The sequence below is a fragment of the Limimaricola cinnabarinus genome (genome assembly GCF_002723615.1).
GTDB classification, from domain to species: domain Bacteria; phylum Pseudomonadota; class Alphaproteobacteria; order Rhodobacterales; family Rhodobacteraceae; genus Limimaricola; species Limimaricola cinnabarinus_B.
In genome coordinates this window covers 1-55,876 of the sequence record NZ_KZ304958.1, presented here as the reverse complement: position 1 = coordinate 55,876, position 55,876 = coordinate 1, and the positions used below count along the sequence as shown (strand labels likewise).

Below are 55,876 nucleotides of genomic sequence, written 5' to 3'. Positions count from 1 at the left end.
GCAGACGATGGTCGGGCCGGTGGGCGTGTCGAGCGCATAGGAGGCGTGCAGCCCCGCCCAGGCCGAGACCATCGCCACGAGCGCCGCGAGAAGGCCCATGCGCTCGGGCGTCGAGGCAAAGGGCCGGACCGTGGCGGCGGGGATGATCAGCAGCGCGGTGATCAGCAGCACGCCGACCACCTTGATCGCCACCGCGACCACCACGGCGAGCGCCAGCGTCAGAACCAGCTGCTCGCGCTTGGGGTCGATCCCGGAGGCGCGGGCAAGATCGGGGTTGAGCGTCGCGGTCAGCAGCGCCGACCAGCGCCAGCCGATCAGCGCCAGCACCAGAAGGGCACCGCCCCAGACCACGGCGAGATCGGCGCGCGACACCGACAGGATGTCGCCGAAGAGATAGGCCATGAGGTCGATCCGCACGCCGTCGAGGAAGGTCACGCCGACGAGGCCGAAGGCCAGCGCCGAATGGGCCATGACACCGAGCAGCGTGTCCATCGCGTAGCCGCGCCCCGAGATCAGGGCGACGATCGTCGCCATCATCAGCGCCACCACCAGCGTCCCGATGAAGACCGGCAGCGACAGCGCCAGAGACAGCGCCACGCCGAGGATCGCCGCATGCGCGGTCGCGTCGCCGAAATAGGCCATGCGCCGCCAGACCACGAAGCAGCCCAGCGGCGCCGCCGCGAGGCCGGTGCCGATCCCGGCGAGCGTCGCGCGGGTCATGAAGTCGTCGAGGATCATTCTGCGGCATCCTGCGGTTGGTCGTGATGGTGGTGGTGATGCGGGTGGTCGTGCCCGTGATCATGGTGATGGCGGTAGAGCGCCAGCGCGCCGCGCGTCCCGGCCCCGAACAGCCGCCGGTAGTCCGGCGCGGCGGCGACCACCTCGGGCGTGCCCTCGCAGCAGACATGACCGTTGAGGCAGATCACCCGGTCCGAGGCGCTCATCACCACATGCAAATCGTGGCTGACCATCAGCACGCCGCAGCCGGTGTCGCGGCGCACCTCCGCGATCCGCTCGTAGAAGGCCGCGGAGCCCGGCTGGTCGAGCCCGGCCGTGGCCTCGTCGAGGATGAGAAGCTGCGGCGCTTCGAGGATGGCCCGGGCCAGCAGCGCGCGCTGGAACTGGCCGCCCGACAGCGCCGCCATCTGCCGCCCCCCGATTTCCGGCACGCCGGCCCGCTCCAGCGCCTCGCGGGCGCGGGCCGAGGAGATCCGGCGCGGCAGGCCGAGAAAGCGTTCGACCGTCATCGGCAAGGTGGGGTCGAGCACGAGCCGCTGCGGCACGTAACCGATCCTGAGCCCGCCGGCGCGCTCCACGCCGCCGGTGGTCGGGCGCACGCCGCCGAGCAGCGCGGCGATCAGCGTCGATTTGCCGGAGCCGTTCGGCCCGACGATGGTGACGATCTCGCCCGCCTCGACCCGAAGATCCACATTGTGCAGGACCGTCGTCTCGCCATGGCGGACGGTGAGGTTTCGTGCGGCGATCAGGGGATGCGACATGGGATCAGGCCGTGGGCGCGCAGGCGGGACAGAGGCCCTCGGCCTCGCGCACGGCCCGTTCGACGACGAAGCCCGCCCGCCTGGCGACACGGTCGATCTCGCCCTGCGCCGCGTTGGCCTCGGCCTCGACCACGCGCTCGCAGGCGCGGCAGATCAGGAAGACCGGCGCATGCGCATTGTCGAGATGCGAGCAGGCGATGAAGGCGTTGAGCCGCTCGATCCGGTGCGCGAACCCGTTCTTGGTCAGGAATTCGAGCGCCCGGTAGGCCACCGGCGGCTGCGATCCGAGCCCCTCGGCGCGCAGATGTTCGAGAATCTCGTAGGCGCCCATGGCCCGGTGCTCGGAGAGCAGGATTTCGAGCACGCGCTGGCGCGCCGCCGTGAGCTGGAGGTTTCGCTCCGCGCAGATCTGGACCGCCGAGGCGACGCCTGCGGCGATGCAGCTGCGGTGATCATGCGCTTCGAACGCCTGGCTGGTCATTGCACTCTCCCGCATGGGATGGGGTTGATATGTTATATCATACGATCTATGGGGTGTCGTGTGTTATATAATCACAGGAGCTTCCGATGTCCATCACCTCCGCAGGATCGCTGATCGGCAGCGTTATCGCCCTGACCGCCGCCACCGCCGTCACCGCGGAGGTGCCGCGTGTCGCCACCGACATCGCGCCGGTGCACAGCCTCGTGGCCCGCGTGATGGACGGGCTCGGCACCCCCGATCTCGTCGTGCGGGCGGGCGGCTCGCCGCATGACTATTCGCTGCGCCCCTCGGAGGCGCGCGCGCTCGAACGGGCGGATGCGGTGTTCTGGGTCGGGCCGGCGCTGGAGCCCTGGCTCGGGGGCTCCATCGACACGCTGGCCCCGGAGGCGCTGGTGGTCGAACTGCTCGACGCGCCGGGCACCGTCACGCTCGACTTCCGCGAGGGCGCGGTGTTCGACGACCACGACCATGGCGACGGGGCGCATGGGAGTACGCATGACGAGGCGCACGAGACCGACGCGGCGCATGACGACCATGATCATGATGACGATCACGAGGAACATGACCATGAGGGGACCGACCCCCATGCCTGGCTCGACCCCGAGAACGGCAAGGTCTGGCTCGACCTGATCGCCGATGAGCTCGCGGCGCTCGACCCCGAGAACGCCGACACCTATCGCGGCAACGCCGCCGCGGGCCGGGACGAGATCGACGCGGCCATGGCCGATGCGCGCGCGGCGCTGTCCTCGGCCGGCGAGATCGAGTTCGTCGTGTTCCATGACGCCTACCACTATTTCGAGAACCGCTTCGGGATCTCGGCGGCGGGCGCGATCTCGCTTAGCGACGCCTCCGATCCGAGCCCGGCCCGGATCGAGGAGGTGCGCGACAGGGTCCGCGATCTCGGCGTCGCCTGCGTCTTTTCCGAGCCGCAGTTCAACCAGAACCTCGTCGAGACCGTCACCGAAGGCACGTCGGCCCGCGCGGCGGTCATCGATCCGATCGGCCTCGACCTCGAGGAAGGGCCGGGCTTCTACCCCGCCCTGATCCGGTCCGTCGCCGAGGACATCGCCGGCTGCGCCTCCTGAGGCAGCGCCCGGCTTGCCTTTCGTGCCCGCGGCGTGGCAAGGCTTTGGGATGATGGTTCCCGTTGGCCCCCGAGGGCGACGCGGGATGAAAAGGGAATACGGTGAGGTGTAGCCAAAAGGCGCCGACTCCGTGACTGCCCCCGCAACTGTGAGCGGCGAGCGATTCCGAGAATGCCACTGGGTGTCCCCACCCGGGAAGGTTCGGAAAAGCGCTGACCCGCAAGTCAGGAGACCTGCCATCGTGGATGTCATTCAAACCGGGCGGGGTGTCCCGGACAGGAGGCCATGATGGCTTGTCGGCCCGTGCCGAACCGAAATTGCCGGTCCCTGCCCCTGCGCACCCCGCAACTGCGCGGAGGGCTGCATGGGCCGGACCCGAATTCGATCACTCACCTCTTTCATTAGAGACGCCGCTCTTGGCACCGGCCATGGGCCGGGCCGCATGACCACGGAGCCGCCGCAATGAGCGCCGCCTCGATCAGCGCCACCGATCTGGGCTGGGGGCCGCGCCGCGGCCCGGACATCCTGAACGGTGTGAGCTTCACGCTCTCCGCCGGCCGAAGGCTGGGCGTGGTCGGGGCCAATGGCGCGGGCAAGTCGACGCTGCTGCGGCTGCTCTACCGGTTTCACCGGCCCCGAAGCGGCACGGTCCGCATCGATGGCGAGGACATATGGGCCATGCCGCCCCGCGCCGCCGCGCGCCGCGTCGCCGCCGTGCTGCAGGAGCAGCCGACGGATTTCGCCCTGAGCCTGCGCGAGATCGCGGCGCTGGGGCGGGTGCCGCATCGGCGCGGGGGCGCGGCGCCGGGCGAGGAGGACGCGGCGATCGTCGAGGCGGTGCTGCGAAGGCTCGATCTTTCGGGATTGGCCGAACGCCGCTTCGGCGCGCTGTCTGGCGGCGAGAAGCAGCGCGCGATGCTGGCCCGCGCGCTGGTGCAGGAGCCGCAGGTGCTGATCCTCGACGAGCCGACCAACCATCTCGACATCCGCCACCGGCTCGAACTTCTGGAGATGCTGCGCGGGCTCGACGTCACCATCGTCACCAGCCTGCACGATCTCGATCTCGCCTTCGATCTTTGCGACGAGGTGCTGGTGCTCTCTCGCGGCGAGATGATCGCACTCGGCCCGCCCGAGACCGCGCTCGACGCGGCGACCGTCGCCCGCGCCTTTGCCGTCACCGCCCGCCGCGAGCGTCTCGAACCCTCGGGACGCAGCCGCCTCACCTATGCGCTCGCTTCCCGCGACAGGAGCTGACCCATGACCCGATCCCTCCTTTTCCTCGCCGCCCTCCTCGCCTCTCCCGCCAAGGCGCAGGCCTTTCCCGTGACGGTGCAGAGCTGCGACCGCGAGATCACCGTCGAGGCCCCGCCCCGGCGGGCGGTCTCGAACGACGTCAACCTGACCGAGATGATGCTGGCGCTCGGCCTGCAGGACCGCATGGCCGGCCATACCGGCATTTCCGACGCGCGGACGGTCCACGGGCCGTTGCAGGCCGCGCTCGCGGAGATCCCGGAGCTGTCGCCGCGATATCCGGGGCGCGAAGTGCTTTTGGGCGCGAATGCCGATTTCTATTTCGCCGGCTGGAATTACGGCATGTCCATCGGCGGCGAGGTCACGCCGGACAGGCTCGCCCCCTTCGGCATCACGGTCTACGAGCTGGCCGAGAGCTGCATCCACGTGATGGAGAAGCCCCGGGCCAGCCTCGATGATCTTTATACCGACATCCGCAATCTCGGTGCGATCTTCGGGGTCTCGGAGCGGGCCGAGGCGCTCATCGCGGGCTGGCGGGCCGAGCTTGCCGCGCTGTCGGACGCGATCGGGACCGGCACGCCGCCGCGCGTCTTCGTCTATGACAGCGGCGAGGACACGCCCTACACCGCCGGGCGCTACGCCATGCCGACCGCGCTGATCGAGGCGGCGGGCGGGGTCAACATCATGCAGGATTTCGGCAAGAGCTGGGCCATGATCGGCTGGGAAGAGGTGATCGCCCGCGACCCGGAGGTGATCGTGATCGTCGATTACGGCGAGGTCACCGCCGCCCAGAAGCGCGACTTTCTGACGTCCAACCCGGCCCTCGCCGGTCTCACCGCCATCCGCGAGGACAACTTCGTCATCCTCGATTATGTCGCCGCCACGCCGGGGCCGCGCAACATCGAGGCGGTGGGCCTTCTGGCGCGGGCCTTTGCCGGGGCGGTGGAATGACCGGCTCTTCGCTCTCGGTCGCCCGGACGCCCCCCCGCCGGCGGGCCGGGCTGTTTCCCGCCGCGCTCGGCCTGGCGGTGCTAATCCTCGGCCTGTCCTTCACCGCCGCCGTCAGCGTCGGCGCGGTGCCCATCGCGGCCGGGACGGTCTGGGGCGTGATCGCCGACCGGCTCCTGCCCGGCCTGGTCGAGACCGCCTGGCCCGCCGGTCACGAGGCCATCATCTGGGAGCTGCGGGTGCCGCGGACGATCCTCGCCGGGCTGGTGGGGGCAGGGCTTGCGCTGGTGGGGGCCGGGTTGCAGGCGGTGACGCGAAACGCGCTGGCCGATCCGCACCTGCTCGGGATCTCCTCTGGCGGGGCCTTCGGCGCGATCACCGCGCTCTTGCATACCGGGCTGATCCTCGGTCTCGCCACGGTGCCGCTCTTCGCCTTCGCGGGCGCGCTTTGCGCGATGGCGCTGGTGCTCGGCGTGGCGCGGCTGGCCGACGCGGCCTCGGCCGAGCGGCTGGTGCTGGCCGGTGTCGCGGTGTCCTTCGTCGTGATGGCCGGGGCCAACGTGATGATCTTTCTGGGCGATCCGCGCGCGTCGCATATGGTGATCTTCTGGATGCTGGGCAGCCTCGGCCTCGCGCAATGGTCGCAGCTTGTCTTCCCCGCCTTTGCCTTGGCGGTCTGCGGCGCATGGCTGTGGAGCAGGGCGCAGGATCTCGACGCGATGACCATCGGCGACGAATCCGCCGCGACCCTGGGCATCCCGGTGGCGCGGTTCCGGCTGGAGGTGTTCGTGGCAGGCGCGCTCCTGACCGGCACCATGGTGGCCTTTTCGGGCGTGATCGGTTTCGTCGGGCTGATGGTCCCGCATGTCGCCCGGATGATGGTGGGGGGCGGCCATGCCCGGGTGCTGCCGCTTTCGGCGCTGCTCGGCGCGGTGTTCCTGATCTGGTGCGACCTGCTGTCCCGCACCGTGATGGCGCCGCAGGACATGCCGATCGGCGTGGTGACCGGTCTCGTGGGCGGGCTGTTCTTCGTCTGGCTGCTGGGCCGGCGACAGGGCGGCGCGCCGCGCCGGGCATGATCGTCTTGGCAACGCAGCGCTTTTGTGGTGCGATCGCGGGCGGCACCCGTGCCGGTCGAACCTGCAAGGAGGATCCGATGGAGCGTGCATTCGAACACGACGGCGAAGCCTGCCGGATCGAGGCGAGGCTCGAAGACGATGTCTGGCATGTCCGGGCCATGCGCGGCGACAAGGTGGTCTGCACCGCCGGGCGCGTGCCGGGGGCCTATCGCCGCGATGCGGAGAGCCTCGGGGGGGCCGACCCCCTGACGGCGATGCTCGATGCCTATGAGCGCAGGATCAGGGCGGGCGAGCTCTAGGCCGCCCGCGCCTGTCTTCATTCCCTGGCCAGCTCGCCGCCGAGGGCCGTCTCGTGGCGGCGCACCCGCAGCATCGTGCTCGACACGGTGAGCAGGTGCTGCTCCATCTCGGCGGCGGCCTCGGCCGGGCGGCGCCCGGCGATATGCGCATAGAGCGCCGCGTGCTGGCGGCCCAGCGTCGATATCCGCTCGGCCGAAAGCGTCTCGCGGCGGCGGTCGGTCCATTGCGCGTGGCGGCGCACCGCGCGGATCGACTGGTGGATCGTCAGGAACAGCGGGTTGTGCGCCAGCTCGGCGATCTTGAAGTGAAAGATGTCGTCCGCCGTCTCGTAGCCGCGCGGATCGTCGGGCGTCAGCGTCGCCTGCATCAGCCGCTCCAGCACCACGAGTTCCTCGGGCGTGGCGCGCTGCGCGGCATGGGCGGCGAGCGCCGGCTCGATCTCGAGCCGGACCTCCATGAGATTGTGCGGCGTGACGCAGCGCACCAGCGTCTCTATGCCGCCGCCCGCGGGCGGCGGTGCGGCGAAGGTCCCCTGCCCCTGTCGCCGAAAGATCGTGCCTTCGGCCTCGAGCACGCCCAGAAGCCGCCTGAGCCGCGCCCGGCCAAGCCCGAGCCGCTCGGCCAGCTGCCGCTCGGGCATCACCTTGCCGTTCGACAGCAGGCTCTCGTCGCGCAGCCCCTCGCGCAGCCGATCGAGCAGCGTTTCGTCATCCCCGCTCATGCCACCCCCGTTGCCGATGCCAGATCCCATAGCATGCGCGCCGATGTCAGCGCCAGAAACACCCCGAAGGAGAGGCGCAGCGCGCGTTGCGGGATCGAATGGGCGAGCTTCACGCCGACGCCCGCGAAGCTGGTGGTCAGCGGGATGATCACCGCCACGGCCACGAGGTTGACATAGCCCAGCGAAAACGGTGGCAGCCCCTCGGCCCCGAGCCCGGTCAGCATGTAGATGATCGCGCCGGGCAGGCCGATCACGAAGCCGATCGCGGCGGAGGTGCCGACGGCGCGGCGGATGTCGTAGCCGAGGAAATTGAGGAGTGGCACGCAGACCGTGCCGCCGCCGATCCCCATCATCGACGAAACCGTGCCCGCAAAGACCCCGAACCCCGCCCAAGCGGGTTTCGAGAAGCCCTTCGGCGTCACCTCCCCCTTGCGCCCGCGCAGCACCATGTCGAGCGCCACCGCCGCCGCCACCGCCGCGAAGACCGCGATCAGGATGCGCCCGTCGATCAGCCCGCCGGTGAAGCTGCCCAGCACCACGCCGACGAGGATCGAGGGCGCCCAGAGCTTCAGCAGGCCCGCATCGATCGCGCCCTTCCTGTAATGCCCGCGGGCGGAAGACAGCGAGGTGAAGACGATGGTGGCGAGCGAGGTGCCGACCGCGAGCTGCATGGTCAGCCCCGGCTCCATGCCGGTGAGCGACAGCGCGAAATAAAGCGCGGGCACGATGACGATGCCACCGCCCACGCCCAGAAGCCCGGCGAGGATGCCGCCCGCGACACCCGCCCCGACGGCGACGCCCAGAAGCGTCAGGATCGTGCCGAGATCCATCTCAGGCCCCCGTTTCGGTCGCGCGCGAGCGCGAGACGCGGCCCTCGGCGCGGCGGCGCGCCTCGGCCGCCTCGATGGCCCGGTCGATCGGCGCGCGATCGGTGAGCCCCGAGAAGTTCTCGGCGGTCGGCATCGCGCCCGCGACATGCAGGTAACGCTCGTCGGCCACGTCGAGCAGGCGGCGCAGCTCGGCCAGCGGATCGGCGTCGTCATCCACCCGCAGCGACAGGAAGGGGTAGTCCTGCCCGCGATGCACGGTCAGCCCCGCGGCCTGGCGTCCGCGCCTGTCGCCGCCCGCTTCCTCGCCCGCCTCCATCGCCGCGAGCAGGCGCTCGGCCATGGTGCCTTCGGCCTTTTCATAGGCCGCGAAGGTCGCCTCGACGACGCCCGCATCCACCAGCATGTTGCCCGCGACGGAATGGGTCTTCCCGACCAGATGCCCGGCCCAGTCGATGCACTCCGCCCCGGTATGCGCGGCAAAGTCGCCTTGCGCGTCCATCATGTGACACTGGCGGATCGCCTGCGCCGCGTCGCGGGATTTCAGATCGGCCAGCACCGAGCTTGCGCCTTCGCCCGCCGCGAGGCGCTGGCGCCCCTCGACGCCCCAGAGCGGGTTGACGAAGGCCTGCGTGGCGACGGCGCAGCGCGCGCCGACATAGGGGACGGCGGCGCCAGCGGCGAAGAAGCGCGAGGCGACGGCGAGGCCGATCTCGCCGGTGTCCCGGTCATGCGCGATGATCGAATAGGTCATGCTCAGCGCCCCACCGCATAGGCCTGCATCAGCCGCGGCGTGGCGGCGGCGCGCAACAGCCCGTCGGGCTCGCGCAGCGCCGCTGTCAGCCGACCGACGCTCCACGGCTCGGCCACGGTCACCTTGTGGCCACGCGCGCGCAGCGCCTCGATGGTGTCCTCGCCCATAGCGGGCTCGATCATCATCTCGCCGGGCTTGCATTCGCGCGGGTAGAAGGAGCCCTGGAAATGCATCGAATGGAACAGGGCTGCGTCCATGCCCTCCTGCAGGTCCGTCCCGTGATGCACGAAGCGCAAAAACCACACCAGCTGCCACTGGTCCTGCTGGTCGCCGCCCGGCGTGCCGAAGACGAGGCCGCGACCGTCCTTTTCGGCCAGCGTCGGGGTCAGCGTGGTCCGCGGGCGGCGGCTCGGAGCGAGCGAGGTGGGCAGGCCTTCGTCGAGCCAGAACATCTGGGCGCGGGTGTTGAGCGGGAAGCCGAGGCCCGGAATGACGGGGGAGCTTTGCAGCCAGCCGCCCGAAGGGGTCGCGGCGACCATGTTGCCCCATTTGTCGATCACGTCGAGATGCACGGTGTCGCCGCGCTTTTCCGACAGGTGCGCCATGGTCGGCTCCTGCGGTGCGGCCGCGGGGTTGCGGTCGAACTCGCGGGCGGCGCGCTCGATCGCCGCCTCGGCCTGATGCTCATAGCCCTCGATCCGGCCCGGACGCTGCTCCGTCGAGGCGGTCTCGCCGATCAGCTTCGCGCGCTCGGCACCGTAGTCGTCCGAGAGCAGCAGGTTCAGAGGAACATCGGAATGGGCCGGATCGCCGTAATGGGCCTCGCGGTCGGCATAGGCGAGCTTCATCGCCTCGATCACGGTATGCACGAAGTCCGGCCCGTTCGGGTCCATCGCCGCGAGGTCGAAATTCTTCAGGATCGAGAGCGCCTGCAGCAGCACCGGCCCCTGCCCCCAAGGCCCGGTCTTGTGGACCGTCCAGCCATGGTAGTCGATCGAGACCGGCGCCTCGTAGCTCGCGCGCCAGCCCGCCATGTCGGCCTTGGTCAGCACGCCGCGGTTCCTGCGTTCGGAGACGTCATGCACCTCGGCTTCCTTGAGGTAGCCCTCCACCGCCTCGGCGACGAAGCCCTCGGCCCACATCGCGCGGGCCGCGTCGATCCGCGCCGCGCGGCTGCAGCCCTCGGCCTTCGAGAGCCGCTCATAGGTGTCGGCGAGGTCGGGGTTGCGGAACAGCTCATGCGCTTCGGGCGCGCGGCCCTGCGGTGCCCAGACCTTGGCGGAGGTCGGCCATTCGGTCTGGAAATATTCCACCAGCCCCTGCATCGTCGCCGCCACGCGCGGCAGCACCGGGTGGCCGTCGCGGGCATAGTCGATGGCCGGGCGCATCACGTCCGCGATCTCCATCGTGCCATGGTCGCGCAGCATCAGCATCCAGCCGTCGAAGGCGCCGGGGATGACGGTCGCCAGAAGCCCGGTGCCGGGGATGAGATCGAAGCCTTGCGCCTTGTAATGCTCGATCGTGGCACCCGCGGGCGCAGGGCCCTGCCCGCAGACCACCTCGACCTTGCCCGTGCTGGCCGTGCGGAAGATCACCGGCAGGTCGCCCGCCGGGCCGTTGAGATGCGGCTCGACCACCTGCAGCACGAGGCCGGTGGCCACGGCGGCATCGAAAGCGTTGCCGCCGCGCTCGAGGATGCCCATGCCGGTGGCGGAGGCGATCCAGTGGGTCGAGGTGACGGTGCCGAAGGTGCCGCGGATCTCGGGGCGGGTGGTGAAACCGGTCATTTGTAACTCTTTTCTTGAAATTCAGTGTTCGCGCGGGTCGAGCGCGTCGCGCAGCCCGTCGCCCAGAAGGTTGAAGCCCAGCACCACGAGAAAGATTGCGATGCCCGGCCACATCGCCATCCAGGGCGCTTGGGCGAGGAAGTTCTTGGCGGTGTTGAGCATCGAGCCCCACGAGGGCGCGGGCGGCTGCTGGCCCAGCCCGAGGAAGGACAGCGACGCCTCGGCGATGATCGCGGTGGCGATGGTCAGCGTCGCCTGCACCAGCACGGGCGGCAGGATGTTGGGAAAGACGTAGCGGCGCAGGATCTTCGGCGTCGACAGGCCGATCGCATGCGCGCCCTCGACGTAATCCTCGGCCTTGACCGAGATCACCTGCCCGCGCGTCAGCCGCACGAAGACCGGCGTGGCCGAAAGGCCGATGGCGATCATGGCGTTGGTCAGCGACGGCCCGAGAAAGGCCGCGAGCGCGATGGCGAGGATCAGGAACGGCACCGCGAGGAGCGCCTCGGTGCAGCGCGAGATGATGCCGTCGGTCCAGCCGCCGAAATAGCCCGCGAGGATGCCCAAGGGCACGCCGAAGGCCACGGCGATGCCGACCGAGACCACCCCCGCCATCAGCGAGGCGCGCGCGCCCCAGACGAGGCGCGAGAGCACGTCGCGGCCGATCTCGTCGGTGCCGAGCCAATGAGCGGCCGAGGGGGCCTTGCGCACGGCGCCCCAATCGGTGGCGGTCGGATCGGGGATCGGCAGCAGCGGCGCGAAGACGGCCATCAGCACGAAGAAGCCGACGAGAATGCCGCCCAGCATCGCGGATTTGTGGCTGCGGAACTTCTTCCACACCCGGTTCTCGGGGCGCGCCGCCAGAACTGGGTCATCGGCGACGACGGTCTGGGGATCGATGGTGGCGGGGGTCGCGGGCTGGGCGGTCGCGGGCTGGGCCATCATTGCTTCCTCAGGCGCGGGTTCAGGACGAAATAGGCGGCGTCGGCGAGGATGTTCATGACGATGAAGCCGAGCGCGGTGACCAGCACGATGCCCTGGACCACCGCGTAGTCGCGGTTGAACACCGCATCGACCACGAGCTTGCCGAAGCCGGGGATGGTGAAGATCTGCTCGGTCAGCACCGCCCCCGCGATCAGCTCACCGAAGAGAAGCGCGGTCAGCGTGACGATCGGGGTGAGCGCGTTGCGGAAGGCGTGGCGCAGGATCACGCGCCGCTCGGCGAGGCCCTTGGCCCGCGCGGTGCGCACATAGTCGGATTTGAGCACGCCCAGCATGGCCGAGCGAGTGTGGCGCATCAGCGTCGCGGCAAGCGCCGTGCCCAGCACGAAGGCGGGCATCAGCATGGTCTTGATCGACAGCCACAGGTCTTCGGAGGGCGGCACGTAGCCCGAGGCGGGCAGAAGCTGCCAGTTCACCGCCACCAGCAGGATCAGCATGATGCCGAGCCAGAAATTGGGGATCGACAGGCCCGAGAGCGCCACGACATTGGCGACGTAATCGGTCACCGTGCCCTTCTTGACCGCCGAGAGGATGCCCGCCGGGATGCCGATCACCATGGCGAAGATCAGCGCCATCACCGCGAGCTGGATCGTCACGGGAAGCTTCTGTCCGATGAGCTCGGTCACCGGCTGGTTGGTCCTGAGCGAGATGCCGAGATCGCCGGTCAGCGCGCCCTTGACCCAGGCGAGATACTGCACCGGGACGGGGTCGTTCAGGCGATATTTCTCGCGCAAGAACTCGATCACCTCCGGGTCGCGCTCCTCGCCCGCCATGGCGAGCACCGGATCGCCCGGCAAGAGCTTTTGCAGCCCGAAGACGAAGATCGAGATCAGGATGACGGTCGGCAGCGCGATTGCCACGCGGCGCAGCAGGAAATTCAGCATTGGATCGTCCCGTGGGAGGGTGGACCGCGCCGCCCCCGGAGAGGGGCGGCGCGGCGGGGTCGGATCACTCGGCCTTGCTCACGCCTTCGAGGCGCAGCATGCCGTCGGGATAGGCCTTGAAGCCCTCGATGTCGTCGTCGAGCCCCCAGATCCAGGTCTGGTGATAGAGATACAGGATCGGCCCGTCCGCATCGGCGATGTCCTGGATCTGGTCGTAGAGCGCCTTGCGCTCGGCCGTGTCGGTCACGGCGCGGGCCTCTTGCAGGAGCGCGTCGACCTCCGGCTTGGAATAGCCGGAATCGTTCAGCCCGCCTTCGCTGTGCAGGAAGATGTGGGTATTGCCATCCGGATCGACCCGGCCGGACCAGCCGATCTGGCTGGCTTCGAAGGCGCCCGCCGCCTGATCGTTCAGCAGCGTCGCGAACTCCTTGGCGCGCAGCGTGATATCGACACCGGCCTCGGCGGCCATGGACTGGATCACCTGCATGACCTGCTGCGGCTGAGTGCTGTTGGGCACCTGAACCTCGAGGGGAAGGCCGTCGGGATACCCCGCCTCGGCCAGCAGCGCCCGGGCCTGCTCGACATCGCGGCCCTGCAGCGGGTTGTCCGCATCGTACCACGGCGAGGCCGGGGGAAAGGGCTGGTTCGCCGGCTGATAGGCCCCCTCGAACACCACCTGATTGAGCGCCTCGCGGTCGATCAGAAGGCTGAGCGCCCGGCGCAGGCGCGGATCGTTGCCCCAGGGGTTGTCGCCGCGCTCGCCGTTTTCGAGGTTGAAGGTCAGGCCCTGATAGCCGAGCGACACCACCGGCTCGACCTCGATCCCTTCGGCGGATCTGGCCTGCGGCAGATCGGTGGCGGCGAGCCTGTCGATGATGTCGACATCCCCCGATTGCAGGTTCGCGAACCTGACCGTGTCATCGGGGATCGGCAGGTAGGTCACGGTATCGAAATTGATCTCGTCGGCGTTCCAGTACTCCGCGAACTTGGACAGCACGATGCGGTCCTGCGCCACGCGCTCCTCGAACTTGAAAGGGCCCGAGCAGACCGGGTTCAGGCCGAAATCATCGCCCGCCTCGGCGGCCGCCTTGGGCGACAGCATCATGCCGGCCCGGTCGGCGAACTGCGCCAGAAGGGTCGCGTCCGGCCCGCCAAGGTGAAGCCGGATCTCGTGCGGACCCAGGATCTCGGTCTCGGTGATCGAGGACAGCTCGGTCTTGCGCTGGCTCTGGCCCAGGGTCTGGGAACGCTCGATGTTGTCGGCCACGGCCTGCGCGTCGAAGACGGTCCCGTCATGAAACGTCACCCCCTCGCGCAGCTGCAGGGTAAGCTGGGTGTTGTCCTCGTTCCAGCTCCATTCGGTGGCAAGCTGCGGGACGATCTCCAGATCGGGGGTGATGTCGACCAGCTTGTCGCACAGCGCGGTGAAGACGATGCGTCCGACGAAGGAGCGGCCCGGATCGGGATCGAGAATGTCGGGATCGGATTGCAGCGCGACCCTTAGATCGGCGGCCTGCGCCGAAAGCGCGGTGGCGCTCAGGAGCGCCGCAAGCAGCGTGGTCTTGCGGAAAGTCATGCGTGTACCTCTGTCTGTCGGTCCAAGTTCAGGCTTCGGCGTTGGCCGCCGTTCTGGGGTGTGGTGTCGTGGCCTGCGTGGCTGCCTCGTAGAGAGCGAAGCGTCTTTGCGCGCCTTCGCTGAGCCCGGCGGCGGGGGTGAGGCCCGCCGCCGGGCGGTCTGCCGCGATCTCCTGCCAATAATGACAGGCGACGCGGGATTCCTGTGTTGCCGCGCCAAGCTCGGGGATGCGCGTCGCGCAATCCTCGCGGGCAAAGGGGCAACGGGTATGAAAGCGGCAGCCCGAAGGCGGGGCCGCGGGGCTCGGCGTTTCGCCCGAAAGCGCCAGCCGGGTCCTGGCCCGGCCATGCGCGGCCTCGGGGATCGCGGAGAGAAGCGCCATGGTGTAGGGGTGACGCGGATTGGCAAAGATCTCGTCGGTCGGCCCGCTCTCGACCACCTGGCCCAGATACATCACCGCGACCCGGTCGCTCATGTGGCGGATCACGGCGAGGTCATGGGCGATGATCACCAGCGTCATGTCGAGCTCGGACTTCAGATCATGCAGCAGGTTGACCACCTGCGCCTGCACCGAAACGTCGAGCGCCGAGACCGGCTCGTCGCCGATCACGAGGCGCGGGTTCGAGGCCAGCGCGCGGGCGATGCCGATCCGCTGGCGCTGCCCGCCCGAGAACTCGTGCGGATAGCGGTCGGCATGCTCGGGGCGCAGGCCGACGGTGCTCAACAGCCGGGCCACCTCCTGCCGGCGCTGCGCGCGGCTGAGCCCGGGCCGGTGCGTCTCGATCGGCTCGCCTACCAGCTTGCCGACGCTCATACGCGGGTTGAGCGAGGAAAACGGGTCCTGGAACACGAATTGCATGTCGCGGCGCAGCTCGCGCAGATCGCGCCCGCGGATGCCCGCGATGTCGCGCCCCTCGAACTCGATCGCCCCCTCGGTCGGCTCCAGAAGCCGCATCAGCAGCCGCGCGAGGGTCGACTTGCCGCAGCCGGATTCGCCGACGATGGCAAAGGTCTCGCCGCGCCGGACCTCGATCGACACGCCGTCGACCGCGCGCACCAGCTTGGTTTCGGCCATGAAGCCGCCGCCGAGATGAAAATGCTTCTTGAGACCGTCGGCCTTCAGGATCGTGTCGCTCATGCCCGGCGCTCCAATCTCTGGTCCAGCGGTGCGAAATGGCACGCCGCGCGGTGGCCCGGCGCGATCTCGGCGAGATCGGGGCGGCTGGCGCAGACCGGCGCCGCGAAGGGGCAGCGCGAGGAAAAGCGGCAGCCCTCGGGCATCTGGCCGATGCCCGGCACCGAGCCCGGCACCGTCGAGAGACGGCGGCGCGGGCCGGTGAGCGAGGGGACGGAGGCCATCAGCCCGATGGTGTAGGGGTGCTGCGGGTCGTTGAAGATCGCCTCGGCGGGGCCGTATTCGACCACCTGCCCCGCATACATCACCGCCACGTCGGTCGCGATCTCGGCCACCACGCCGAGATCATGGGTGATCATGATCGTGCCCATGCCGGTCTCGGCCTGCAGCTCGGCGATCAGCTCGAGGATCTGCGCCTGCACCGTCACGTCGAGCGCGGTGGTCGGCTCGTCGGCGATCAGAAGCTCGGGGTCATTGGCCAGCGCCATGGCGATCATCACCCTTTGGCGCATGCCGCCCGACAGCTGGTGCGGGTATTCGCCCATCCGCTGCTCTGGCGCGGGGATGCCGACCCGGCGCAGCATCTCGACCGCGCGCTCCCGGGCCTTGGCCTTGCCGCATTTGCGGTGCTGCTCCACGGCCTCGGCGATCTGGTCGCCGATGCGGAAGGCCGGGTTGAGCGAGGTCATCGGCTCCTGGAAGATCATCGCCATCCGGTCGCCGCGCATCGCGGCGATGCGGTCGTGATCCGAGGGGGCGAAACTTTCGCCGTCGAAGCGGATCTCGCCGGAGCCGAAGCGCACGGAGTCGCGCGGCAGAAGCCCCATCAGGGCCAGCGCGGTGACGCTCTTGCCGCAGCCCGACTCTCCGACGATGCAGAGCGTCTCGTTGCGCCCGACCCGGAACGAGATGTCCTCGACCACGTCCTGCGACTGCCCACGAAACCGGAATTTCAGTTTCTCCACCTGCAGGAGCGGTCTGTCCATATCTCGGCGGTCTCCCTCATCCACGATCCGACCCGGCACCATTGCCGAACCCATTCGCAAACCAATGCAGGATTGGTGGCAAATGATTTGCAGTCTGACAAGCCGGTAAATCAGGAAAACGGCCATGCCCCCTCGAACCGATTGCCAATCGGTTCGAGGGGGCATGTGTCATGGCAAGCAAGGGCAAGGGATGGGCGCATGGCCGCATCATCAGCTTGAGGTTGCAGGCGAGCACTCGGCGGCCCCACCCCGCCCCCCGCAGGCGGCAGCGCCCTGTGCAAGCGGCGCGGCACCGGACATCATGCGCCGCCGGGCCGGGGTCGGCATGCTGCAAGCGTCTGGATATCGTGGGAAATCCTGGAGGATCGTTCCGCCCGCGGGCCTTGGCAGGCTGCCATGCCGCGAGGCAGGCGAAGGGGCGGAAAGGCCGGTCTGCGCGGCCTTGCGCCCGGCGAACGGACCATTCGCCGGGCGCCGAAGCCAAAGGCCCGGGCTCACGCTCAGGATGCGCCGCGCGCGGCGCTTTCAGCTCAGCGGCGCGGCAGGAAACCCGCGTGGCGGTTCACGTCCTTGTAGAGAAGATAGCGGAACGGCCCCGGCCCGCCGGCATAGCAGGCCTGCGGGCAGAAGGCGCGCAGCCACATGAAATCGCCCGCCTCGACCTCGACCCAGTCGCGGTTGAGCTTGTAGACCGCCTTGCCCTCCAGCACGTAGAGCCCGTGCTCCATCACATGCGTCTCCTCGAAGGGGATGACGCCGCCGGGCTGGAAGGTGACGATGGTGACATGCATGTCGTGGCGCAGGTCGGCGGGATCGACGAAGCGGGTCGTGGCCCAGCGGCCCTCGGTGCCGGGCATCTCGGTCGGCGTGACCTCGGCATCGGAGCTGATGATCGGATCGGGCCGCTCCAGCCCCTCGACCGCCTCGTAGAGCTTGCGGATCCAGTGGAACCGCGCCGGGCCGGCGCCGCGGTTGCGCAGGCTCCAGCCCTGCCCGGCCGGAAGATAGGCAAAGCCCCCCTCGCCCAGCACATGCGTTTGGCCATTCAAGGACAGCTCGACCTCTCCGCCGACCACGAAGATCACCCCTTCGACACCGGCCTCGGTCTCGCCCCGCTCGCTGCCGCCGCCCGGCCCCACCTCCATCACGTATTGCGAGAAGGTCTCGGCAAAGCCGCTGAGCGGCCGGGCGATCACCCAAAGCCGGGTCTCGTCCCAGAACGGCAGAAAGCTCGTGGTGATGTCGCGCATCGTGCCCGCGGGCAGCACGGCATAGCTTTCGGTGAAGACGGCACGCCCGGTCATCAGCTCGGTCTGTGTCGGGTGCCCCCCGGCTTGGGCGAAATAGCTGCGCTCGGTCATGTCGATCTCCTGTGGGGTCGCGGGCCAGTCTGGCATGGCCCGGCAAGACCGGGCTAGCGCCGGCCGCCCGCAAGGTATTTCAGCCTGCGCTTGATAATCATGCAGGCTCTGCGCGAGACAGCTTCAAATTAATTCGTGCAGCCGGGCGGCCGCCTCGCCGCTATGCTGCCCGAGGCAGAAGAAGGAGATCCCCGCGTGACCCGCTATCCCCGCGACATGATCGGCTACGGCGCCGAGACCCCCGATCCGAAATGGCCGAACGGCGCCAAGATCGCCGTGCAGATCGTGCTCAACTACGAGGAGGGCGGCGAGAACAACATCCTGCATGGCGACGCGGGATCGGAAGCCTTCCTCTCGGAGATCGTCGGCGCCGCGCAATGGCCGGGCCAGCGGCACTGGAACATGGAGTCGATCTATGAATACGGCGCGCGCGCCGGGTTCTGGCGGCTCTACCGGATGCTCGAGGATCTCCCCGTCACCGTCTACGGCGTCGCCACGGCGCTGGCGCGCAGCCCCGAACAGGTCGCGGCGATGAAGGCGGCGAACTGGGAGATCGCGTCGCACGGCCTGAAATGGATCGAGTACAAGGACGCCGACGAGGCGACCGAGCGCGCCGACATGGAAGAGGCGATCCGGCTGCACACGCAGGTGGTCGGCGAGGCGCCGCGCGGCTGGTACACGGGCCGCTCCTCGGACAACACGGTGCGGCTCGTGGCCGAGAACGGCTCCTTCGCCTATGCCGCCGACACCTATGCCGACGACCTGCCCTACTGGTCGCGCTTCGGTGAGCATGACCAGCTGATCGTGCCCTACACGCTCGACGCCAATGACATGCGCTTCGCCACGCCGCAGGGCTTCAACTCGGGCGACCAGTATTTCTCCTACCTGAAGGACAGCTTCGACTGCCTCTACGAGGAAGGGCTCGAAGGCGCGCCGAAGATGATGTCGATCGGCCTGCATTGCCGCCTCGTCGGGCGGCCCGGCCGGGCGCAGGCGCTCCGGCGCTTTCTCGATTATGTCCGCCGCCACGAGGGGGTGTGGTTCGCCACGAGGCTCGAAATTGCCGAGCATTGGGCCGCGACCCATCCGCCGGTGGCGCGCGAGCGCCCCTCCGAGATGGACCGCGCGCGCTTCGTCGACCGCTTCGGCGGCATCTTCGAGCATTCGGCCTGGATCGCCGAGCGCGCGCATGACCTCGAGCTCGGTCCCGCGCATGACACGGCGGTCGGCCTGCAGAACGCGCTCGCCCGCGCCTTCCGCGCCGCCAGCGACGAGGAGCGGCTTGGCGTGCTGACCGCGCACCCCGATCTCGCGGGCAAGCTCGCGGCGGCCAAACGCCTGACCGCCGAGAGCACCGCCGAGCAGGCCAGCGCCGGGCTCGATGCGCTGACCGACGAAGAGCGCGCGCGCTTCACCGAGCTGAACGATGCCTATGTCGCGAAGTTCGGCTTCCCCTTCATCATCGCCGTGCGCGATCACGACAAGGCGGGCATTCTCGCCGCCTTCGAGGCGCGCGTGAACAGCGACCGCGACACCGAGTTCGCCGAGGCCTGCGCCCAGGTCGAGCGGATCGCGCTGCACCGGCTGAAGGCGATCCTGCCATGAGCCGCGAAATCCGCACAGAGCCGCTGACGCGCGAGGCCTTCGCCCCCTATGGCGACGTGATCGAGGCCGCGGGCGCGCCCGACAGGATCATCAATGAGGGGCTCTGCGGGCGGCACCACGACCTCGCCCGGCTCGATTTCGGGGAAGGCGGTCGCGCCGGGATCTCGGTCTTCGACGCCGAGCCGCGCGCCCTGCCTTACAGGCTCGACCTGCTGGAGCGGCACCCCGATGGCAGCCAGGCCTTCCTGCCGCTCAGCCTCGCCGCCTTTCTCGTCATCGTGGCACCCGACGAAGAAGGCCGCCCCGGCACGCCGCGCGCCTTCGTCACCACGCCGGGACAGGGGATCAACCTGCTGCGCAACACCTGGCACGGCGTGCTGACGCCGCTTGCGGCGCCGGGGCTCTTTGCCGTGGTCGACCGCATCGGCCCCGGCGCGAACCTGCAGGAGCACCGGCTCGAGGTGCCCTGGCAGATCACCGGCTGAAACCGGATGATGCGCGATGGCCGGCGCTGACCGGCCATCGCCCTCAGTCTCAGCTGCCGCGATAGGTCGAATAGCCGAAGGGCGAGACCAGGAGCGGCACGTGGTAATGATCCTGCCGCGACATGCCGAAGCGCAGCGGCACCGCGTCGAGAAAGCGCGGGCTCTCGGGTGCGACGCCGCAGCCATCGAGATAATCGCCCACCGCGAAGACCAGCTCGTAGGTGCCGGTCTCGAACTCCGCCTCGGGCAGGATCGGCGCATCGGTGCGGCCATCTTCGTTGGTGACCATCTCCTTGATCACCCGCCGCCTCTCCCCCTCGATCCGCGCGAGCGTGATCCGCACCCCCGCGGCGGGGCCGCCGCGCGCGGTGTCGAGAACATGGGTGGTCAGGTATCCGGGCATGAAGATGGCTCCTTTCGATCAGGTTCGTTCGGTGTATGCGGGCGCATGAGACAGGGCACCGGGCACGTCATCGCCCGAAAGCACGGCGCCGCCGGTCGATCCCTTCCCCCGGCAACCGGCGCCGGTCACGATGATCATGACCCCTGCCCGATCACGATCTCGCCCGTCTCCTCGACGGGGCGCGGGGTCTCGTCGGCCTGACGATACCAGCGCCGGATCGCCCGCCGATCCTCTTCGGGAAGCTCGGTGATGTTGGCGGGTGGCATCGCGTGGCTGACCCCCGCCTGCAGATAGATCTGCCGCGCCGCGCCCGCGATGTCGGCGCGGGTTTCGAGCAGTACCTCCTTGGGGGCCCAGCGGATGCCCTCCCAGACCGGCTCGCGCGCGTGGCACATGGAGCAGCGGCCGACCACGATCTGCTCCACCTCGTCGAAACCGGCGGCCTGGGCATAATGCAGCGCGCTGCCTTCCAGTTCGGCGGCCTCCGAGGTCTCGTACTCCTCGAACATGAACGGCGCGGTCGAGAGCCAGGCCAGCGTGATGAACAGGATGACCGTGACCGCCCAGGTCCAGCTCGGCGCCGCCTTCCGCTGGTGCATGGTGTTGAAGTAGTGCCGGATGCAGACCCCGATGAGAAACACCAGCGCCGCGATGATCCAGGCATGTTCGGTGCCGTAGGCCAGCGGGTAGTGGTTCGACAGCATCAGGAACAGGACCGGCAGGGTCAGGTAGTTGTTATGCGTGCTTCTCAGCTTGGCGATCTTGCCGTATTTCGGGTCGGGCTTGCGGCCCGCCTTCAGATCGGCGACCACGATGCGCTGGTTCGGCATGATGATGAAGAACACGTTGGCCGACATGATCGTCGCCGTGAAGGCGCCGAGATGCAGCAGCGCCGCGCGCCCGGTGAAGACCTGGTGATAGCCCCAGCTCATGACGACCAGCAGCACGAACAGAAGCAGCATGAGCGTGGTCGGCCTGTCGCCCAGGGGCGATTTGCACAGCCGGTCATAGACCAGCCAGCCGATGCTCAGCGACGCGCCCGAGATCGCGATGCCCTGCCAGACCGCGAGATCGGCCTTGGAGGGATCTATGAGATAAAGCTCCGCCCCGACCCAATAGACGATCATCAAAAGCGCCGCGCCCGAGAGCCAGGTCGCGTAGCTCTCCCATTTGAACCATGTCAGGTGGTCGGGCATCGCATCGGGGGCCACGAGATATTTGCGGATGTGGTAGAAGCCGCCGCCATGCACCTGCCACTCCTCGCCATCGGCGGGGCCGGAGATATTGCGGTTCAGCCCCAGATCCAGCGCCACGAAGTAGAAGCTCGATCCGATCCAGGCGATCGCGGTGATGACGTGCAACCAGCGGACCGCAAAGGCCAGCCAGTCCCAGATAATGGCCAGATCATACATTCGGCATCCTCCTCAAGATCGAGAAGACAGTACCGCGGGGCGCATTTTCTGTGTATCTTTGCCGATGAAGCATGACTGTCAAAAATAGATGAATAATGGCCTATCTAGACAATATCCGGACCTTCACGCGCATATACGAACTCGGCAGCATGTCGGCGGCGGCGCGGGATCAGCGTATCTCGGCGGCGGTGGCCTCGGCCCGCATCGCCCAGCTCGAGGAGCATCTCGGCGTGCGGCTGTTCCTGCGGACCACCCGCAGCCTGTCGCCGACGGAGCATGGCCAGATCTTCTACGAAGGCGCGCAGGATATCCTGGCCACGGTCGAGCGGGCGGAGGCCGCGGTCGACGACACCACCGAGAACCCGCGCGGCACGCTGCACATCGCGGCGCCCCTGGGTCTCGGGCGAAGGCTGATCGCGCCGCAGATCCCGCGGTTCTGCGAGGCCTATCCCTTGATCAACATTCGGCTGCGGCTCAGCGACCGCAAGGTCGACATCGCCACCGAGGGGCTCGACCTGGCCTTCATCCTCGGCCGGCCCGAAGACAGCAGCCTGCGCATCCGCAACATCGCCGATTGCCCGCGGGTGCTCTGCGCGAGCCCCGGCTACATCGCCCGCGCCGGCCATCCCACGGAAGGCCGCGAGATCGAGGGGGGCCGGCACAGCTGCCTCAACCTGCGCTTTCCCGGCGCGACCGAGTTCCAGTGGATGCTGTCGACGAGTGAGGGTCCGCGGCGGTTCGACGTGCGCGGCCGGCTCGAATCCGACGATGGCGACGTGCTGACCGATTGGGCGCTGGCCGATCAGGGCATCATCATGAAGCCGCTCATCGAGGTTGCGCCCTATCTCGAAAGCGGCGCCCTGGTGCAGGTCTGCGAGAAGACGCCTCCCTTGCCGGTGCAGCTCGCTTGCCTGTTCGTGCATCGCAGGCATCAGGACCCGAAGACGCGGCTGTTCATCGATTTTCTCGTCGAGGCGATTCAGCGCAGCTTCGGCAAGGACGGCACGAGCCGCGCGATCACGATCCCCAGCCGTTCAACAGGACAAGCCCCGGCAGCCAGCCGGTGAAGACGCCGCTGGCCAGCGTGGCCAGGGCGGTGACCCGAAGCAGGGGACGCCCGAGCGCCAGCAGCAGGAAATACATGAACCACAGCCCCGACCAGGCGGCCCAGTTCAGGCCCAGCCAAAGCGACATCGGCCCCTCTGCCGCCATCACGGCCTGCGCCGCCACCGGCAGCACGGTGAGCGAGACGAAAAGGCTGAACCAGCCCAGGCCACGGCCATCGGCGCCGGTCATCCGGTTGTAGGCGACCCAGAGATAGGTGGTGGTGAACAGCAAGGTCAGCGCCGCCGACCTGACCGCCGCCATCTCGGCCGCGCCGATCGCCGTCGCCACCGCCACCGCGGCGGTGACGGTCGCGGTCACGAGGTTGATCAGGACGATCTCTCGATCGTCGATGCGCCCGGTCATCCAGATGCCGTTCAGCACGAGGACGGCACCGACGAACAGCAGCGACAGGGGCAGGAGCATGGGGTCTATCCGGTGGCGGGACGGGCGGCGCCCGGTCCCGATGCGACGAGGGAGGCCGCATGGGCGGCCTCCCGGTGGTCCGGCGCTGCCGCGCCGCGTGTTGCCGCGCCCTGTTTCAGTGCGCTCCGTCGGAGGCCAGCGCGCTTTCGCGGGCCTGCGCCTCGGCTTCGGCCGAGGTGCCGTTGAACACGGCGTTGAGCAGCACCGCCGAAATCGAGGCCAGCAGGATGCCGCTGTCGATCAGCGGGTGGATCGCGTGGGGGATGTGCATCTTGAAGTCCGGCGCGATGAGCGGGATCATCCCGACACCGAGCGAGATCGCCACGATCAACCCGTTGAAGCGGTTCAGCTTGAAATCGACGCCGCCGAGAATGCGCACGCCGGTCGCCGCGACCATGCCGAACATCACCAGCCCGGCGCCGCCCAGCACCGCCACCGGCAGCGCCTCGACCAGCGCCCCCATCTTGGGGATCAGCCCCAGCACGATCATGATCGCGCCACCCATCACGCAGACATAGCGCGAGCGGATGCCGGTGACGCCGACGAGTCCGACATTCTGGCTGAACGAGGTGTAGGGAAAGGTGTTGAACAGACCGCCGATCAGGGTGCCCAAGCCATCCGTACGCAGCCCCGCCGAGAGCGTCGGACGCTCCAGCTTGCGCTCGCACATGTCCGACAGGGCAAGGAACATGCCGGTGGATTCGATCATCACCACGATCATCACCAGCGTCATGGTCAGGATCATCACCGGGTCGAAGATCGGCAGGCCGAAGCGGAACGGCGTGATCAGCTCGAACCAGTCGGCGGTCGCGACATGCTCGAAATGCATCATCCCGAGCGAGGCGGCGACGCTGCCCCCCACGACGATGCCCAAGAGCACCGAGATGTTCGACCAGAAGCCGCGGGCGAGCTTCATCACGAGGATGATCGTGCCGAGCACCACCGCCGAGATGGCGATGTTGACAGGCGCGGCATAGGCCGGGTTCTCGGCCGAGGGCGCGATGGCCAGGCCGCCGGGCATCTCGGGGGCGCCGGTCATGGCGCGCACCTGTTCGAGCCAGGCGGCATGGCTGGGATCGACGAGCTTGGGCGCGGTCGGACCGACCGGCAGGCCGAAGATCCAGTTGATGCCGATCCGCATCAGCGTCACGCCGATCACCAGGATGATCGTGCCGGTGACCACCGGCGGAAAGAAGCGCAGCATCCGGCTGACCAGCGGCGCGATCAGCATCGCGATCACGCCCGCGCCGATGATCGCGCCGAAGATCATCCGTGCCCCTTCGGTGCCCGGATTGGCGATCCCGATCGAGACCATCGGGCCGACGCTGGCAAAGGTCACCCCCATCATCACCGGCAGCCGCACCCCGAACCATTTCGACGCGCCGAGCGACTGGATGATGGTGACGAGACCGCAGACGAAAAGATCGGCCGAGATCAGGAAGGCCACCTGCTCGGAGTCGAGCCCCAGCACGCGGCCGATGATCAACGGCACCGCGATGGCGCCGGCATACATCACCAGAACATGCTGAAGCCCGAGCGTGAACAGCTTGCCCGGCGGGATCATCTCGTCGACCGCATCGCGGCCATCGGTCGTGTCACGGATTGTCGTCATTCAGTTCTCCTCCCGGGATTTGTCGTCGGCCAAGATATCGAACGCGTCTCCTCCACGCGTCCGAGCCGACGGGGCAATCGGGATCTCGATCCCGGATTTGCCCGAAAACCGTTTCCTCGGAACGTGCAACGCCAGCGGCCCGCTCCGGTAGGTCGGTTCTGTTTCAATTACCTTCGTCAAAAGTTTGAGAATGCCGTCACGCCGGGCCGGCCCCCCTTGGCCCGCCCGGCCTGCGCCGAGCGCTCAGCCGTAGCTCTCGACCGGCGTCGCGGCCAGCGCCGAGATGTTCAGCAGGCCGCGCACGGTGACGCCCGGCGTCACGATATGGGCGCGGTTGCCCATGCCCATGAGCACCGGCCCCACCTCGATGCCCTCGGCCATGGATTTCAGCAGGTTGCGCGCGGCACCCGCGGGCTCTGCGCCAGCATAGACTAGGATGTTGGCCCTGCCCCGCAGCCGGTTGCCCGGCAGGAGCCGCTCGCGCAGATCCGGGTCGAGCGCGGCATCGGTGTGCATCTCGCCCTCGTATTCGAAATCGGCCCCTTGCGCGTCGAGCAGCGCGATCGCATCCCGCGCGGCGCGGGCCGCGCGGCTGTCGAGGCTGCCGAATTGCGAGCCCGAGCACAGCGCGACCTTGGGCGCGAGGCCGAAGCGGCGCGCATGGCGGGCGCTGGCGATCATCGTTTGCGCGATCTGCCCGGCGTCAGGTTCGAGATGGACATGCGTGTCGGCCACGAAGAGCGGGCCGCGATCGAGCAGGATGAGCGACATCGCCCCCACCGGCTGCAGATGATCGCGCGCGAGCACCTCCGAGACGTATTTCAGGTGCCAGGAATAGGCGCCGACCGTGCCGCAGATCAGGCTGTCGGCCTCGCCGCGATGCACCATCACCGCCGCGATCGCGGTGCTGTTGGTGCGCAGGATCGCCTTGGCGAGATCCGGCGAGACGCCGCGCCGCGACATGATCGCGTGATAGCTGCCCCAGTAGTCTCGGTAGCGCTCGTCGCTCTCGGGGTTGACCAGATCGAAGGCCTCGCCCGGCTGCAGCGACAGCCCCTCGCGCTCGATCCGGGCCGCGACCACCTCGGGGCGGCCGACCAGGATCGGCCTTGCCATGCCTTCCTCGCGCATCGCCTGCACGGCGCGCAGCACGCGCGGCTCCTCGCCCTCGGCAAAGACGATGCGCCGACCGGCGCTGCGCGCCGCCTCGAACACCGGGCGCATCACCAGCGACGAGCGATGAACCTGCCCGCGCAGCCCCGCGGCATAGGCGTCGAGATCGAGATCGCGCGTCGCCACGCCGCTTTCGATCGCCGCACGGGCCACCGCGGTCGCGACCGTGGGCAGCAGCCGCGGGTCGAAGGGCTTGGGGATCAGGTAGTCGGGGCCGAAACTCAGCCGCTCGCCCTGATAGGCCGCGCCAAGCTCGGCGCTGGCCGGGGCGCGGGCCAGCCCGGCGATCGCCTCGACGCAGGCGATCTTCATCTCGTCATTGATCGTGGTCGCGCCCGCGTCGAGCGCGCCCCGGAAGATGAAGGGAAAGCACAATACGTTGTTGACCTGGTTGGGATAATCGCTGCGCCCGGTGGCGATCAGCGCGCCCGGTGCGGCGGCGCGCGCCGCCTCGGGCATGATCTCGGGCACCGGGTTGGCCAGCGCAAAGACGATCGGGTCGGGCGCCATCCGCGCCACCATCTCTGGCGTCAGCAGGCCGGGCCCGGAAACGCCCAGAAACAGGTCCGCCCCCTCCATCGCCTCCATGGTGCTGCGCATCTCCGTCCGTCGCGCGAACTCGGCCTTTTCCGGGGTCAGGTCCTCGCGCCCGTCATGCACGACGCCCTTGCTGTCGATCATGGTGATGTGCTCGGCCCGCGCGCCCATCACCATCAGCATCTTCAGGCAGGCGATCCCGGCGGCGCCTGCGCCGAGCGCCACGATGCGGATCTCCGCGAACCGCTTGCCGGTGATGCGCAGCGCGTTGCTGGCGGCGGCGGCGGCAACGATGGCGGTGCCGTGCTGGTCGTCATGAAAGACGGGAATGCCCATCCGCTCGCGGCAGATCTTCTCGACGATGAAGCAGTCGGGCGCCTTGATGTCTTCAAGGTTGATCGCGCCGAAGGTCGGCTCCAGCCGGCAGACCAGATCGGCGAGCCTTTCGGGGTCGGTCTCGTCCACCTCGATGTCGAAGCAGTCGATGCCGGCGAATTTCTTGAACAAGACCGCCTTGCCCTCCATCACCGGCTTGGAGGCCTGCGCGCCGATATTGCCCAGGCCCAGCACCGCCGTGCCGTTCGAGACCACGGCGACGAGGTTGCCCTTGGCGGTGTAGCGCCGCGCCAATGCCGGATCGGCGGCGATGTCGAGGCAGGGCTCGGCCACGCCGGGCGAATAGGCGCGGCTCAGATCGCGCCCCGTCGCCATCGGCTTGGTCGCGCGGATCTCCAGCTTTCCGGGCCGCGGCTCGGCATGATAATTCAGCGCCGCCTCGCGGTCGGCGGCGATCTTGGTGTCATCGAGCGACATGTTTCGTCTCCTTTACCGGCGCGCGCCCATGCGCAGCGCCAGATCGATCATCCGGTTGGAAAAGCCCCATTCATTGTCGTACCAGCCGAACAGGCGGCTCAGCTCGGGGCCGTGGCGGATCTCGGGGCCCGCCAGTATCAGGGATTCGGGCCGCGCCCGCAGGTCCGAGGAGACCAGCGGCCGGTCGGTCCAGCCAAGGACAGGCGACCCCGCCACCGCCGCGCGCAGCCGCGCGTCGATGTCGCCCCGGTCGCGCAGCCTGACGGTCAGATCGACCGCCGAGACGCTGGCCACCGGCACCCGCAGCGCGGTGCAGCTCACCCGCCCGGCCAGATCCGGCAGGACCAGGTCGGTCAGCCGCCCGGCCGAGGAGCTGGTCGGCACCATCGACAGCGCCGCCGCGCGGCTGCGCGCCGGATCGGCGCGCGGCGCGTCGACCGTGGGCTGCGCCCCGGTATAGCAATGCACCGTCGTCATGTGCCCGCCCTCGAGCCCGAACAGCCCGTCGATGAGCCGCAACAGCGGCGCGAGCGCGTTGGTCGTGCAGGAGCCGCAGGAGAGGATGCGCTGATCGGCCAGGATCCCGTCATTGGCACCAAGCACCACGGTCGCCTCCGCCGCCTCCGACGGGCCCGAGATCAGCACCCGCCCCGCCCCGGCCTTGAGCCCGCGCGCGGCCACGGCGGGGTCGTTCGCCCGGCCGGTGCATTCCAGAACCAGGTCGACCCCCGCAAGATCGAGCCGCGACAGGTCGGCCTCGTGGTGAAACGGGATCGCCCGCCCCTCGACCGAGAGCACCCCGTCGCCCGCCTCGATCCGGCCCGGAAAGGGGCCGAACACGCTGTCATATTCGAACAGGTAGGCGCAGCTGTCGAGCGGCGCGATGTCGTTGATGCAGGCGATCTCGATGCCGTCGTCGCGCCGCGCGGTCGCCAGCAGGCGCAGGATGCTGCGCCCGATCCGCCCGAAGCCGTTGATCGCGACGCGCAGGGCCATGACCTAGAACTCCACCTCGACGGCGACGCCCTTCTCGACCGCGAGATCGACCGCGGCGGAGGCGACGGCGAGGTCCTGAAGCCCGACGCCGGTGCCGTCGAACAGGGTGATCTCATCGGCCGAAGCCCGCCCCGGATGGGTGCCGTTGATGACGGCGCCCAGCTCGGCGATGTCGGCCTCGCGCAGGTGGCCATCCGCGATCGCGTGCTGCGCCTCGCCGAGGCTGACCGACTGCGCGATCTCGTCGGTGAAGACGCGTGTGCGGGCCAGCAGCGCCGCCTCGACCTCCTGCTTGCCCTTGGTGTCGGTGCCCATGCAGGCCAGATGCGTGCCGGGCCGGACCTGCGCGTCGCGCAGGATCGCGTCGAAGCTCGAGGTGATGGTGACGATCACGTCCGATTGCGCGCCCAGATCGTCGAGCGAGACGCTCTCGAAGGGCAGGCCCAGCTCGGCGGCGACCTTCGCCAGACGGTCGAGCTTTTCGGGGCTGCGGTTCCAGGCCACCACGCGCTCGAAACCGCGCTGCGCGGCAACCGCGCGCAGCTGGAACGCCGCCTGATGCCCCGCGCCGACGATGCCCAGCACCTTCGCGTCCTTTCGCGCCAGATGCGCGACCGAAACGGCGGCGGCGGCGGCGGTGCGCAGCGCGGTCAGCAGGTTGCCGCCCACCACGGCGCGGCATTTGCCGGTGTCGGCGTCGAACAGGAAGACGGTCGACTGGTGGTTGGTCAGGCCGCGCTCGGCATTGCCCGGCCAGTAGCCGCCCGATTTCAGCCCGAGATTCAGCCCCGCCCGGTCGAAGCCCGACTTGAAGCCGTAAAGCGCGTCGGCATGGCCGATCGCCTCGCGGATGACCGGGAAGTTGTAGGCCGATTTCGCCGCCATCGAGGCAAAGACCTGTTCGACCGCGTCGAAACTCGCCTCGGGGGTGATGAGGTCGGCGATGACCGCTTCGGGCACGATGATCATGGGAATGTCCTGTCGTTCGAATGGGCCGGGGGCGGCGCCCGCCCCCGGCGGTGCTTGGCGAAAGCTCAGTAGGCCTTGCCGCGCGCCGAGACCGGCCAGAGTGTCTCGACCTTGCCGTTCCGCACGCCGACATACCAGTCATGGACGTTGCAGGTCGGGTCGCAGTGACCGGGCACCAGCCGCAGCTTCTCGTTGATCTTCAGCACGCCCTCGGGGTCGGCCACCACGCCGTGCTCGTCCGAGCATTTGACGTATTCGACGTCCCTGCGCCCGTAGATGAAGGGCAGGCCGCTATCGACCGACTGCGCCTTGAGCCCCGCATCGACGATCGCCTTGTCGGCTTTGGCGTGGCTCATCACCGAGGTCAGGATGAACAGCGCGTTCTCCCATTCGCCCTGGTCGATGCGCTTGCCCTCCTTGTCATGGATGCGCCCGTAATCGGCGTCCATGAAGGCGTAGGAGCCGCATTGCAGCTCGTTGTAGACGCCCGAATTGCTCTCGAAGTAATAGCTGCCGGTGCCGCCGCCCGAGACCAGCTCGGGCTCCAGCCCCTCGGCCTTCAGCGCCTCGACCGCCTCGGTCACCTGCGCGATGGCGGCGTCGAGCTTGGCCTTGCGCTCCTCGAAGCTGTCGATGTGCTGCATCGCGCCCTGGTAGGCCTGCAGTCCGGTGAATTCGAGCCCCGGCGCCGCGTCGATCGCCTTGGCGATCTCGACCACCGCCTCGGTGGTGGTGACACCGCAGCGCCCGGCGCCGCAATCGATCTCGACGAAGCAGTGGATCACCGTGCCGTGCTTTTCGGCCGCGGCCGACAGGTCGGCCACGTTGTCCACGTCGTCGACGCAGACGATGATCTTCGAGCCGAGCTTGGGCAGCCGCGCCAGCCGGTCGATCTTGGCCGGGTCGCGCACCTGGTTCGACACCAGCACGTCCTTGATCCCGCCGCGCACGAAGACCTCGGCCTCCGAGACCTTCTGACAGCAGACGCCGACCGCGCCGCCAAGCTCTTCCTGAAGCTTCTGCACATCGACCGACTTGTGCATCTTGCCGTGGGAGCGGTGGCGCATGCCATGCGCCTTGGCGTAATCGCCCATCTTCCTGATGTTGCGCTCCAGCGCGTCGAGGTCGAGGATCAGGCAAGGCGTCTGGATCTCGCTTGCATCCATGCCCGGCAGGGCAGGCACGTCGAAACCGACTTCGAGGTCTTGGTGGGAATGGTCCTTCATGGCGTGGCCTTTCATTTCTGCATCCATGGCAGCTTGTTCAGATCGACATTGCCGCCGGTGATGACGACGCCGACGCGCTGGCCCGCGAAGACGTCCGGGTTCTTCAGGATGGTCGCGAGCGGCACCGCGCTCGATGGCTCCATCACGATCTTCATGCGCTTCCAGATCAGCTCCATCGCATCGACGATCTCGGCCTCCGAAGCGGTCAGGATGTCGGTCACGTGGTGCGACACGAAATGCCAGGTCAGATCCTTGAGCGGCACCTTCAGCCCGTCGGCGACGGTCTCGGGCGCGTCGTCGGCGATGATGTGGCCGGCGCGGAAGCTGCGCGCGGCATCGTCGGCCTGCTCGGGCTCGGCGGCATAGATCTTCACCTCGGGCGCGATGGTCGACAACGTCAGGCAGCTGCCCGAGATCATGCCGCCGCCGCCGATCGGCGCGACGACGCAATCGAGCCCGCCGCCCCTCTCGCCCATCTGCTCCATCAGCTCGCGCGCGCAGGTCCCCTGCCCCGCGATCACGCGCGGGTCGTTGTAGGGATGCACGAAATCGGCGCCGGTCTCTTCCTGCACGCGGGCGAAGTACTCTTCGCGCGAGGAGGTCGAGGGCTCGCATTCGGTGATGATGCCGCCATAGCCGCGCACCGCGTCCTTCTTGGCCTGCGGCGCGGTGCGCGGCATGACCACGTGGCACGGGATGCCGCGCCGCCCGGCGGCATAGCTGAGCGACAGCGCGTGGTTGCCCGAGCTGTGGGTCGCCACGCCGCGCCTGGCCTGTTCGTCCGAAAGGCCGAACACCGCGTTCGAGGCGCCGCGCACCTTGAAGGCGCCGGCCTTCTGGAAGTTCTCGCATTTGAAGAACAGCTCGCAGCCGGCGAGGTCGTTCAGATGCGACGAGGTCAGAACCGGGGTGCGGTGGACATGGGGGCGGATGCGCTCATGCGCGGCCTTCACGTCCTCATAGGTCGGGATGGGCATCTCGCATTGATCCTTCATCACGCCGCCGCCTCGGCCGGGGCGGCCTTGCCATGGCGGTAATGCTCCTGCGCCGCCGCCACGCCCGAGCCGAGCGTGATCGGCAGGCCGAGATCGACCATGACCATCTCCGCGACCCCGAGGCCCGACAGCATCATCGCGTCGGTGAGCGAACCCAGATGGCCGATGCGGAACACCTTGCCCGCCACCTCGCCCAGCCCGACGCCGAAGGCCATGCCGTAGCGTTCGGCCGCGACGGTGACGATGTCGGTGGCATCATGGCCCTCGGGCGTGCGCACCGCCGTCACCGTGTCGGAATAGAGATCCGGCGAGACGGCGCAGAGCTCCAGCCCCCAGGCGCCGACCGCCCGGCGCACGCCCTCCGCGATCCGGTGGTGGCGGGCATGGACCTCGTCGAGCCCCTCTTCGAGCAGCATGTCGAGCGACAGCTTCAGCCCGTTCATCAGCCCGACGGGCGGCGTGTAGGGAAAGGCATTGGCGGCGTAGCCCTTCATCATGTCGCGCACGTCGAAGAAGGTCCGCGGCAGCCGCGCCGTTTCCACCGCCTTCATCGCCTTGTCGGAAAAGCCGAGAATGGCGAGGCCCGCGGGCAGCATGAAGCCCTTCTGGCTGCCGGTGACGGCGATATCGACGCCCCAATCGTCGAAGCGGAATTCCATCGAGGCAATCGAGCTGACGCCATCGACGAAGAGCAGCGCCGGGTGCCCCGCCGCGTCGAGCGCGCGGCGCACGGCGGCGATGTCCGAGCGCACGCCCGTCGCGGTCTCGTTATGCGTGGCGAGCACGACCTTGATCTCATGCGCGGTATCGGCGCGCAGGATCTCCTCGTAGCGATCGGCGGGAATACCCTCGCCCCAGGCCGCCTCGACCACCGTGACATCCAGCCCGTGGCGCTGGCACATGTCGATCCAGCGATGGCTGAACATGCCGTTGCGCGCGGCCAGAACGCCGTCGCCCGGCGAAAGGGTGTTGGTCAGCGCCGTTTCCCAGCCGCCGGTGCCGGTCGAGGGAAAGATGAAGATCTTCGCGCTCTCGGATCTCAGCACCTTTCGCACGCCGTCGAGGCAGGGATGCAGGATCTTTCCGAAAACCGGCGAACGATGATCGATCGTCGGCATGTAACAGGCCTGGCGCAGCGCCTCCGGCATGTTGGTCGGACCTGGAATGAAGACCGGGTTCTGAAAGCTCATCCTATCCTCCATGGAGTGCCTTGGAGAGAGGTTAGGATGCGCCAACCGAGCCGTATATATTTTTGAAATCGTTTTTCCTTTTCGCATTATTAAGATAAATTAAATTATATCAGTGCCTTGCATTTTTCACTCGCCGCGGGCCGTGGCCGGCCGTATGTTTATGACTTTCTTGATTTTCCAGATGATCGGGCTGGAGCCGAAGGATATCGCCGAAACCGGGATCGGCCGCGCCTTGGGGCAGATGCGGTTTGCGCCGCCGTGGCGCGGGGCCGTGCAGGCGCGGCAGGGCACCCCGGTTGCAGAAAGCAGCCCGGCCCGATCGGCAGCGCGGCCTTGCGCATCACTGGCAACCGACCGGCTTGTTCCTGCGTGGTCTCGATCGCGGCGCAAGGATCAGCGCGCTTGCGCGATGCCCCCGATCGCCCGCGTCAGCTGCGCCGCGGCCTCTCGCACCGCTTCGGTCAGCCGGGGCAGATCCGTATCGGCAAGCCGGGCCACCGGCCCGGAGACCGACAGCCCTGCCACCGCTTCGCCTTGCGCATCGCAGACCGCCGCCGCGATGCAGCGCATGCCCTCGTTGCGCTCCTCGTCATCGACGGCATAGCCCCGCGCGGCGCAGCGGTCGAGATCGGCGATCAGGGCGGCGCGATCGGTCAGGCTGCGGGGCGTGAAGCGTTCGAGCGGGTGCGCATCGAGAATACGGTCGCGCCGCGCCGGATCGAACGTGCAGAGCAATGCCTTCCCGATCCCCGAGGCATGCATCGCCGAGACGGTTCCCGGCGGAAAGAAGGCCCGGATATGCGCATGCGTCTCGACCTGGTTGAGAAACAGCACCTGCCCGCCGCGCTCGACGCCGAGATTGGCGGTTTCGCCCGTCTCCTCCATCAGGCGGCGCAGGATCGGCCGGGCCCGATCGACGAGATTGGTGCGGCGCAGAAAGGTCGACCCCAACCGGAACGCGCCGGACCCCATGTGCCAGATCTGCCCGTCCTCTTCGAACTCGACCAGATCGCGCGCCTCGAGCGTCAACAATACGCGGTAGAGCGTGGAGGGCGATTCATCGAGATCGGCGGCCAGCAGCGACAATGTCGTGCCGCCCGCGCCGATCCTTTCGAGCACATCGATGGCCCGATCGAGCGATTTGATCGCCGGTGGTCTTGTATCCTTGAGGCTGCCGCGCGGGCGCCCCCGGCGCCGTGGGGTCATCGGCTCTGTCTGCATCGCTCCGGCCCTCCCTGCCGCTGTCATCCGTGTCGGCGCAAGCTGGTGCAGCTTCATGGCAAGACGCCAGCCCGTCGAGGGCTGGCGTCCGGTTCTCGAAGGCGGCTTCAGTGCCGGGGCGTTTCGGGCGGCATCATCCGCGCATTCGGGTCCGGCACCGGCGGAAAGGTCTCCTCGGCGAGCGTTTCCGGCAGGAGCAGGTTCAGCGCGATGGCGATGAAGGCCGCGGGCAGAAGGCCCGATGTCAGCAGGACCCGCGCCGTCTCCGGCAGGTATTGCACCGCCTGCGGTTCGAGTTGCAGACCGAGGCCAAGGCTCAGCGACACCGCGAAGATCACCATGTTGCGCTTGTTCCAGTCGACCTCCGACAGCATCGACACGCCGGCGGCGACGACCATGCCGAACATCACGATCACGCCGCCGCCCAGCACCTCGATCGGAACGGTGCGGATCACCCCGCCGACCTTGGGCACCAGCCCGCAGACGATCAGGAAGATCGCGTCGCAGGTGACGACGTGGCGGCTCATCACGCCGGTCATGGCGATCAGGCCGACATTCTGGCTGAACGAGGTGTTGGGCAGGCCGCCGAACACGCCGGCGACGGCGGTGCCGAGGCCGTCGGCGAAGGTCGCGCCCTCGATCTCGCGGTCGGTCGCCTCGCGCCCCGCGCCGCCCTTGGTGATGCCCGACACGTCGCCCACCGTCTCGACCGCCGAAACGAAGGCCATCAGGCAGAAGCCCAGGATCGCGGCGACGGTGAAGTCGATGCCGTAGCGGAAGGGATCGGGCAGGGCGAAGGCGGCGGCGTTGTTCCACGACCCGGCGATCGCCTCGGGCGTCAGGATGCCGACGGCCAGCGCGTAGAAATAGCCCGCGATCAGGCCGATCAGCACCGCCGAGACCGCAAGCATGCCGCGGGTGAAGAATTTGAGCCCGAGCGTCACGAGGATGACCACGAAGGCGGCCGACCAGTTGAGCGCCGAGCCGTATTCGGCCGCGCCGGAGGCCTTGGCCGGCACACCGCCCGCCGCGTATTGGATGCCGACCTGCACCAGGGCGAGACCGATCAGCGTCACCACGAGGCCGGTGACGAGCGGCGGAAGCGCAAAGCGGATGCGCCCGATGACGAGGCCGAGGCTGGCATGGAACAGCCCCCCCACGATGATGCCGCCGTAAAGCGCGGCGAGGCCGTCCACCCCCTTGCCGGCCACCAGCGGGATCATCACCGGCAGGAAGGCAAACGAGGTGCCCTGCACGATCGGCAGCGCCGCGCCGACGCGCCCCACGGTGATCGTCTGCAACAGCGTGGCGAGGCCCGCGAAGAGCATCGACATCTGGATCAGGTAGAGCAGCTCGGGAAAATCGGGCGAGTTGGAGCCGAAACCGAAGCCCGCCGCGCCCGCGACGATGATGGCCGGGGTGACATTGGCCACGAACATGGCGAGCACGTGCTGGATTCCCAGCGGGATCGCCTTGTAGAGCGGCGGCGTGAAATTGGGATCGCGGAGTTGCTCCGGTGTCCCAATGGAAGTGTCAGCCATGGTGTCCTCCCTCTCGGCTGCGACGGGACCGATCTTGACGCCGGTTCCATCTCTGTCGCTCGATGACATGCAAGCGCATCGAGCCGCGGTCTCGCAAAGGGGGTGATCCGGGTGGGCCGTGTTCGCTCAAGGCCAAGCGCCGCGCAAGGCGATGCCGCGATATTCGAACCGGTTACCGGTAGAGGCTGCGGATCATGTCGAAATCTCCCTGCGATCAACAAAGCCTACCCCAATGCCGCCGCGCATATCTTGAAGAAATATTTGAAAGTCTATCGGTGCCTTGCGACGTAGGGTAATGTCCGGCGTTGGTCGGTCGCCTTCGAGGAGCGTGGAGGCGGCCGAGACCGTGCGGCGGCGTCAGCCCGTGACATGCCGGGCGGGACGCTCTGCCACGGCGCCCGTGCCATCCGCAAGAAGCGCCTCATTCATCGGCACGTCCCACGGCATCGGATAGATGCTCGGCAGATCGCAGCCCGCGAAGCCCAGGCCGATGATCCGTGGCCGCGGCTGAAGCCGCACCAAGGTCCGGTCGTAATAGCCGCCGCCATTGCCGAGCCGGTAAAGATCCCGGTCGATGCCGAGGAGGGGCGCGATGACGATATCGGGCACGCGCGCCTCGCCATCCGCCGGCACGGGGATGTTCCAGATGCCGCGGACCATAGGGCAGCCGGGCGACCAGCCGTGAAATTCGAGCGGCATGGCCTTGGCGACCACGACCGGCAGCAGGATGCCCGCACCCGCCGCATGGGCCCTGGCCATCCATGGCCGCAGATCCGGCTCCCCGCGGATCGGCCAGTAGGCCGCGATGGTGATGCCGGGCTTCGGCGCGACGATCCTGTCGAGGCCCGCGATCAGCGCCGCCGTCGCCCTTTCGCGCTCCTGCACGGGCATGGTGCGGGCCGCGAGTAGCCGCGCCCGCTCGGCGCGCCTGAACCGCGCCACGTCGCGCGCCGTCTCGGCATCGACCGGATGCCCGTCGACGAGCAGATGGGCAAAGCAGGGCGAGGTCCCTCCGCCGGTATCGTCTTCCATGTCACATCACCCGTTGCAGCCCATGCGGCCGAAACAGCCTACCGCAGAGATGGGCAAGGGCGATAGCCGCGCGTTCGCGTCCCGCGCCTCGGGCTGCCGCGAGGCGCTATGCCCTTGAGGCGGGCGACGAGGCAACGCCCGCGCGCCGGGAAAAGGGGATCCTTCTCTCCGCGAGGGAAAGGGGAAAGGATCCATGCCGGGCAGGCGCTCGAAGCCGTCTTCGGATCCGCTTCGCCCCGGAGCGTCGATCATGGCCGATCTCATGGCCCCCCGCTGAACGGTCGGCGTCCCTGCCCCGGCAGAGCGCGAGGCCCGGGATGCATTGCCTATCCGGCCTCCAGCACTTCGGCGGCATCATCGGGAACGACGCGGAGCACGGTCAGCACCCGTCGCTTGCCGTCTCTGGTATCCCAATGGAGCGAGGCGCCTTCGGCCAGGCCGATCAATGCGACCCCGATCGGGGTCAGGATCGAAATCCGGCCGCATGCGATGTCGGCCTCCTCGGGGAAGACCGGCGTGACGGTCGTTTCCCGGCCGGTGGTTTCATCGCGGTAGGTGACCGCGCGGCCGATCGCCACCACGTTCGCCGGAAGCTTCGCCGCCGGGACGATACGGGCCCGGCCGATCTCGCCGAGCAATCGGTCGGCAAGATCCGGGTCGCGCTCGATCGCGCGCTCCGCGAGGGCTTCGAGCCGATTCAGGCAATCGGCGGCGATGACGATCCGGGGCCGCCTGCCGCCGCGTGACGTGGGGCGTTGTGCGTTCATCGGTTTCTCCTTTTCGACGAAGCATGGCGCGGGCGCCTCGCAGATGAGCAGGGCCCGCGCCGCCAAGGGCAGGAAGGATCAGGCCGCCGCGTGATCCGGCGGCGTGCGCACATCGAGCACGACGACGATGTCGATCTGCCCGTCCTCGCGCAGAAGCGGGGATTTTTGCAGCTTTCGCATCCCGATCAGGGTCGCCCCGAGCAGCGACGCCACGAGAATGTGCCCCGGGGCCGGGGCAGAGCTCATGGTGAGCAGGCCGGAGCGCGAGCCTTCGCCGCTGATCATGTAGGTGACATGGCACCCGGCCACGACGAGTTCGGGCGAGACGGGCTCGGTCGCGCCGCGGGAGATCCGCAGCTTGTGGCGCAAGAGCCCGTTCAGAAGCGGCGGATTCGGAGCGTGCCGGGCCGCGCGGTTGCGCAGCAGGCGCTCGATCCCGGCGCGGTCCTCGACCGTGAGGAAGAAGCCGGTCTCGGCAGCGGGCCGTTCGAACAGCGCTCGAAGGTCGCTGCCCGAGGGCAGCTGCATGAAATTGGTGATGGTCATGGTTGTCTCCCGGGGCGGCGAAGCCCGCATTCTCAATTCGATGATGTGAGAAAGCCCCGGGTGGTCAGAGACGCGCGTGAGCGCGGACCGCCCGGGGACCCGGGCGGTTCAGAAGCAGAAACCGGAAAAGGTTCTCGTGCATGACCATCACGAGAGCCTAGCCACTGCGCGCAGGCTGTCAATCCTGAAGATGGAGCCCGGCCTGGAACGGCGGGAAGGATACGGGTGTTGAACGAGGAAAGGAGGTGCGTCGATGGCGAAGTATTCGAAAGGCGATCGCGTCAGCTGGAACTCGGAAGCCGGGCGCGTCAGCGGCCGCATCGTGAAGGTCCATGAAGCGGATTTCGACTACAAGGGGCATCGGCGCCGGGCCTCGAAGCAGGAGCCGCAATACGAGATCGAGAGCGACAAGACCGACCATGTCGCGGCGCACAAGGAGGATGCGTTGACCAAGCTCGACAAATGAGCGGCGGCTTCGCCACCATCGGGCATTCCAACCGGCCGCCGCAGGTGGTCATCGACATGCTGCGGGAAGCGGGCATCCGGCTGCTGGTCGATGTGCGGTCCTTCCCGAAATCGCGCAGCAACCCCGACTTCAACGACGACAGGTTCCCCCAGAGGCTGGCCGAGCACCAGATCGGCTATCGGCACATGCTGGCGCTCGGCGGACGCCGCCGCAAGCAGCCCGAAATCGATGACGGGCTGAACGCCTTCTGGCGGGTCCGAAGCTTTCACAACTACGCCGATTATGCCCTTGGGTCCGAATTTCGGGGCGCCTTGCGGGAATTGGTGGAGCTTGGCCGTGAGCAACCCCTTGCGATGATGTGCTCCGAAGCCGTCTGGTGGCGCTGCCACCGCAGGATCATCACCGATTACCTGCTGCTTCACGGCCACGAGGTGCGCCACCTGATGGCGCCGGGCCGCATCGATCCGGCGCGCCCTTCGGAAGGCGCGCGCCTGCGAGAGGACGGGGCGGTCATCTATCCCGACCTGCCCCCCTGAGCGCCCTCGTTCATAGGTCAGCTCTGTTCAGGGTCTGGTCGTTTTCGGCCCATTGATGCCGGCCTGCGCCCCTGAACTGTCCGCAGCTCGAGGTAGGCCTGTTCTCCTGACGAGGAGACAGACGACGGGAAGAAGCCGGTTCGGCGAAAAGCGGATCATCCGCATGCTGAACGAGCTGCGACGCCTCCCTGACCGGCTAGCCCCGCCCGGTGATCTGCGCGGCCGCATCCCGCCTGAACCTGCGGCTCATCATGCCTCCTTGCCTGAGCCAGCGAAGAAAGCGTTCACATGACAGCACGGTATTCGCCATCGAGGCTCATCGGGAAAATGAGGGATTCGGGGAAAGGCGCGCCGATCCCGAAGCCGAGTGGGAACAGCCTCTTCGGAGCCGGATCATCCCTCGTCCAAAAGTGAGGAATCCGGGGCGGATTTGCGCATCAGCCGCGCCTTGCGCAGCGAATTCGCGATGGAGGGCAAAGGGGTGATGTGCTGTACCTGCCCGGCAATGCGCGCCCGGCGCCCGACCTTGGGCCTTTGGGCCTCCGCCCAGGCCGCCTGCAACTCCTCTTCGGACTTGCGCCACCATCCGACGCGGATATGCGTCACCCGCCGCCCGGTCTTCAGCGGCGCAACCGTGATGTTGAAGGGCGCGAGCGCGTTGATTTCATCGACCGCCGGTTTGAGCACATGCTTGTTCAGCGCGCCGAAAGCCGGGTACTTGCCGTCCTCGACACCGAGCATCTGCCGGAAATCGTCGAGCGAGATCTCCTGGAACACCTTGCGGCTCAGATTGGACCACTGCGAAGCGTTCTCGTAGAGGGACACCGCGTATTTGGAGCTGAACGCCATCAGCACCGGCAGGGCGATCTTGCCCCAGATGGAGCTGTCGCGCAGCATCTCCACCAACCGCTTGTCGAAGGAATAGGTCAGTGCCCCGGCCGGTCGGTCCGGATCATCCATGTCGTTGCCACCGAGAAACTGCACCCGACGCGTTCGCCCCCCCGAAAGCTTCACAGTTAGGATCGTCTGCATCAGCGACACGATCGCCTCTTCGACCATCTCGGAGCCCTTGTGCCCGTCCGGGCGCAATTCGGCGAGTTCGATGGTGTAATCCTTGCCCTCACGGATGCCCTGCTGGTGGGCATTGTGCCAAAGAATGGTGATCGCGCGGCGCGCGTTCAGCGTAAGCGTCTGATGTCCCGTGATTTGTATGAGTTCAGAGGGCTTGATGGCCTCATCATGGGACGGCGTCAGGGACAGGACTCGGAGCTCTTCGGTCATGGCGCCACCCTAGGAGGAGTCGAATGTATTGTGAAAGGAAATAATCACCGGGCTTCACACTTTACAATATATCCACAGACTGTGGATAAGTGTGCCCACCCTTCCCCGAAAACCTCACATTAAGGCCCCGGAAACCTCACTCTTCGCCCCGAAAACCTCACTCTTCGCCCCGAAAACCTCACCGCAAACCCCGAAAGCTTCACTTTTCAGCTCACAAGTGCCGGAGATTCAGGGGAAAAATCGCCCCTGAATCTTAGAATCTAGAATCCCGAAAGGGATTGAAGCGGTCTAGCGCCTCCCCTGCCCTTCGAATGCACGCATCAGGATGTCGAGCATGTCGGCATAGGTCCGGCGATCCGATTTGCAGAGATGCTTGAAGCGCTCGATGGTATCGAGTGGCGCCTTGATCGAGATCTGGCCGTCCCGCACCTCCTGTCGGCTCGGCCAACGAGCAGGTGAGCCCCCCTGCCCCTGCGGTGCCTCGGAAAATGAGGAATCCGGGGCCGATCGTTCGGGCTTGGGTTCTTCGCGAAGAGCGGGACGCTCGCGGGGTTCGGGTTCGAACTGCCGCAGGCGGCTGAAATCAAGCGACTTGGGCATTCATGGCCTCCTCGAGCATGTCGATCACTTCGGATGCAAAGCGCTGCGCGTTCTCGACCGCCTTGTCGATGCCGTTCACATCGGCGGGGTTGAGATCGCGAAGACCGGCGCCGGCATTGTGCAAGGATGAAAACGCCGTACGGCGGTGCAGCTGGGTGGCAAAGACCGGGGCCGCGGCCTTCAGCTCGGTCTGGATATGACGTTCGAGCTTGCTCTTCACCGCGGCGGAAGTGCGCGCGAAAAGGATCGCGGCCGGAATGTCGCGCCGCCGCGCCCTGCCCTCCATCGCCACCTCGGCCAGCGTATCCACAGCGGCATCGGCATCCTGCTGCTCTTCGCCCGCGGGGATGATGACGAGATCGGATTCGGAAATGGCAAAGGAGGTCAGCCGGCTCGCCGTGCCTTCGAGATCGATCAGCACGAATGGCGCGCGCCCGCGCGCGACGGCGATCTCGTCCTGGATATGGCGCTCCCCCGCGCTTGCGATCACTTCGATGCCCTGCGGCAAAGGCGCGAGCTGCGACCATCGGACCAGGCGCTGCGCCGGGTCGGCGTCGATGATGACGACTTGTGTGCCCTGCGCCGCAAGCTCGGTGCCCAACACGATGCAGGAGGTGGTCTTGCCCGCCCCGCCCTTGGAGCTGGCGAATGATATCGTAGGCATGAGACAGGTTCCCTGTTCTTGACTGCTCTGGACCCACCTACTCATGGACAGGAATGGTCTGGCAAGGACAGGCCTGCCTAGGCATGGATTGCCATGGGTAACCTGTGGTTTGAATGCCATAAGTAGGGTAGCCATAGGTACTCTATCCTACCCTCGGATACCCCAAGGTACCCGAGGGTAGAGATGGAATGCCGTCCATGGAGAGCCGCTCGAACGGCAATGACATCCTTCCAGGCATCTCTATCAAGATCATGGGAAACATGAATAATCCCGTCGCAGCATCAGGGGAGCCACGTTCGAGACCACGGCCATCTTTGGCCAGAGCCAGCCGGGGCAGGGTAGGGTTGGGTATGCATGGCCAGGCATTCATTGCCTACCCGACCATGGGGTTCCCATTGGTAGGTTAGGGTATGATAGGGTACCTTGGGGTACCTTTCGGCGATGAGGCCGATACTCGGCAAGAACAGGGGAAAAGATCTGCAGAGCCGGAGGGCAGGGCAGCAGCGCCAGCGCCGCGGGGAGCGGATCGCGCTGCCAAGGACAGGCGCGCGGATCAGCAGACCGGCTTCACCTTGCCGCTGAGCCGCGCGCCGAGCGTCAGGGTTCCGGGCATGGCCGCGATCAGCCCGCCCAGCCCGGCAAAGCGCGCGGGCCGCATCGCGAGATGGGCAAAGGCATTGGCGGCGCGGATGCGGGTCGAGAACTGCCTGCGCCACGCTGCCTGATAGCGCGCGCCCGCCCGGTCGCGCGCCTCCGCCATGGACGGATCGCAGCCGTCGAGCGCGCGCGACAGCAGCCAGCCCGACTGGATCGCCATGGAGATGCCCTCGGCGATGACCGGATGCGCTTCGCCCGCGAGATTGCCGACGCGGAACACGCCATCGGCGTAGCAGGGCCGCAGGGCAGGGCGGATCGGCCCCGCCGCGAGCCATGGCCCCTCGCGCCGCGCGCCGTCGAGCGCCTCGCGCACGCCCCGGCAGGACCGCGCAAGATGCGCCTCGAGCGCGTCGCCCGCGGTTTCGCCGCGTTGCCGCAGGCCCTTCAACACGTCGCGCCGGATGCAGCAGGAGATCGAGACGCGTCCGCCATCGACCCGCACCATGCCACCATAGCCGCCCGGAAAGGACAGGAGCGGCATCAGCTCCGGATCGAGACCGCTTTCGAGGAAATGCGCCTTGAAGCCAAGGAGATCACGCGGCGCATGGCTCTTGGGGGCCTGGGTGGGGAGGGGGCCTCGGTCCCACGATCCATGCGCCGCGACCAGGATCGGGGCGGCGAGCGTCGTGCTCCCCTGCGTCGTCTCGATCGTGACCTCGTGACCCGCCGCGTGGCGCTCGAAGCCGGTCGCGCGGCAGGGCTGGAGAACCTCGACGCCACAATGCCGGGCCTGATCGAGCAGCAATCCATCGAGCACGTCGCGCCCCAGCCCGCGCCCGGCCCCGCCGGAGGCGGGCATCGGCGCCGTCACCACGCGCGCGCCCATGAACAGGGCCAGCCGCCGGATTTCGGGACCTGCGGCGGCATCCCAGTCCTCGCCGACGCCGAGAGCGTCGAGCACGGGACGGCTGGCCGAGGAGATGAACTCGCCGCAGACCTTGCGGCGCGGAAAGGCCGCGCGCTCGATAAGCGCCACCCGCCGCCCCGCGCGCGCCAGCCCGATCGCGGTCGAGGCACCGCCCGGACCGCCGCCGATGATGATGGCGTCATGGGTCATGCCGCAGCCCCTGCGCCGCGAAGCCATGGGTGAAGGGCCCGCGCCGCCCCTCGAAGCCGACCTCGCCGGGCCAGAGCCGCGTCAGCTCCGCGCCGTGAAACCCCGCGCGCACGCTCGCGGGCGCATCATGGCGCGTCACCGCATTCGCGCCGATCGCGCCCACCGCCCGCGCGGCGAGGTAGGAGAGGGGCGTGCGCAGCGGCTCGGTCGCCACGACATGGCGGGCGCGATGCGCGAGAGCGCACAGAAGCCCGCGCAGTTCGGCCCCCTCGAAATGATGGAGAAACAGGTTGGCGACGATGAGGTCGACCCGACCGGGCTGCGCCGCCAGCCACCGCCCTGCATCACTGGCCGCGACCTCCACCCGCCAGCCCAGCCCGCCGAGCGCCTGCCGCGTCGTCTCCGTCACCACCGGTTGCATGTCGAGCAGCACGAGGCGTGGCGCGCCCTCCACCGGGCCGAGCGCGCGGGCAAGGCGCAGCGCCCCGATGCCATCGCCGCAGCCCAGATCGACGAGGTGGCGGGGCGGCCATGTCGCATGGGCGCGGATCAGCGATGCGGCGATGCGGGCGTTGAACATCAGCGCGTTGATGCGCCGCAGATCGGCGCGCGAGGCGCGGGCGCGCGGATCGCCGGGGGGCAGCACGTCGAGCATCTCGGGCACAAGCTGTCGCCGCATCGCCATGAAGCTTACGCCGCCACGCCGAAGCTCATCGTCTCGGCGGTGAGGCCGGGGCCGAAGGCCATGCCGATGCCCTGCTGGCCCGGCCTGCCATCGGCCAGCATCTTTTCGAGCACGAACATCACCGTGGCCGAGGACATGTTGCCATTGTCGCGCAGCACCTCGCGCGAGGGGGCCAGCGCCTCGGGGGCGAGATCGAGCGTCTTCTGGATCGCGTCGAGCACCGATCGGCCGCCGGGATGCACCGCCCAGAGGTCGATCTCGTCGACGTCGCGATTGCCCAGTATCTCGCCGCGATGCGCGCCCAGCACCGACTGGATCGTCGCCGGCACCCGGCCTGACAGCACCATGTCGAAGCCGTCGTCGCGCACGTTCCATGTCATCAACTCGTCCGCATCCCCCGCCAGAAGCGCCCTGAACCCGTCGAGCCGCAGGCCGGTGGGCTCGGCGGTGACGAGTGCGGCCGATGCGCCGTCGCCCCAGATCGAGAAGGTCAGCAGCTGTTCGAGGTCGGTCGTCTCCTTCAGGTGCAGCGTGCACAGCTCGCAATTGACGACCAGCACCTTTGCGTCCGGTTCTGAGCGCACGATGTGGCGGGCGGCCTTGAGCGCGCTGATCGCGGCGTAGCAGCCCATGAAGCCGATCAGCGTCCGCTCGACCGAAGGATCGAGCCCGAGCCGTCGCAGGATCTGCAGATCGAGCCCCGGCGCGGACATGCCGGTGCAGCTGGCCACCACGAGATGGGTGATCGCGGAGGGATCGTCCAGCTCCAGCCCCCCGATCGCCCGCATGGCGAGATCGGCGGCGTGGGCCTCGTAGAAATCCATCCGCTCGCCCGTCCCGGGAAAGGCGCCGCGCCGGAACATGCCCGCCCGGTCCACCACCGGCCCCGCCGCGTCCTCGGCGGTCTCGATGCAGGAATGACGCCGCTCGATCCCCGACTTTTCGCTCATCTTGAGAAACAGCTTCTGCTCGCGCGGCTGGTCACGCAGGCTGGCGGCCGCGAACTGCCGGAAGAAGCCGTGGATCTCGTTGCCCGGAACGGCCGTGGAGATGCGGTTTACATGGGCTTGGGACAAGGCGGTCTCCGGCAATGGCCGTCCCGATACGAGCGGCATCCTCGTTTTCAACACCGCGCCGCGCCTGTCTGTTCCGGTGGCTCGGGGGGACATGCCCTGCCAGCGGCTGGCCGAAAGGCCCGTCGCGGCCCGATATTTCATCACCAAACGGGCAGGGAATGGGCGAAGGGTCGCCGCCGCGCGGAGATCCCGCGCCACCGGCGCAGGCATTGGTTGTAGTCGCCCGCGATCTTGGCCACATATCCGCCTGTCGCCCTCCTGCGCGGTCGCGCAGGCCCGGGGCGCGATGCGATCCCCCACAAGGCCGGCCCCGCGCCCGGCCCCCCGCGCCCCGAGGAACCGATCACATGTCCCTGACCCAGACCGTTGCCGCCGATCTGGTGCGCGCCATCGAGACGCATGCCGCGCGCCCCGCCATGGCGCAGGATGGCGCGCGCCTCACCTATGGCGAACTCGGAGGCTTCGTCCGCCTCGTCGCACCGTTTCTGCAAGGCACGGGCGCGGTCGCCCTGTTCGGATCGCCGGGCCTCGCCATGGCGGCGAGCGCCGTGGCCTGCGTGCTCGAGGGGCGGCCCTTCGTGCATCTCGACCCGGCCATGCCGCGCGCGGTGCTGCGCAACATCCTGTCGGAGCTGGAGGTGGGGCTGGTGATCCTGGCGCAGGACGCAAGCCCCGGGCAGCTTCCCGAAGACTGCCCGACGCTGGACGCGCGCGCCCTGCTCGGGCGGACCGCTGCGGCCCCCGCGACGGAGCTGCGCCCCGCGCCGGTCGCGCCGAAGGACCCGATCTACCTCGTGGCCACCTCGGGCACGACCGGAAAGCCCAAATGCATCCCCGTCACGCAGGACGCGGCGCGCCTCTCCTATGACTGGCGCGACGCCTTCACCCCCTATGCCCCCGGCCAGCGGGTCGGCATCTACATCTTCGCGATCTGGGAGATGTTCCGCCCGCTGCGCCACGGGGCGGAGCTGTGGTTCCCCGATCCCAACGTGCTGATGGCGCCGCGCGGGCTGGCCGATTTCCTGATCCGCAACGACATCGACGAGATGCTGTTCACGCCGTCCTTCTACGACACCTTCCTCGGCGCGATCGACCGCGACACCGCCGCCGCGCTGCCGCTGCGCCGGGTGGTGCTCAATGGCGAGGTGGTGGGCGATGCGCTGATCGCCCGCTCGCTCGACCGGGTGCCCGGGGCCGCGCTCTGGAATCTCTACAGCATCTGCGAGACCCACGACATCTGCATCTCCCGGCTCACCGCGCCGGCAGGCGACGGGCCGGTTTCGGTCGGCGTGCCGATGGAGCATCTGCGCGCGGTGATCCTCGACGAGAACGACCGGCCCTGCCCGCCGGGCATGCCGGGGCAGCTGCATTTCGAGGGGCCGCGCATGCTCGGGCCGGGCTATGTGAACCGCCCCGAGGAAACGGCGCTGCGGTTTCGCGAGCTGAGCTTCGACGGGCGGGCCGCGCGGCTTTACGATACCGGCGACCAGGCCTGGCTCGACGAAGCGGGCGCGCTGCACATCATCGGCCGCGTGGCGCATATGCTCAAGCTGCGCGGCTTCTCGATCCAGACCCGCGAGTTGACCGAGAGCCTGCAGGAGCGGCTGGACTTCGCCCAGGGCGTGCCCTGGGTGGGCGAGGTCGGGGCGCGCGGGCAGGCGCTGGTCTTCTACTTCTCGGCCGATGCGGCGCAGGCGCGCGCCAATGCGGCGCGCTGGGGGATCAAGGCGGGCAGCAACCCGATGCCCGCGGCCCTTGCCGCCGCGCTGCGCGCGGTGCTGCCCGCCTATTGCGTGCCCTCCTTCCTCGTGCAGCTCGACGCGATCCCGCTGCACCCGGTCTCGGGCAAGGCCGACCTGCGCGCGCTGCCGCCGGTGACCGACCCCGCCGGTGACGAAGGCGCCGCCGAACGCCCGCCCCAAAGCCCGGTGATCGCCGCCGCCGCCCGCGCGATGAACTGCCCGGCCGAGCGGATCGACCCGGAGCTGAGCTTTCACGAGCAGGGCGGGGATTCCCTGATGGGCGTGGCGCTGATCCTCGAACTGGAGAAGATCCATGACGGCCCGGTCGATTTCGACCTCGCGATGAGCGTGCCGCTGGCCCGGCTCGAACGGCTTCTGGCGGGGGAGGGGCGCATGGCGGCGTCCGGCGAAGGCTTCGACAGGCCCGGCCTGCTTCTCACCGGGGCGACCGGCTTTCTCGGCGGGCACGTGCTGGCGCGCGCCGCGCGCGACCTGCCGCCCGGCCATGTCGTCTACTGCCTCGTGCGCGACAAGCGCCGCGATGCGCGCGAGCGGCTCGATGCCGCGGCGCGGGCGCATGGCGTCGCCGCCGACCGCTATGTCATGGTGCCCGGCGCGCTCGACGCGCCGCGCTTCGGGTTGGGCGGGGCGGCGCATGAGGCGCTGGCCGGATCGGTGACGTCGGTGGTGCATTGCGCGGCCATGGTCAACATGGCGGTGGGCCGGACGGAGATGCTGGAATGGTCGGCGCGCGGCATCGAGACGGTGCTCGCGTTTTGCCGCGCCGCCGGGGCCGATCTGCGCTTCACCTCGTCGAGCGCGGTCTTCCCCGACCGGGGCGGCCCCTGGCCCGAGGCCCCGGCCCGCACTTGGGAGGGCTGCACCGGCTATGGCGCGGCCAAGATCGCGGCCGAGGCGGCGATCACCGCATCGAACGTGCCCGCCGCGATCCTGCGGCTGCCCTCGCTCTACGATCTGGACGCGCCGAACCCGCGCGACATCTGCGAGACGATCCTCGCCGCCGCGTATCGCGCCAATGCCTTCCCGCAAGGGCTGTGCTTTCCGATGACGGATGTGACCGCCGCCGCGGCCCTGCTGCTCGGCCCGGTCACCGCGCCGGACGCGCCGGTCTACAACCTGATCGCGCCAGCGCGCATCGCTCCCACGGGGACGATGCCGCCCCGCGACTGGCTGGAGGCGGTGGAGCTGCCAAGCGGCATCGCCGCCGTGATCGCGCAGCACCCCGACACGCTGCGCGCCGACGCGACCTTCGAGGCGGGCGCGGCGCGCGCGGCCTGGGCGCGGATCTCGGACGCTCCGTTCGAGACGATCAGCGACCCCGCCGCCCTGCTCGCGCGCCGCCGCGCGGCCTACCAGAGCGAGCCGGCGTTGACCTGAATGTCCTCCATGGTGATCGCCCGCCCGGCCTCGCTCACCAGAAAGGCGGCCAGCTCGGCGATCTCCTCGGGCTGGACCAGCTGATTTTGCGGGTTCGAGGCGGCGTAATCGGCGCGGACCTCCTCGCGCGGTTTGCCGCTGGCCGCGATGTCGGCGTCGATGAAGGATTTCAGCATCTCGGTCTCGACCCATGTCGGGCTGATCGAGACGCAGGTGATGCCATTCGCGGCCCCTTCGAGGCTGACGCAGCGGCCCAGCCCCAGAAGCCCGGCCTTCGAGGCGCAATAGGCCGCGTTGTCGGCCAGCCCCTGATGCGCCGCGACCGAGGCCATGTTGACGATCCGCCCGAAACCGGCGGATTTCATGTGCGGCATCACCGCGCGGATCATGCGGAAGGTGCCCGACAGGTTGGTGTCGATCTGCCCGTCCCAGACATCGTCGGGATGGCCGATGACCGGCGCTTCGGAATAGACCCCGGCGGCGTTGACGAGAATGTCGACGCCGCCGCGCCGCGCGACCACCTCGGCGACGAAGCCCTCGACGCTTTCGCTGGAGCGCACGTCCAGCGCCGCGACATGCGCGCCGATCCCATCGGGCCCGAGAATCTCGCGCACGGCCCCCGCATCGCCGCCCCGGCGCGCGCCGATGCTCACATCCACCCCGTCGCGGATCAGCCGCCGCGCGATGGCCAGCCCCATCCCCGAAAGCCCGCCCGTCACGATCGCCGTTCTGCTGCCCTTGGTCATGCCGTTCCTCACCTCTGTCTGCGTTGCGGCCCCTGCTACGCGGGATTCGGCGCGGCTGCACCGCGAAACATTCAATCGGCGTCGAGGCGGGCGGCGACGGCGCGGATGTCCTGCGCGACGCTTGCGAAACGCGCCGGCATCTCGCGCCCGCGCCGCCCGGCCAGCCACAGCTCGTGATGGCACCGCCGGGGCAGGGGGGCGACGCGCAGCTTCTCCCGGGCCGGAAAGGCATCGACCCCGCTGCGCGGCAGCAGCGTATAGCCGATGCCCTCGGCCACCGGCGCGCAGATCTGGCCGATCTGGTTGACGAAGGCGCGCAGGCGCAGCCGGTCGGCCCCGGCGAACTCCTCGGGGAAATTCGCGGCCAGAAGCTCGTCGGCATGGCCGAAACCGTCGGGATGGCCGATGAAGCCGCGCGCGTCGAGATCTTCCAGCCGCAGCGGCGCGTCGGGTGCCTCCGCCGGCAGGACGAGGCACAGCTCCTCGCGCCCGATGCGCTGCGCGTCGAGCCGGGGATGGGTGGGCGCATGGCCGAGCACGCCCAAGTCGAAGCGCCCTTCGAGCAGGCCGGCGGGAATGTCCTCCTGCGGCGTCGCGATCAGCCGCAGGACGAGCCGCGGCGCGCCCCGCATCCGCGCCAGAAGCACGGGATGCAGCAGCAGCGCGAAGCTGCCCGAGCAGGCGACGACCACCTCGCCCGCCTCCGGGTCATCGGCGCGCAGCCCCTCGCGCAGGGCGCGCTCCTCGGCCCGGCGCGCCAGCCCCATGGCCGCGACCGCCTCTCCGGCGGAGGTCAGCTCGAAGCCCTTGCCGTGACGCGAGATCAGCGGTTGGCCGAGCTGCGCCTCGAGCTTGCGCAGGTGCTGCGACACGCCGGGCTGCGTCATGCCGAGCCGGTCGGCGGCGCGGGTGAAGTGGCCGGTCTCGCTCAGCACCGTGAAGGTTTCCAGCCATTGGGCGTTCAGCATCGTGCATCACAAAGCGTTATGATTTCGCATCGAAATGATAATTTCACATGAGGGCGTGTCCGGTCCAGAACCGGCCTCACATTGCAACACAGGAGTGTCCCATGCGCCCGACCCCCCGCAGCTTTTCGCATATCGGCCTGTCGGTGCCCGATATCGACGCGGCCGTGAGCTTCTACACCGAGGTTCTCGGCTTCTACACCATCATGCAGCCCACCGGGATCGTCGAGGATGACAGCGATATCGGCCAGATGTGCACCGATGTCTTCGGCCCCGGCTGGGGCAGCCTGCGCATCGCGCATCTGGCGACGGCCGACCGGATCGGCTTCGAGCTGTTCGAGTTCGAGGGCAACGAAGCGCCCGAGGACAATCTCGGCTTCCGCCGCCACGGCACCTTCCACTTCGCGATCCAGGACCCCGGTCTCGAAGGCCTGCTGGCCCGCATCGTCGCCGCCGGTGGCAAGCAGCGCATGCCGGTGCGCGAGTATTTCCCCGACGACAAGCCCTACCGCATGGTCTATGTCGAGGACCCCTTCGGCATCGTGTTCGAGCTCTACAGCCACAGCTACGAGCTGACCTATTCGGCGGGCGCCTATAGCTGAGAGGCCAGCTTTCATGACAACGCGAGGATGGGCGATCCCGGTGGCGCGCCACCGCATCACCCATCCCCGCTCATGATCGCGCGGTCAGGCCAGCCCTTCCTGCGCGACCCAATCGGCGGTCCGCTCGAGGATGCGGCCCATCTTGCCCACGATCTCGTCGATGTCGTCTTCGGTGACGATCATCGGCGGGCAGAGCGCCAGCGTGTCGCCGACATTGCGGATGATCAGCCCCTCCTCATGGCCGATCTCGAAGGCCATGAGCCCGGCCTTGCCGACGGGGTCGAAGGGCCGCTTCGTCGCCTTGTCGGCGACCAGCTCCAGCCCCGCGATCAGCCCCGCGCCGCGCACCTCGCCCACCAGCGGGTGATCGCCGAGCCGGCGCAGCCCCTCCTGCATCCGCGCGCCCATCCGGGCCGCGTTGCCGATCAGGTCGCGCTCCTCGATGATCCTGAGGTTCTCCAGCCCCACGGCGGTCGCCACCGGGTGGCCCGAGGCGGTGAAGCCATGGCCGAAGGTGCCGATCCGCGCGGTGTTGTCGGCGATGGCGTCATAGACCTTTTCCGAAAAGACGATCGCGGCGAGCGGCATGTAGGAGGAGGTGAGCTGCTTGGAGGTCACCATGATGTCGGGGCTGAAGCCGTAATGCACGCAGCCGAAGGAGGAGCCGAGCCGACCGAAGCCGCAGATCACCTCGTCGGAGACGAGCAGGATGTCGTGCTTGCGGCACAGCGCCTCGATCCCCTTCCAGTAGCCTTCGGGCGGCGGCATGACACCGCCCGCCGCCATCAGCGGCTCGCCGATGAAGGCGGCGATGGTCTCGGGGCCTTCGCGCTCGATCACCTCCTCGGCCTCGGCCAGAAGCCGCGCGGTGAACTCCGCCTCGCTCTCGCCCTCATGGCCGAAGCGGTAGTGATGCGGACAGGTCAGGTGCGACACCGGGATCACGGGCAGGTCGAAATCCATGTGGTTGTAGGGCAGACCGGTGAGCGAGCCGGAGGCGACGGTGATGCCGTGATAGCCCTTGGTTCGCGCCAAAAACTTTTTCTTTTCAGGGCGTCCCAGCGCATTGTTCATGTACCACACCAACTTCACGACGGTGTCGTTGGCCTCCGAGCCCGAGGAGGTGAAGAACACCCGGTCAAGTCCTTGAGGCGTCATCTCAATCAGCTTTTCCGCAAGGCGGATCGAAGGCTCATGCGCCTTGTGCGCGAAGCTGTGGTAGTAGGGCAGCGCCTGCATCTGCCTGTGCGCCGCCTCGACCAGCCGCGGCTCGGAAAAACCGACGCCGACAGACCAGAGCCCGGCGAGCCCCTCGATGTAGCGCTTGCCGGTGGTGTCGAAGACATGCACGCCCTCGCCCCGCTCGATCACCAGCGGACCCTTCTCCTCGTGGCGGCGGGCGTTGGTATAGGGGTGCAGCGCCGTGGAGATATCGGCCTGCGCGAGCGAGTTCGAAAGCTTGGTCATCGCGGACTCCGTTTGAAGGGTAAGGTAAAGGGCGGGGGTCGGGGCCGAGCCTCGCGCAGGCGCGCGCCCCTGTCGAGAGGGCGCGCGGGGCTAGAGCCGGCCCACGGCGCGGGGCTCGGCCCCCTTGGCCTGCGCCAGAAGGCACAGCCAGTCATGCGCCACGGTGGCCGCGGCGATGGCGGTGATCTCGGCATGGTCATAGGGCGGCGAGACCTCCACCAGATCCATGCCGACGAGGTTCAGCCCCTTCAGCCCCCGCACGAATTCCAGCGCCTGCCACGAGGCCAGCCCGCCCGCCACCGGCGTGCCCGTGCCCGGCGCGAAGGCCGGATCGAGCCCGTCGATGTCGAAGCTGAGATAGACCGGCGCGTCGCCCGCCCGCGCGCGCACCACCTCAAGCGCGGCGTCGATGCCGTTGCGGTGCAGCCAGGGTGCCGTGAGGATCTCGAAGCCGTGGTCGTGGTCGTTGAAGGTCCGCAGGCCGACTTGGGTCGAGCGGGCCACGTCGATCACGCCTTCGGCGGCGGCGCGGGCGAACATGGTGCCGTGATCCATGCGCGTGCCGTCATCCTCCCATGTGTCGCAATGCGCGTCGAATTGCAGCAGCGCGACGGGACCGTGAACCTTCGCATGGGCCTTCAGGAGCGGGTAGGAGATCGAATGATCGCCGCCCAGCGTGAGCATCCGCGCGCCCGAGGCGAGGATCGCCTCGGCATGGGCCTCGATCGCCGGGGCGACGGTTTCGGGGTGGTGCGGGTCGATCATGCAATCGCCCCAATCGGTGACGGCCAATGTTTCGAACGGGTCGAAGCCGAAGGGAAAGGCCTTGAGCTCGGCGAGCTGGGTCGAGGCGGCGCGGATCGCCGCCGGGCCGAAGCGGCAGCCGGGGCGGTTGGTGACGCTCGCATCGAAGGGCACGCCAGAGACGACGACATCGACGCCCGCGAGGTCGCGGCTGTAGCGGCGGCGCAAAAAGCTCAGCGCGCCGCCATAGGTCATCTCGGGCCAGCGGCCCATCGTGTCGTCGCGCCGGAAGGCCTGATCACCTTGCCGCATGTCTGTTGCTCCTCGTGATGTGCAGCGCCGCGACGGTCACGGCGAGTGAAACGATGACGATGATCAGCGTGGCCAGCGCGTTGACGTCCGGGCTGACGCCGAGCCGGACCTTGGAAAAGATCACCATCGGCAATGTCGAGGCGCCGGGGCCGGAGACGAAGCTCGCGATCACCAGATCGTCGAGGCTGAGCGTGAAGGCCAGAAGCCAGCCCGAGACCAGCGCCGGGGCGATCACCGGCAGCGTCACGTCGAAGAAGACCCGCAGGGGCCGCGCGCCCAGATCGAGCGCGGCCTCCTCGAGATCCATCTCCATCGACACCAGCCGCGACTGGATCACCACCGCGACGAAGGCCGCGCCGAAGGTGGCATGGGCGATGGTGATGGTCAAAAGCCCGCGCCCGCCGGGCCAGCCGATCAGCCCCTCCATCGAGACGAACAGCAAAAGGAGCGACAGCCCGACGATCACCTCGGGCATCACCAGGGGGGCCGAGACCATGACGCCAAGCGCCATGCGCCCGCGAAACCGTCCGAAGCGCACCAGCGCGAAGGCCGCGAGCGTGCCGATCACCAGCGCCAGGGAGGCGCTCGCCACGGCGATCTTGAGGCTGAGCCAGGCCGCCTCCAGGATCTGCGTGTCGCGGAACAGCTCGGCATACCATTTCAGCGAAAAGCCGCTCCAGACGGTGACGAGGCGGCTTTCGTTGAAGCTGAACACGATCAGCGACAGGATCGGCGCGTAGAGAAAAACGAAGCCCAGCACCGCGATCACGGTCATGACGGGGAATTTCTGTCGCATCAGCTTTCCTCGCGCGCCTGTGCGCGCCGCAAGAGCAGGATCGGCCCGATCAGCACCAGAAGCATCACCACCGCCACCGCCGAGGCGACGGGCCAGTCGCGGTTGGAGAAGAACTCGTCCCACAGCACCCGGCCGATCATCAGCGTGTCGGGCCCGCCCAAGAGCGCCGGGATCACGAATTCGCCCACCGCCGGGATGAAGACCAGCATGCAGCCCGCGACGATGCCCCCCGCCGATTGCGGCAAGGTGACGGTGAGGAATGTGGTGAGCGGCCGCGCGCCCAGATCGGCCGCCGCCTCCAGATGGCTGCGATCGAGCCGCGACAGGTTGGCGTAGAGCGGCAGGATCATGAAGGGCAGGTAGGTATAGGTGATGCCGATATAGACCGCGATATCGGTCTGGATGAGCTGCAGCGGCGCATCAGTCAGCCCCAGCGCCATCAGCGCGTTGTTGATGATGCCGTTCGATTTCAGAAAACCGATCCACGCATAGACGCGCAAGAGGAACGAGGTCCAGAAGGGCAGCACCACCAGCATCAGCAGAAGGTTGCGCCGGTCGGGGCGGGCCATGGCGATGACATAGGCCATCGGGTAGCCGATCAGCAGGGTGAAGAGCGTCGAGATCGCGGCGATCTTGAGCGATTCCAGATAGGCCGCGACATAGAGCCCGTCGGAGAGCAGAAACAGGTAGTTGCCGAAGTTCAGCACGATGCTGAGCGCGCCATCGGCCCATTCGGCCAAGGGCAGGTAGGGCGGCATGGCGATCGCCAGCTCCGACAGCGAGATCTTGGCCACGACGAGGAAGGGCAGGGCGAAGAACAGCCCCAGCCACAGCAGCGGCACCGCGACGACCAGCGCCCGGCCCGACCATGCGCGGCGCAGCCCCGCAAGGCCCCGCGCGCTCATGCGCCCAGCACGAAGCCCGCGGCCCCGGTCCATTGCAGCTGCACATTCTCTCCGATGCGCGGCACATCGGCGTCGGTGCGGGTTGTGTTCGACTGGGTGACGCGCAGCCGCGCGCCGCCATCGGTGCGAAGCTGGAAGATCGTGAGATTGCCCATATAGGCGACCTCCTCGACCCGCCCCGTCACCATGTTCTCGAAGCCGGGCCGCGCCGTGCGCCCCATGGCGATCTTCTCGGGGCGCAGCGCCAGCGCCACCTTTTCGCCCGCGCCCGCCTCGAAGCCGCTCTCGACCGTGACCTCCGCGCCCAGATCCGGGCAGGCGATCCGCAGATGCCCGCCCTCGCGGCCCGTCACCCGGCCTTCGATGCAGTTCACCGAGCCGATGAAATTGGCGACGAAGCGGCTATGCGGCTGCTCGTAGATCTCGTGCGGGGTGCCGACCTGCACGATCTCGCCCGCGTTCATCACCCCGATCCGGCTCGACAGGGTCATCGCCTCTTCCTGGTCATGGGTGACCACGACGAAGGTGATGCCGACTTCGGCCTGGATCTTCTTCAGCTCGAACTGCGTCTCCTCGCGCAGCTTGCGGTCGAGCGCGCCCAGAGGCTCGTCGAGCAGCAGGAGCTTGGGCCGCTTGACCAGCGCGCGGGCGAGGGCGACGCGCTGGCGCTGGCCGCCCGAAAGCTGGTCGGGCTTGCGCCGGGCGAATGGCGTCATCTGCACCAGAGCGAGGATATCGGCCACGCGGGCGGCGATCTCGGCCCGCGGCAGGCCGTCGCGCTTGAGCCCGTAGGCGATGTTCTTCTCGACGCTCATATGCGGAAACAGCGCGTAGGACTGGAACATCATGTTGGTGGGCCGGTCATGCGGCGCGCGCCCGGCCTGATCCTCGCCGTCGATCAGCACGCGGCCCGCGCTCGGCGTCTCGAAGCCCGCGAGCATGCGCAAAAGCGTGGACTTGCCGCAGCCCGAGCCGCCGAGCAGGCAGAACAGCTCGCCGCGATAGATGTCGAGCGTGACGCCCCGCACCGCCTCGAAGCCGCCGAAGCTCTTGCTCACCCCATCGAGGCGCAGGAAGGGCTGCGCCTCGGGGTCGGCCCATGGCGGGACGGCGGGGGTGGTGGCGGTCGAAAGCTCGGTCATCGGCGGATCTCCACGTCGGATCGGCGCGGCCCCGGCGATGCGGGGGCCGCGCCGTGCAGGCGCTCAGCGCCCGGTCTTGATCTCGGTCCAGGCGCGGGTCAGCGACCGGTCGAACCGCGCGCCATGCGGCTTGAGGGAAAAGAGATTGGCGCGGGTCTCTTCGGGCGGGTAGATGCCCGGATCGTCGCGCACCTCCGCATCGACATGCTCGGTCGCCGCGGTGTTGGGATTGGCGAAATAGACGTAGTTGGTGATCGCCGCCGAAACCTCGGGTTCGAGGATGTAGTCGATGAAGCGCAGCGCGGC

General features: G+C 68.4%; 53 protein-coding genes, 1 pseudogene and 1 riboswitch (1 of these 55 cut by a window edge). Of the genes and pseudogenes, 12 read left to right on the top strand and 42 right to left on the bottom strand.

Going from position 1 to position 55,876, the window contains the following annotated elements; all coding sequences use genetic code 11:
* The 3 genes in view from CJ301_RS09790 to CJ301_RS09780 are tightly spaced (at most 4 nt apart) and all read right to left on the bottom strand, a layout consistent with a single transcriptional unit that may run on beyond the window.
* Window positions 1-738 carry the 5' portion of a metal ABC transporter permease gene (locus CJ301_RS09790; protein WP_173812346.1) on the bottom strand. Its footprint begins 60 nt before the window's first position, so only the first 738 of its 798 coding nucleotides appear in the window; it begins with the start codon at window positions 736-738; its stop codon lies off the left edge, out of view.
* Window positions 735-1,499, bottom strand: coding sequence for a metal ABC transporter ATP-binding protein (locus CJ301_RS09785; protein ID WP_099276822.1), 765 nt, complete (start codon window positions 1,497-1,499; stop codon window positions 735-737). Before CJ301_RS09785 ends, CJ301_RS09790 begins: the two co-directional genes overlap by 4 nt.
* Window positions 1,500-1,503: 4 nt before the next feature.
* Complete coding sequence (locus CJ301_RS09780) at window positions 1,504-1,980, bottom strand: transcriptional repressor (RefSeq protein ID WP_099276820.1); 477 nt, start codon at window positions 1,978-1,980, stop codon at window positions 1,504-1,506.
* Window positions 1,981-2,066: 86 nt separating this feature from the next.
* On the opposite strand from CJ301_RS09780, the gene CJ301_RS09775 reads away from it, so the two are divergent.
* The 5 genes from CJ301_RS09775 to CJ301_RS09755 all read left to right on the top strand — a co-directional run bounded on the left by CJ301_RS09775 (window position 2,067) and on the right by CJ301_RS09755 (window position 6,642).
* Window positions 2,067-3,065, top strand: coding sequence for a zinc ABC transporter substrate-binding protein (locus tag CJ301_RS09775; RefSeq protein WP_099276818.1), 999 nt, complete (start codon window positions 2,067-2,069; stop codon window positions 3,063-3,065).
* A gap of 36 nt (window positions 3,066-3,101) precedes the next feature.
* Window positions 3,102-3,320, top strand: a riboswitch (cobalamin riboswitch).
* Between the two features lie 207 nt (window positions 3,321-3,527).
* Window positions 3,528-4,319, top strand: a complete 792-nt coding sequence (locus tag CJ301_RS09770; RefSeq protein ID WP_099276816.1) for an ABC transporter ATP-binding protein — start codon at window positions 3,528-3,530, stop codon at window positions 4,317-4,319.
* Between the two features lie 3 nt (window positions 4,320-4,322).
* Window positions 4,323-5,267 (top strand): ABC transporter substrate-binding protein, encoded by a 945-nt coding sequence (locus tag CJ301_RS09765; RefSeq protein WP_099276814.1) that lies wholly within the window; start codon window positions 4,323-4,325, stop codon window positions 5,265-5,267.
* Window positions 5,264-6,343, top strand: coding sequence for a FecCD family ABC transporter permease (locus CJ301_RS09760; RefSeq protein WP_099276812.1), 1,080 nt, complete (start codon window positions 5,264-5,266; stop codon window positions 6,341-6,343). Before CJ301_RS09765 ends, CJ301_RS09760 begins: the two co-directional genes overlap by 4 nt.
* Before the next feature lie 77 nt (window positions 6,344-6,420).
* A complete protein-coding gene (locus CJ301_RS09755; protein ID WP_099276810.1) occupies window positions 6,421-6,642 on the top strand; it encodes a hypothetical protein in 222 nt (73 codons plus the stop codon).
* A 17-nt stretch (window positions 6,643-6,659) separates the two neighbouring features.
* Here the strand turns inward: CJ301_RS09755 and CJ301_RS09750 are convergent, their stop codons facing one another.
* From CJ301_RS09750 to CJ301_RS09705, 10 genes are all read right to left on the bottom strand, one after another.
* Window positions 6,660-7,364 (bottom strand): FadR/GntR family transcriptional regulator, encoded by a 705-nt coding sequence (locus CJ301_RS09750; RefSeq protein WP_099276808.1) that lies wholly within the window; start codon window positions 7,362-7,364, stop codon window positions 6,660-6,662.
* Window positions 7,361-8,194 carry a sulfite exporter TauE/SafE family protein gene (locus CJ301_RS09745; RefSeq protein ID WP_099276806.1) on the bottom strand — a complete coding sequence of 278 codons (834 nt, stop codon included), beginning with the start codon at window positions 8,192-8,194 and terminating at the stop codon, window positions 7,361-7,363. Before CJ301_RS09745 ends, CJ301_RS09750 begins: the two co-directional genes overlap by 4 nt.
* Window position 8,195: 1 nt before the next feature.
* Window positions 8,196-8,945: a DUF1028 domain-containing protein gene (locus tag CJ301_RS09740; protein ID WP_099276804.1), complete on the bottom strand. Its 750-nt coding sequence runs from the start codon at window positions 8,943-8,945 to the stop codon at window positions 8,196-8,198.
* Between the two features lie 2 nt (window positions 8,946-8,947).
* On the bottom strand, window positions 8,948-10,732 hold the full coding sequence (locus tag CJ301_RS09735; RefSeq protein WP_099276802.1) for a gamma-glutamyltransferase family protein: 1,785 nt from the start codon (window positions 10,730-10,732) through the stop codon (window positions 8,948-8,950).
* A 21-nt stretch (window positions 10,733-10,753) separates the two neighbouring features.
* The gene (locus tag CJ301_RS09730) at window positions 10,754-11,674 is read right to left on the bottom strand and encodes an ABC transporter permease (RefSeq protein ID WP_216823274.1); all 921 of its coding nucleotides are present in this window, start codon (window positions 11,672-11,674) and stop codon (window positions 10,754-10,756) included.
* Entirely contained in the window at window positions 11,674-12,618 is a 945-nt protein-coding gene (locus CJ301_RS09725; RefSeq protein WP_099276800.1) for an ABC transporter permease, read from the bottom strand. The genes CJ301_RS09730 and CJ301_RS09725 overlap by 1 nt, the downstream gene beginning before the upstream one ends.
* Before the next feature lie 64 nt (window positions 12,619-12,682).
* Window positions 12,683-14,194: an ABC transporter substrate-binding protein gene (locus tag CJ301_RS09720; protein ID WP_099276798.1), complete on the bottom strand. Its 1,512-nt coding sequence runs from the start codon at window positions 14,192-14,194 to the stop codon at window positions 12,683-12,685.
* Between the two features lie 28 nt (window positions 14,195-14,222).
* Entirely contained in the window at window positions 14,223-15,332 is a 1,110-nt protein-coding gene (locus tag CJ301_RS09715; RefSeq protein WP_099276796.1) for an ABC transporter ATP-binding protein, read from the bottom strand.
* Entirely contained in the window at window positions 15,329-16,315 is a 987-nt protein-coding gene (locus CJ301_RS09710; RefSeq protein WP_099276794.1) for an ABC transporter ATP-binding protein, read from the bottom strand. Before CJ301_RS09710 ends, CJ301_RS09715 begins: the two co-directional genes overlap by 4 nt.
* 530 nt (window positions 16,316-16,845) lie before the next feature.
* Window positions 16,846-17,676, bottom strand: a complete 831-nt coding sequence (locus tag CJ301_RS09705) for a bifunctional allantoicase/(S)-ureidoglycine aminohydrolase (protein WP_099276792.1) — start codon at window positions 17,674-17,676, stop codon at window positions 16,846-16,848.
* Window positions 17,677-17,871: 195 nt separating this feature from the next.
* Between CJ301_RS09705 and puuE the strand changes: the two genes are divergently transcribed.
* Window positions 17,872-19,281, top strand: a complete 1,410-nt coding sequence (gene puuE / locus CJ301_RS09700; RefSeq protein ID WP_099276790.1) for an allantoinase PuuE — start codon at window positions 17,872-17,874, stop codon at window positions 19,279-19,281.
* Complete coding sequence (locus tag CJ301_RS09695) at window positions 19,278-19,766, top strand: ureidoglycolate lyase (RefSeq protein ID WP_099276788.1); 489 nt, start codon at window positions 19,278-19,280, stop codon at window positions 19,764-19,766. Before puuE ends, CJ301_RS09695 begins: the two co-directional genes overlap by 4 nt.
* A 49-nt stretch (window positions 19,767-19,815) precedes the next feature.
* Here the strand turns inward: CJ301_RS09695 and uraH are convergent, their stop codons facing one another.
* A complete protein-coding gene (gene uraH / locus CJ301_RS09690) occupies window positions 19,816-20,169 on the bottom strand; it encodes a hydroxyisourate hydrolase (RefSeq protein ID WP_099276786.1) in 354 nt (117 codons plus the stop codon).
* A gap of 134 nt (window positions 20,170-20,303) precedes the next feature.
* On the bottom strand, window positions 20,304-21,581 hold the full coding sequence (locus CJ301_RS09685; RefSeq protein WP_099276784.1) for a urate hydroxylase PuuD: 1,278 nt from the start codon (window positions 21,579-21,581) through the stop codon (window positions 20,304-20,306).
* Window positions 21,582-21,676: 95 nt separating this feature from the next.
* On the opposite strand from CJ301_RS09685, the gene CJ301_RS09680 reads away from it, so the two are divergent.
* Window positions 21,677-22,648: a LysR family transcriptional regulator gene (locus CJ301_RS09680; RefSeq protein WP_099276782.1), complete on the top strand. Its 972-nt coding sequence runs from the start codon at window positions 21,677-21,679 to the stop codon at window positions 22,646-22,648.
* On the opposite strand, the gene CJ301_RS09675 is transcribed toward CJ301_RS09680, so the two are convergent.
* The 13 genes from CJ301_RS09675 to CJ301_RS09615 form a co-directional block, all read right to left on the bottom strand.
* Window positions 22,599-23,111 (bottom strand): AmiS/UreI family transporter, encoded by a 513-nt coding sequence (locus CJ301_RS09675; RefSeq protein WP_099276780.1) that lies wholly within the window; start codon window positions 23,109-23,111, stop codon window positions 22,599-22,601. The genes CJ301_RS09680 and CJ301_RS09675 overlap by 50 nt on opposite strands.
* 115 nt (window positions 23,112-23,226) lie before the next feature.
* Window positions 23,227-24,723, bottom strand: coding sequence for a nucleobase:cation symporter-2 family protein (locus tag CJ301_RS09670; protein ID WP_099276778.1), 1,497 nt, complete (start codon window positions 24,721-24,723; stop codon window positions 23,227-23,229).
* 243 nt (window positions 24,724-24,966) lie between these two features.
* On the bottom strand, window positions 24,967-27,246 hold the full coding sequence (locus CJ301_RS09665) for an NADP-dependent malic enzyme (RefSeq protein WP_099276776.1): 2,280 nt from the start codon (window positions 27,244-27,246) through the stop codon (window positions 24,967-24,969).
* A 12-nt stretch (window positions 27,247-27,258) separates the two neighbouring features.
* On the bottom strand, window positions 27,259-28,242 hold the full coding sequence (locus CJ301_RS09660) for a type I glyceraldehyde-3-phosphate dehydrogenase (protein ID WP_099276774.1): 984 nt from the start codon (window positions 28,240-28,242) through the stop codon (window positions 27,259-27,261).
* Between the two features lie 3 nt (window positions 28,243-28,245).
* Entirely contained in the window at window positions 28,246-29,211 is a 966-nt protein-coding gene (gene bhcD, locus CJ301_RS09655) for an iminosuccinate reductase BhcD (RefSeq protein WP_099276772.1), read from the bottom strand.
* A 65-nt stretch (window positions 29,212-29,276) separates the two neighbouring features.
* Window positions 29,277-30,437 carry a 3-hydroxy-D-aspartate aldolase BhcC gene (bhcC, locus tag CJ301_RS09650; protein WP_099276965.1) on the bottom strand — a complete coding sequence of 387 codons (1,161 nt, stop codon included), beginning with the start codon at window positions 30,435-30,437 and terminating at the stop codon, window positions 29,277-29,279.
* Window positions 30,438-30,448: 11 nt separating this feature from the next.
* Window positions 30,449-31,432, bottom strand: a complete 984-nt coding sequence (gene bhcB / locus CJ301_RS09645; protein ID WP_099276770.1) for a beta-hydroxyaspartate dehydratase BhcB — start codon at window positions 31,430-31,432, stop codon at window positions 30,449-30,451.
* Window positions 31,432-32,622 (bottom strand): L-aspartate--glyoxylate aminotransferase BhcA, encoded by a 1,191-nt coding sequence (gene bhcA / locus CJ301_RS09640; protein ID WP_099276768.1) that lies wholly within the window; start codon window positions 32,620-32,622, stop codon window positions 31,432-31,434. Before bhcA ends, bhcB begins: the two co-directional genes overlap by 1 nt.
* 393 nt (window positions 32,623-33,015) lie before the next feature.
* The gene (gene bhcR, locus CJ301_RS09635; protein ID WP_254050118.1) at window positions 33,016-33,828 is read right to left on the bottom strand and encodes an HTH-type transcriptional regulator BhcR; all 813 of its coding nucleotides are present in this window, start codon (window positions 33,826-33,828) and stop codon (window positions 33,016-33,018) included.
* Window positions 33,829-33,950: 122 nt separating this feature from the next.
* A complete protein-coding gene (locus CJ301_RS09630) occupies window positions 33,951-35,384 on the bottom strand; it encodes a uracil-xanthine permease family protein (protein WP_099276764.1) in 1,434 nt (477 codons plus the stop codon).
* Between the two features lie 357 nt (window positions 35,385-35,741).
* A complete protein-coding gene (locus CJ301_RS09625) occupies window positions 35,742-36,416 on the bottom strand; it encodes a 5-formyltetrahydrofolate cyclo-ligase (protein ID WP_099276762.1) in 675 nt (224 codons plus the stop codon).
* 326 nt (window positions 36,417-36,742) lie between these two features.
* Complete coding sequence (gene rnk / locus CJ301_RS09620) at window positions 36,743-37,183, bottom strand: nucleoside diphosphate kinase regulator (RefSeq protein WP_099276963.1); 441 nt, start codon at window positions 37,181-37,183, stop codon at window positions 36,743-36,745.
* A 78-nt stretch (window positions 37,184-37,261) separates the two neighbouring features.
* The gene (locus CJ301_RS09615; RefSeq protein ID WP_099276760.1) at window positions 37,262-37,729 is read right to left on the bottom strand and encodes a hypothetical protein; all 468 of its coding nucleotides are present in this window, start codon (window positions 37,727-37,729) and stop codon (window positions 37,262-37,264) included.
* A 253-nt stretch (window positions 37,730-37,982) separates the two neighbouring features.
* Here CJ301_RS09615 and CJ301_RS09610 point away from each other — a divergent pair, with 253 nt between their 5' ends.
* Entirely contained in the window at window positions 37,983-38,195 is a 213-nt protein-coding gene (locus tag CJ301_RS09610) for a DUF2945 domain-containing protein (RefSeq protein ID WP_099276758.1), read from the top strand.
* A complete protein-coding gene (locus CJ301_RS09605) occupies window positions 38,192-38,731 on the top strand; it encodes a DUF488 domain-containing protein (RefSeq protein WP_099276756.1) in 540 nt (179 codons plus the stop codon). Before CJ301_RS09610 ends, CJ301_RS09605 begins: the two co-directional genes overlap by 4 nt.
* 393 nt (window positions 38,732-39,124) lie before the next feature.
* Here the strand turns inward: CJ301_RS09605 and CJ301_RS09600 are convergent, their stop codons facing one another.
* From CJ301_RS09600 to CJ301_RS09580, 6 genes are all read right to left on the bottom strand, one after another.
* Window positions 39,125-40,012, bottom strand: coding sequence for a replication initiation protein (locus CJ301_RS09600; protein ID WP_099276754.1), 888 nt, complete (start codon window positions 40,010-40,012; stop codon window positions 39,125-39,127).
* Window positions 40,013-40,300: 288 nt separating this feature from the next.
* Entirely contained in the window at window positions 40,301-40,612 is a 312-nt protein-coding gene (locus CJ301_RS18720; protein WP_162620487.1) for a hypothetical protein, read from the bottom strand.
* Entirely contained in the window at window positions 40,596-41,396 is an 801-nt protein-coding gene (locus tag CJ301_RS09595; protein ID WP_216823273.1) for a ParA family protein, read from the bottom strand. The genes CJ301_RS18720 and CJ301_RS09595 overlap by 17 nt, the downstream gene beginning before the upstream one ends.
* Window positions 41,397-41,829: 433 nt before the next feature.
* On the bottom strand, window positions 41,830-42,990 hold the full coding sequence (locus tag CJ301_RS09590) for an NAD(P)/FAD-dependent oxidoreductase (RefSeq protein WP_099276750.1): 1,161 nt from the start codon (window positions 42,988-42,990) through the stop codon (window positions 41,830-41,832).
* Complete coding sequence (locus tag CJ301_RS09585) at window positions 42,980-43,669, bottom strand: methyltransferase domain-containing protein (protein ID WP_162620485.1); 690 nt, start codon at window positions 43,667-43,669, stop codon at window positions 42,980-42,982. Before CJ301_RS09585 ends, CJ301_RS09590 begins: the two co-directional genes overlap by 11 nt.
* Window positions 43,670-43,680: 11 nt before the next feature.
* On the bottom strand, window positions 43,681-44,751 hold the full coding sequence (locus CJ301_RS09580; protein WP_216823272.1) for a type III polyketide synthase: 1,071 nt from the start codon (window positions 44,749-44,751) through the stop codon (window positions 43,681-43,683).
* A 347-nt stretch (window positions 44,752-45,098) separates the two neighbouring features.
* Between CJ301_RS09580 and CJ301_RS09575 the strand changes: the two genes are divergently transcribed.
* Complete coding sequence (locus tag CJ301_RS09575) at window positions 45,099-47,891, top strand: AMP-binding protein (RefSeq protein WP_099276744.1); 2,793 nt, start codon at window positions 45,099-45,101, stop codon at window positions 47,889-47,891.
* On the opposite strand, the gene CJ301_RS09570 is transcribed toward CJ301_RS09575, so the two are convergent.
* Window positions 47,864-48,637, bottom strand: coding sequence for an SDR family NAD(P)-dependent oxidoreductase (locus CJ301_RS09570; RefSeq protein ID WP_099276742.1), 774 nt, complete (start codon window positions 48,635-48,637; stop codon window positions 47,864-47,866). The two genes, CJ301_RS09575 and CJ301_RS09570, sit on opposite strands and share 28 nt — an antisense overlap.
* 71 nt (window positions 48,638-48,708) lie before the next feature.
* The gene (locus CJ301_RS09565) at window positions 48,709-49,605 is read right to left on the bottom strand and encodes a LysR family transcriptional regulator (protein WP_099276740.1); all 897 of its coding nucleotides are present in this window, start codon (window positions 49,603-49,605) and stop codon (window positions 48,709-48,711) included.
* Between the two features lie 101 nt (window positions 49,606-49,706).
* Between CJ301_RS09565 and CJ301_RS09560 the strand changes: the two genes are divergently transcribed.
* Window positions 49,707-50,204: a lactoylglutathione lyase family protein gene (locus CJ301_RS09560; protein WP_099276738.1), complete on the top strand. Its 498-nt coding sequence runs from the start codon at window positions 49,707-49,709 to the stop codon at window positions 50,202-50,204.
* A gap of 84 nt (window positions 50,205-50,288) precedes the next feature.
* Here CJ301_RS09560 and CJ301_RS09555 read toward each other — a convergent pair whose 3' ends face one another.
* The 6 genes and pseudogenes from CJ301_RS09555 to CJ301_RS09530 all read right to left on the bottom strand — a co-directional run.
* The gene (locus CJ301_RS09555) at window positions 50,289-51,671 is read right to left on the bottom strand and encodes an aspartate aminotransferase family protein (RefSeq protein WP_099276736.1); all 1,383 of its coding nucleotides are present in this window, start codon (window positions 51,669-51,671) and stop codon (window positions 50,289-50,291) included.
* A gap of 90 nt (window positions 51,672-51,761) precedes the next feature.
* A complete protein-coding gene (gene speB, locus CJ301_RS09550) occupies window positions 51,762-52,727 on the bottom strand; it encodes an agmatinase (RefSeq protein ID WP_099276734.1) in 966 nt (321 codons plus the stop codon).
* The gene (locus tag CJ301_RS09545; RefSeq protein WP_099276732.1) at window positions 52,714-53,523 is read right to left on the bottom strand and encodes an ABC transporter permease subunit; all 810 of its coding nucleotides are present in this window, start codon (window positions 53,521-53,523) and stop codon (window positions 52,714-52,716) included. The genes speB and CJ301_RS09545 overlap by 14 nt, the downstream gene beginning before the upstream one ends.
* A complete protein-coding gene (locus CJ301_RS09540) occupies window positions 53,523-54,428 on the bottom strand; it encodes an ABC transporter permease subunit (protein WP_099276730.1) in 906 nt (301 codons plus the stop codon). Before CJ301_RS09540 ends, CJ301_RS09545 begins: the two co-directional genes overlap by 1 nt.
* A complete protein-coding gene (locus CJ301_RS09535; protein WP_099276729.1) occupies window positions 54,425-55,570 on the bottom strand; it encodes an ABC transporter ATP-binding protein in 1,146 nt (381 codons plus the stop codon). The genes CJ301_RS09540 and CJ301_RS09535 overlap by 4 nt, the downstream gene beginning before the upstream one ends.
* A gap of 63 nt (window positions 55,571-55,633) precedes the next feature.
* A pseudogene (locus CJ301_RS09530) lies at window positions 55,634-55,876 on the bottom strand (spermidine/putrescine ABC transporter substrate-binding protein PotF); the annotation flags it as partial.

Coding starts and splice junctions, on each gene's coding strand:
- CJ301_RS09750 (WP_099276808.1), bottom strand. CDS start 7,364: ATGAGCGGGGATGACGAAACGCTGCTCGATCGGCTGCGCGAGGGGCTG.
- CJ301_RS09705 (WP_099276792.1), bottom strand. CDS start 17,676: ATGACCGAGCGCAGCTATTTCGCCCAAGCCGGGGGGCACCCGACACAG.
- CJ301_RS09565 (WP_099276740.1), bottom strand. CDS start 49,605: ATGCTGAACGCCCAATGGCTGGAAACCTTCACGGTGCTGAGCGAGACC.
- CJ301_RS09625 (WP_099276762.1), bottom strand. CDS start 36,416: ATGGAAGACGATACCGGCGGAGGGACCTCGCCCTGCTTTGCCCATCTG.
- CJ301_RS09575 (WP_099276744.1), top strand. CDS start 45,099: ATGTCCCTGACCCAGACCGTTGCCGCCGATCTGGTGCGCGCCATCGAG.
- CJ301_RS09725 (WP_099276800.1), bottom strand. CDS start 12,618: ATGCTGAATTTCCTGCTGCGCCGCGTGGCAATCGCGCTGCCGACCGTC.
- CJ301_RS09665 (WP_099276776.1), bottom strand. CDS start 27,246: ATGTCGCTCGATGACACCAAGATCGCCGCCGACCGCGAGGCGGCGCTG.
- CJ301_RS09775 (WP_099276818.1), top strand. CDS start 2,067: ATGTCCATCACCTCCGCAGGATCGCTGATCGGCAGCGTTATCGCCCTG.
- CJ301_RS09710 (WP_099276794.1), bottom strand. CDS start 16,315: ATGGACAGACCGCTCCTGCAGGTGGAGAAACTGAAATTCCGGTTTCGT.
- uraH (WP_099276786.1), bottom strand. CDS start 20,169: ATGCCCGGATACCTGACCACCCATGTTCTCGACACCGCGCGCGGCGGC.
- CJ301_RS09540 (WP_099276730.1), bottom strand. CDS start 54,428: ATGAGCGCGCGGGGCCTTGCGGGGCTGCGCCGCGCATGGTCGGGCCGG.
- bhcR (WP_254050118.1), bottom strand. CDS start 33,828: ATGACCCCACGGCGCCGGGGGCGCCCGCGCGGCAGCCTCAAGGATACA.
- CJ301_RS09770 (WP_099276816.1), top strand. CDS start 3,528: ATGAGCGCCGCCTCGATCAGCGCCACCGATCTGGGCTGGGGGCCGCGC.
- rnk (WP_099276963.1), bottom strand. CDS start 37,183: ATGAACGCACAACGCCCCACGTCACGCGGCGGCAGGCGGCCCCGGATC.
- bhcB (WP_099276770.1), bottom strand. CDS start 31,432: ATGAAGGATCAATGCGAGATGCCCATCCCGACCTATGAGGACGTGAAG.
- CJ301_RS09605 (WP_099276756.1), top strand. CDS start 38,192: ATGAGCGGCGGCTTCGCCACCATCGGGCATTCCAACCGGCCGCCGCAG.
- CJ301_RS09780 (WP_099276820.1), bottom strand. CDS start 1,980: ATGACCAGCCAGGCGTTCGAAGCGCATGATCACCGCAGCTGCATCGCC.
- bhcD (WP_099276772.1), bottom strand. CDS start 29,211: ATGATCATCGTGCCCGAAGCGGTCATCGCCGACCTCATCACCCCCGAG.
- CJ301_RS09595 (WP_216823273.1), bottom strand. CDS start 41,396: ATGGCATTCAAACCACAGGTTACCCATGGCAATCCATGCCTAGGCAGG.
- CJ301_RS09615 (WP_099276760.1), bottom strand. CDS start 37,729: ATGACCATCACCAATTTCATGCAGCTGCCCTCGGGCAGCGACCTTCGA.
- CJ301_RS09760 (WP_099276812.1), top strand. CDS start 5,264: ATGACCGGCTCTTCGCTCTCGGTCGCCCGGACGCCCCCCCGCCGGCGG.
- CJ301_RS09670 (WP_099276778.1), bottom strand. CDS start 24,723: ATGACGACAATCCGTGACACGACCGATGGCCGCGATGCGGTCGACGAG.
- CJ301_RS09730 (WP_216823274.1), bottom strand. CDS start 11,674: ATGGCCCAGCCCGCGACCGCCCAGCCCGCGACCCCCGCCACCATCGAT.
- CJ301_RS09745 (WP_099276806.1), bottom strand. CDS start 8,194: ATGGATCTCGGCACGATCCTGACGCTTCTGGGCGTCGCCGTCGGGGCG.
- CJ301_RS18720 (WP_162620487.1), bottom strand. CDS start 40,612: ATGCCCAAGTCGCTTGATTTCAGCCGCCTGCGGCAGTTCGAACCCGAA.
- bhcA (WP_099276768.1), bottom strand. CDS start 32,622: ATGAGCTTTCAGAACCCGGTCTTCATTCCAGGTCCGACCAACATGCCG.
- CJ301_RS09610 (WP_099276758.1), top strand. CDS start 37,983: ATGGCGAAGTATTCGAAAGGCGATCGCGTCAGCTGGAACTCGGAAGCC.
- CJ301_RS09755 (WP_099276810.1), top strand. CDS start 6,421: ATGGAGCGTGCATTCGAACACGACGGCGAAGCCTGCCGGATCGAGGCG.
- CJ301_RS09685 (WP_099276784.1), bottom strand. CDS start 21,581: ATGTATGATCTGGCCATTATCTGGGACTGGCTGGCCTTTGCGGTCCGC.
- CJ301_RS09570 (WP_099276742.1), bottom strand. CDS start 48,637: ATGACCAAGGGCAGCAGAACGGCGATCGTGACGGGCGGGCTTTCGGGG.
- CJ301_RS09785 (WP_099276822.1), bottom strand. CDS start 1,499: ATGTCGCATCCCCTGATCGCCGCACGAAACCTCACCGTCCGCCATGGC.
- CJ301_RS09535 (WP_099276729.1), bottom strand. CDS start 55,570: ATGACCGAGCTTTCGACCGCCACCACCCCCGCCGTCCCGCCATGGGCC.
- CJ301_RS09740 (WP_099276804.1), bottom strand. CDS start 8,945: ATGACCTATTCGATCATCGCGCATGACCGGGACACCGGCGAGATCGGC.
- CJ301_RS09720 (WP_099276798.1), bottom strand. CDS start 14,194: ATGACTTTCCGCAAGACCACGCTGCTTGCGGCGCTCCTGAGCGCCACC.
- CJ301_RS09590 (WP_099276750.1), bottom strand. CDS start 42,990: ATGACCCATGACGCCATCATCATCGGCGGCGGTCCGGGCGGTGCCTCG.
- CJ301_RS09680 (WP_099276782.1), top strand. CDS start 21,677: ATGGCCTATCTAGACAATATCCGGACCTTCACGCGCATATACGAACTC.
- CJ301_RS09715 (WP_099276796.1), bottom strand. CDS start 15,332: ATGAGCGACACGATCCTGAAGGCCGACGGTCTCAAGAAGCATTTTCAT.
- CJ301_RS09660 (WP_099276774.1), bottom strand. CDS start 28,242: ATGGCCCTGCGCGTCGCGATCAACGGCTTCGGGCGGATCGGGCGCAGC.
- CJ301_RS09600 (WP_099276754.1), bottom strand. CDS start 40,012: ATGACCGAAGAGCTCCGAGTCCTGTCCCTGACGCCGTCCCATGATGAG.
- bhcC (WP_099276965.1), bottom strand. CDS start 30,437: ATGAAGGACCATTCCCACCAAGACCTCGAAGTCGGTTTCGACGTGCCT.
- CJ301_RS09735 (WP_099276802.1), bottom strand. CDS start 10,732: ATGACCGGTTTCACCACCCGCCCCGAGATCCGCGGCACCTTCGGCACC.
- CJ301_RS09560 (WP_099276738.1), top strand. CDS start 49,707: ATGCGCCCGACCCCCCGCAGCTTTTCGCATATCGGCCTGTCGGTGCCC.
- CJ301_RS09555 (WP_099276736.1), bottom strand. CDS start 51,671: ATGACCAAGCTTTCGAACTCGCTCGCGCAGGCCGATATCTCCACGGCG.
- CJ301_RS09695 (WP_099276788.1), top strand. CDS start 19,278: ATGAGCCGCGAAATCCGCACAGAGCCGCTGACGCGCGAGGCCTTCGCC.
- CJ301_RS09675 (WP_099276780.1), bottom strand. CDS start 23,111: ATGCTCCTGCCCCTGTCGCTGCTGTTCGTCGGTGCCGTCCTCGTGCTG.
- CJ301_RS09765 (WP_099276814.1), top strand. CDS start 4,323: ATGACCCGATCCCTCCTTTTCCTCGCCGCCCTCCTCGCCTCTCCCGCC.
- CJ301_RS09630 (WP_099276764.1), bottom strand. CDS start 35,384: ATGGCTGACACTTCCATTGGGACACCGGAGCAACTCCGCGATCCCAAT.
- CJ301_RS09585 (WP_162620485.1), bottom strand. CDS start 43,669: ATGCGGCGACAGCTTGTGCCCGAGATGCTCGACGTGCTGCCCCCCGGC.
- speB (WP_099276734.1), bottom strand. CDS start 52,727: ATGCGGCAAGGTGATCAGGCCTTCCGGCGCGACGACACGATGGGCCGC.
- CJ301_RS09545 (WP_099276732.1), bottom strand. CDS start 53,523: ATGCGACAGAAATTCCCCGTCATGACCGTGATCGCGGTGCTGGGCTTC.